Consider the following 57,671-nt stretch of genomic DNA (forward strand, 5'->3'; position numbering starts at 1 on the left):
GCCTGGTCACGGGCGCGCGCCACGTCGAAGTCCAGGTCATCGCCGACGGTCAGGGCACCGCGTGGGCGCTCGGCGTGCGCGACTGCTCGGTGCAGCGACGCAATCAGAAGGTGATCGAGGAATCCTCCTCTCCCGTGCTGAGCGCCGAGCAGACCGCCGAACTCAAGGTCTCCGCCGAGCGCCTGGCGATCGCGGTCGGGTACTGCGGTGCGGCGACCGTGGAGTTCCTGTACCACCCCGGTGACCAGCTGTTCGCGTTCCTCGAGGTGAACACCCGCCTGCAGGTCGAGCACCCGATCACCGAACTCACCACCGGTTTCGACCTGGTGCACGCGCAGCTGCGGGTGGCCTCGGGCATCAAGCTCGAAGGTGAGCCGCCGGTCGAGCGTGGACACGCCATCGAAGCCCGTCTCAATGCCGAGGACCCCGACCGCGACTTCGCGCCCGCTCCCGGCCGCATCGTGCGCCTCGATCTGCCCGCTGGCCCCGGTATCCGCGTCGACACCGGCGTCAGCCAGGGCGACACCATCCCCGCCGACTTCGACTCGATGATCGCCAAGATCATCGCCTACGGCCGCGACCGCGACGAAGCACTCGGCCGACTGCGCCGGGCCATGGCCCAGACCCGCGTCGTGATCGCAGGCGGTGCGACGAACAAGAGCTTCGTGCTCGATCTTCTCGACCAGCCCGAGGTCATCGACGCCAGCGCCGACACCGGCTGGATCGACCGGGTTCGTGGAGAAGGTCGCCTGGTCACCCACCGGCACTCGACCGTGGCGCTGGCCGTGGCCGCGATCGACGCCTACGAGGAAGACGAACGGGTCGAGCGGCAGCGCCTGATCTCGACCGCGTCCGGCGGGCGTCCGCAGGTGCAGCACGAATCGGGACGGCCCCTCGACCTGAAACTGCGCGGCGCGAGTTATCGCGTGCGCGTCGCCCGGATCGGTGCGCACCGGTTCCGCGTCGGCATCGAAGCCGGTGGCGACCTGCGCACCGCCGATGTCGATCTCGAGCGTTTCGATCACCACACCGGCCAGATCGTCGTCAACGGCACCCGCTACCGCCTGATCACCGGCACCCACGGACCCACCCACGTGGTCGATGTCGACGGCGTGACCCACCGGATCAGCCGCGACGAAGGCGGCGTCGTCCGCTCGCCCGCCCCCGCGCTGGTCGTCGGCACGCCGCTCGAGGTCGGCGCCGAGGTCGAGGCCGGTGCGCCGGTGCTCGTGCTGGAGAGCATGAAGATGGAAACGGTGCTGCGCGCACCGTTCCGCGCCCGGCTGAAGGAATGCGCGGTCTCCGTCGGCACCCAGGTCGAAGCGGGCGCGCCGCTGCTGCGCCTCGAGCCCCTGGCAGACGACGACGAAGCCGCCGAGACCGCGACCACCGGCACCGTAGAACTCGATCTGCCCAGCGCGACAACACCTTTGGACGCGCACGAGCGAGTCACCCGCGGCCTGCAGGATCTGAGCAGCCTGCTGCTCGGCTTCGACGTGGACCCGCACGACGAGAGTCGCGTCCTCGACGACTACCTCACCGCGCGCCGCGAAGCCGTCGCCGACAGCCTGCGCCCGCTCGCCGAAGAGCTCGAACTGGTGCAGATGTTCGCCGATCTCGCCGAGTTGAGCCACAACCGCTCGGCCGACGACGATCACGGCCACGGACACGTCCACAGCGCCCGCGAGTACTTCCACACCTACCTGCAGAGCCTCGACGTCGAACGGGCCGGGCTGCCGGAGTCGTACCAGGCCAAGCTCGGTACGGCGCTGCGCCACTACGGAATCACCGAACTGGACCGCACGCCCGACCTCGAAGCGGCGGTCTTCCGGATCTTCCTGGCCCAGCAGCGCCCCACCGACACCGTCACCGTCGTCACCGCGCTGCTGCGCGAATGGCTGACCGAGCCGATGCCCGACCAGGTGCTGCGCGAACCCGTCGGCCTGGCCCTGGAGCGTCTCGTCGCGGCGACGCAGGTGCGTTTCCCGGTGATCGCCGACCTCGCCCGCGGCCTGGTCTACAGCTGGTACGGCCAGCCGCTGCTGCGCCGCAACCGCGCCCGCGTGTACACCAATGTCCGCAAGCACCTGAGCCACCTGGACACGAACCCGCAGGCAGAGGATCGCACCGCCCGAATCGCCGAAATGGTGCGCAGCACCGAACCTTTGGTGCGCCTGCTCGGTCAGCGACTCGAGCGGAACAAGCCCGACCACACCGCGATGCTCGAGGTGCTCACCCGGCGTTACTACGGCAACAAGGGCCTCACCGGGGTGCGCACCGAACAGGTCGGTGACACCACCTTCGTCGTCGCCGAACGCTACGGTTCGACGCTGGTCTCCACCGCCGTGAGCTTCGACGAACTCGGTTCCGCACTCAACGGCCTGGCCGAATTGGCCACCGGCGCAGTCTCCATCGACGCCGACATCTACCTCAGCTGGGAATCGCAGCCGGAGGACTTCGACGCGATGGCCGCCGCGCTGCAGGACGTGCTCGGCGCGCATCCGGTACCCAACCAGGTGCACCGGATCACCGCCACCGTCGCGGGCAGCGGTGGCTCGGTCATGCACCACCACTTCACCTTCCGTCCGTCGGTGACCGGGATGGCCGAGGAGCGGTTGATCCGCGGCTTGCACCCCTACATCGCACAGCGGATGCAGCTGGAGCGGTTGCGCAAGTTCGACCTCACCCGCCTGCCGTCCTCGGACGAAGAGGTCTACCTGTTCCGCGCCGTCGCCAAGGAGAACCCCTCCGACGATCGTCTCATCGCCTTCGCCCAGGTCCGTGACCTCGCGGCGCTGCGTGACCACGACGGCCGCCTGATCGCCCTGCCCACCGCCGAGAGCGCCATCGCCACCTGCGTGGACTCGATCCGCCGGGCGCAGTCGCGGTTCCCGTCGGCCAAGCGGCTCAACACCAACCGCATCGTGATGTACATCTGGCCGCACATGGATGTCACCCGCGCCGAGCTCGAGACCATCGGTGGCCACGTGCTGCCGACGGCCGCGGGCGCCGGGCTCGAGGAGATCTTGCTCATCGCGCGTCAGCGTGATCCCGAGACCGGCGAGCTGACCAAGGTCGGCGTGCGGATCACCTTCCGTCCCGACGGCGGGTCCGATGTGACGGTCGGCGAGCGGACCGACGAGCCCGTCGAGCCGCTGGACGAATACCGCCAGAAGGTGCTGCGCGCCGCGGCCCGCAACACGGTGTACCCGTACGAATTGACCTCGCTGCTGGGCGATTTCGCCGAGTACGACCTCGATGCCGAGCACGCGCTGGTACCGGTCGAGCGGCCGAAGGGGCACAACAAGGCCGCGATCGTCGCCGGTGTGGTGACCACGTCGACCGTGCAGCATCCCGAGGGCGTCACCCGTGTGCTGCTGCTCGGTGATCCCACCAAATCCCTTGGCGCGCTGTCGGAACCGGAATGCCGCCGGGTGATCGCCGCACTCGATCTGGCCGAGAGCCTGCAGGTGCCGCTCGAGTGGTACGCGCTGTCCTCGGGCGCGCGGATCTCGATGGCCTCGGGCACCGAGAACATGGACTGGGTCGCGGCCGCGCTCAAGCGGATCGTCGAATTCACCCAGGGCGGCGGCGAGATCAACATCGTGGTCGCGGGCATCAATGTCGGCGCGCAGCCGTACTGGAACGCCGAGGCCACCATGCTCATGCACACCAAGGGCGTGCTGATCATGACCCCGGATTCGGCCATGGTGCTCACCGGAAAGCAGTCCCTCGACTTCTCCGGTGGCGTCTCCGCCGAAGACAACTTCGGCATCGGCGGCTACGACCGCGTGATGGGCCCGAACGGGCAGGCCCAGTACTGGGCGCCGAACCTCCTTTCCGCCCGCGACGTACTCATGGCGCACTACGAGCACACCTACATCGCCCCCGGCGAGCAGGCACCGCGTCGCGCCGAGTCCACCGACCCGATCGACCGTGATATCTCGAGCTTCCCGCATGTGTTGGCGGACAGCACCTTTGCCACCGTCGGCGAGATCTTCTCCGCCGCCGCCAACCCGGATCGCAAGAAGCCCTTCGACATTCGCACCGTCATGAAGGCACTGGCCGACCAGGACCACCCCGTCCTGGAACGCTGGGCGGGTATGGCCGACGCCGAGACCGCGGTCGTACACGATGCGCACCTCGGCGGAATCCCGGTGTGCCTGTTGGGCATCGAGTCACGCAACGTGGCCCGACGCGGGTTCCCGTCCACCGACGGACCCGACACCTACACCGCGGGCACCCTGTTCCCGCGCTCGTCGAAGAAGGCCGCACGGGCCATCAACGCCGCCAGCGGTAACCGCCCGCTCGTGGTGCTGGCGAACCTGTCGGGCTTCGACGGCTCACCCGAGTCGATGCGCAAGCTGCAGCTCGAGTACGGCGCCGAAATCGGCCGTGCCATCGTCAATTTCGACGGCCCCATCGTGTTCTGCGTGATCTCGCGCTACCACGGCGGTGCGTTCGTGGTGTTCTCGAAGGCGCTCAACCCGAACATGACGGTGCTCGCGCTGGAAGGCTCGTTCGCCTCGGTGCTCGGTGGCGCACCCGCCGCCGCGGTGGTGTTCGCCGGTGAGGTGAAGTCAAGGACCGCCGCCGACCCGCGCGTGCGGGAGCTGGAGAGCCGAGTGGCCAACGCCGTCGGCACCGACCGCGCGACGCTGAGCGCCGAGCTCGACGAGACCCGCTCGTCGGTGCGTGCGGAGAAGCTGGGCGATGTGGCCGCGGAGTTCGACCGCGTGCACAACATCCAGCGCGCGGTCGAGGTAGGTTCGGTGGACGCCATCGTCAGCGTCGCTGATCTGCGTCCGCGGATCATCGCCGCGATCGAAGCGCGCCTGCCCGCGTAGCAACCAGCCGACCGGGCTCGGGATCAGACCGAGCCCGGTCGGCTGGAACGCGCAGTTCATGGGAGTGGTCCTGACCACACAGCACGCCCCGTATACCCTGGCCTCTTCGCATCATGAAGTAGGAGCCCCGAAGATGGCCTTGGCGAGACACTGCGACCGCGACGGTTGCGACAGCTGGCAGCGCGTCGACCGCGACGTCAACAACCGCTGGATCACCGTCGACCTCGGCGGCGGCGACATCCGGCACTTCGACACCCGCGACTGCCTCATGCACTGGTCCGCCGCCACCAGCGTCCCGACCGAGGTCTACCCGGCCGGGTAGTTTCGCCCTCGATCAGCGAGGGTCGGCGAGGTGCCAGCCGCTCTGGCTCAGATCGGGCCGGTTGTTGGGAAACATCTGGAAGTAGATCCGATTGTCTTCGACCCTGGTGGTGCGGACGGTGACGTCGGTGCTGCTCTTGTCGGCGAGGACCGCGATGCACTGGGTGGATTCGTCGGCTTTGCCGCGGAGCATATTGCCGCAGAGCGCACCGCCGGACGGGAAGATGCTGGTGCTGAGGCCGTAGTGCTTGGAGAGATCTCTCGCCAGGCCACCGACGATCGTTTCGAGTGTCTTCGCGTACAGCGCAACGTCTTTCAGGATGACGTTCGTTCCGCCGGAATGTTCGACCTCCCACCGGCTGCCGTTGGACTCGATCGCCGTGCAGGTCCCACTCGCAGTGGGCGCGGCTGTGGGCGAGAGCGCGCACTCCACGGCGTGGAAGTCTCGACCCGTCTTGGTCTTCAGCGCGGTGGCGATGGCCGTCTGTACCGCGGTGTTGTCGGCGATTCGACGTGCCATCTCGGCACTGTCGACCTGGTCCGCTCCGGCCGCACTGCTACACCCGGCCACCATGAATACGGACAAAACCACCAACCATCGACGCATCCGCGAATCGTATGCGATCGCACGTATTCGACCTATTCGGCAGAGCGTCGAACTCGGGCGGCTCAGTGCGGTGCTGGGTGATTGCTTTGCCGGTTTGCGGGCATGTCCAGGGAAAGGGCGGTGTCGTCCTCGAAAGGAGCATGCGCGATGAACCAGTCAGAGGAACAGTTTCCCGATGACGCTCGGACCACCCGGATGCATGCGGGGGAGTCGATCAGGGATACACGGAACTGGCCGGGGTTGATCCTGGCCGCCGTCGGGTTGGTGTTGCTCGGTCTCACGCTCACCGCGGCCGGATACGGCTTCGCGGGCTGGGCCGTGATCGCGGGAGTGGCGTGTGTGGTGTGTTTGGTGTTGGGGATCGGGCTTGTGGTCGCCGAGCATCGGCGGGTGAAGGCGCAGGAGGATCTGCCCCTCGGCGAACCGCGAGGTCACTGACGTGGTGGTTCTTCGGGTGCCGCGTGTCTACCGGCCGCAGGCCGACACGTGGTTGCTGGCCCGTGCGCTGCACGAGGTGCCGTCGCTGCGAGGCGGACGGGTGCTCGATGTGTGTGCGGGGACCGGTGCGCTCACACTGGCCGCGGCCGCGGCGGGTGCGGGCAGTCTGACCGCGGTCGATCTGTCCTGGTCGGCACTGATGTCGACCTGGATGAACTGTCGGCTGCGGGGGATCGCGGTGGAGTTGCTGCACGGCGACTTCGCCTCGGCGCTGCGGTTGCCGCGCTTCGACGTGGTGGTCGCGAATCCGCCGTACGTTCCCGCCGAGCAGACAAGCGGTCGCGGTGCGGCGCTGGCCTGGGATGCGGGCCACGACGGGCGCAGCGTGCTGGATCGGCTGTGCGCGATGCTGCCAGATCTGCTCACCGAACGTGGTGTCGGGTTGATCGTGCACTCGGCGGTCAGCGATCCGGAGCGCAGCCTGAGTCAGTTGCGCGGGCTCGGCGCGAGTGCACGGGTGGTGGCGACCGGGACGGTGCCGTTCGGGCCGGTGATGCGGTCGCGGGCCGAGTGGCTGGCCGCGAACGGTTTCATCCGGCCCGGGCAGCGCGAGGAGGAACTGGTGGTGATTCGTGTCGACCGAACCTCGTCTCCCGTCGTCGCCGACCCCGCCTGAGTCGACCCCGCGCGAACCGGCTCGACCAGAGCCCCGTCGCGTCGTGCTCACCGAGGACGGTCCCGCCCTCATCGACGGACCGGTCGACCTCGTGACCGTCGACGGCGAAGTACTGCACTGCGACCGCTTCGTGGTGGCGCTGTGTCTGTGCCGCCGATCGACTACCTACCCGCTGTGCGACACCAGCCACCGGCGCCGACATCGCCCGAGGAGTGCCGACTGATGCCCCAGAGAACACTGCCGAAACCGCGCGGCGAACTGTCCGCCGCCATCATCGAATTGCTCACGCGCCCACCGGGTTCCGTGGTCCCGTGTGCCCCCGATCTCGACCCCTACGGCGACGATCTCCAGCTCACCCTGCACACCTGCTACGAACTCCACTACCAGGGTTTCGCGGGTGTCGAGGAGAGCTGGGAATGGGATCCCGATCTGCTGCGCCTGCGCCGCGATCTGGAGAACCAGTTCCGCGCGGCCCTGCACGCCGACGTCGCAGGCGGATACGACGTGGAGCAGGAACTCGACCGCCTCCTCGAACCGACCAGCGACACCGACGGCATCGCCGGATTCCTCACCGACCACGGCACCCCCGACCGGTTGCGCGAATACTTCGTCCACCGCTCGATCTACCACCACATCGAAGCCGACCCGTATGCCTGGGTGATCCCACGCCTGCGCGGGCAGGTGAAGGCCTCACTGGTGGCAGTGGAATTCGACGAGTTCGGCGGCGGCCACGGCGACCGCGTGCACGCGCAACTGTTCGCCGATCTGCTCGCCGGCGCTGACCTCGATCCGGCCTACCTGCACTACCTGGACGTAGTACCAGCGCCGATGCTCGCGCTGGTGGACATGATGTCGCTGTTCGGCCTGCACCGCGGCCTACGCGGCGCACTGGTCGGCCACTTCGCCACCGCCGAGATCACCTCGTCACCGGCATCGCGGCGCCTGGCCGAACTCGCGCGCACCCTGCTCCCGCACCCCGCGTGCGCGCACTTCTACGCCGAACACGTCGAGGCCGACGCCGTCCACGAACAGGTGATGCGCCGCGATGTCATCGCCGGTCTGCTTGCCGCCGAACCCGAACAGGCCCGGTCGATCGTGTTCGGCATCCAGGCGACGAACCTGCTGGAAGATCGCTTCGCCGAGCACGTGCTGCGGTGTTGGAATGCCGACGGCAGTTCCCTGCTCGAGCCGATCAGTGCACTCGCCGCACCTGCGTGAAGGTGATGGCAACCGGGTAACCGCCGAGTTCGCGGTCATAGGGTTCGTGGTCGGCGACGAGGTGATCGGTGATCGACCCCATCACATGCCAGCCGAACCCCGTCGTGTCGATCGGGTCGGTGTCGCCGCAGACGCCGCGCACCGAGATCCTGATCCGGAATCCGTCGGCGACCACGTCGCAATGGAGTTGGGAATCGGGAACCGCGCCCAGGACCAGGCAGGTTGCCGCCTCGTCGAGCGCGACTCGGGTGTCGGCCACTTCGTCGACCGTGAAACCCGCGATCAGGGCAACGGTTTCGGCGACGGCTCGGAGCATGACGATCTGTCCCAGATCGGCGTCGATCTGGATGTGGGTCGCTGTCGCGTGTTCGGAGTCGGTGACGATCCGGTCGCTCGAATCCACGATGTCCTCCTCCCTGGCGTGCGCTGGAGTGGGCTTCATCGAGCGCATACCCAGGATCAGAGGGAGCGAAACAGACTGTCAGGCGCCGGGTCGGTATCCGGACGCCTCGTCGATGGACAGGTAATAGCGGAACAACGGCCGCACACCGACCAGGTCGAGGGCCCGTTCCACTTCGCGGGTGCCGGTGAGCAGGCGGATGTCGACCCCGCGTGCCCAGGCGTCGGCTTTCGCGGTGCCGAGCATCGCCGCCACCCGGATGCTCAGGAACTCGGTATCGCGCAGATCCAGGATGACCACCCGCGCGCCGGAACGCACCGAGCGGTCGAGCAGCTCACGGAATCGGGGCATCCGGGCCGCGTCGAGTTCGATTCCGGCGTGCAGTACCCAGCAGCCGGGCCGCCCCGGGTCGCACAGCGCCAACTCGGCCGCGGCGTGTGCGGAGGACCCGCGATACCAGCGCAGCCGACTCGAGTGCCGACGATCCATGACGACAGACATACAGACCTCCTGTGCGACAGGGTGTTCCGGTTCGCACGACCGAAGGCCATTGGCCGACAGGCAAGGTGCGGTGCACGGGAACCGGGGTCGGCTGGAGGTCTCAACCTAGGACAATTCTGGCACGTGGCGGCGCTGATGTCACTGCGACGGGCGTCGGTTGTCACTGCGACGGGCGTCGGTTGTCACTGCGACGGGCGTCGGTTGTCACTGCAAGGGCGTCGGTCCCCGCGTCGGCTCGGCGAGTGCCTGCTCCCGCAGCAGTGCCAGCGTCCGCGACAGGATCCGCGAAACCTGCATCTGGGAGACACCGAGTTCCTCGGCGATCTGGCCCTGGGTCCGCGACTCGTAGAAGCGCATGATCAGCACCCGGCGCTCCTCGGCGGGCAGCGCGGCGATGAGCGGGCGCACCGCCATCGCGTCTTCGGTGAGCTGGTAGCACGGTTCGTCCGCGCCGAGGGTGTCGGTGATCGGCTGGGTGGAGTCGTCGCGGCCGTCGTGGGTGACGCCGTCGATCGAATTGCTCTGGTATCCGTTGCCCGCTACCAGCGTGCGGGTGATCTCGACCAGGTCCACGTCGAGCTCGGCGGCGAGCTCGCGGGCATTGGGCAATCTGCCGAGCCGCTGGGACAGTTCCTCGGTGGCGGGACCGATTCTGAGCTGGATCTCCTTGAGTCTGCGAGGCACGCGCACCGCCCAGGTGCGGTCGCGGAAGTGCCTGCGCACCTCGCCCATGATCGTCGGGATCGCGAACGACAGGAACGAGGAGCCACGGGTCACGTCGTAGCGGTCGACAGCCAGCACCAACCCGACCCGGGCGGTCTGCTCCAGGTCGTCGAATTGCTCGCCGCGGCCGTTGAACTTGCGCGCGATGTGATCGGCCAGTGGCAGCGACAACTCGATGATCTTCGCCCGCAGCGTGTCGCGTTGCTCGTCGTCGGGCGGCAGCGCGCGCAGCTTCTCGAACCACGGTTCGATGTTGTCGTAGCTGTCGCCGCGGGAGTGCGATCGGCGAGCTGCCGGTTGTTCGACTGCTGTAGTTGATTCCCATGTCATCGCGTGGTGCCTCGCTTCCGGGGCGGTTGCGGATGTGTTCATGGGGTACCCACCGGGACCCGGGGCTATGCCCTACCTACGAGACTAACCTCACTTGCTCAGGAGGCGGCGGGTCCGTGCAGTCGGCGGATCCAGCCGAACTCGACGGTGGTCGGATAGCCGTCGCGGGCCGGGTCGAAGCCGCCGTATTCGGTGCGCAACGCGTCGGTGAGCGTCGCGACCACGTGCCAGCCGAAGGAGTTCTCGTCGAGGGCGGCGGGCTCGCGGGCCAGTGCGCTCACCCGGGCGCCGAGCGCTCCGTCACCGCCGGTGAAGGAGCAGTCGATGTGCGATTCCGGCGTCGCGACCAGCATCAACGCGGTGGCCACCTCGTCGAGTGCCAGGAGCAGGTCGGTGACCTCGTCGAGCGCGAAACCGCGGACCAGCAGCACGGTTTCGGCGAGCGCGTGCACCATGCTGAGCTGGTCGAGTTCGGCGGGCACCTGGAATCCGATGGTCCGCGAGCGGGGAGCGGTGTCGCGATCTCGAGCTCGCACGCCACCTCCCTCGTTCCACAATCGTTGTTCGGAGGTTACCCCGTAACCATCGGGTCACGCCTCGGGGTCATTTCGGGTCGTTGCCCGTCGACTCCGGTTCGCCGGGGCGTTTACCGCGTGGCCTGCGCATCAGCAGAACCACCGCGACCAGGACGACCAGGGCGATGATCGCAATTATTTCCATATTCGGCGCGTACCCCCTCACCTGTGACCGAACCGCTGTTTACCGAGTCGATTACGCGGTAGTCCCCCGGGGGAAAGGTTTTTCCCACTGGTAACAAACAGGCAGGCTCGCGGTGCCCGGTGGCAGGCCCATTCTCTGAGTTTCCCGACTGCGAAGGGACGACGAAAGACTATGACCGAACACGACATTCCTCCTGAGTTCACCCGCCCGCCGACGCCGCCCGATGAGGATCCTGGGACGCCGTGTGAGCAGGCCGGTCCCGCACCGGACCAGGAGGGGCCCGCGCTGCGCAGCCCTACCGGCGCACCGATTCCCGGTGAGGCGACGCTGCGCGCCCAACAGGGTCCGCGGTTGACCACTCCGCAGGGTGCGGGGGTGGCCGATACCGATCACGCGCTCAAGGCGGGGCCGCGCGGCCCGACGCTGCTGCAGGACTTCCATCTGCGCGAAAAGATCACCCACTTCGACCACGAACGCATCCCCGAACGCGTCGTGCACGCACGCGGCACCGGCGCGCACGGGGTATTCGTCGCGAACGGCGCCGCCGCCTCGCTGACCCGCGCGAAGTTCCTGGCCGCCGATGCCCGCACACCGGTTTTCGTCCGGTTCTCCACGGTGCTCGGCTCGCGCGGTTCGGCCGATACCGTGCGTGACACCCGCGGTTTCGCGGTGAAGTTCTATACCGGCGAAGGCGTCTACGACCTGGTCGGCAACAACATTCCGGTGTTCTTCATCCAGGAAGCGATCAAATTCCCCGATGTGATCCACGCCGGAAAACCCGAGCCCGACCGCGAGATCCCGCAGGCGCAATCCGCGCACGACACCTTCTGGGATTTCGTCACCCTGCACACCGAGGCGACCGCCCACACCTTCTGGAATATGTCGGATCGGGCGCTGCCGCGTTCGCTGCGCATGATGGAGGGATTCGGCATCCACACCTATCGGCTGGTCGCCGAGGACGGCACGACCAGTTTGGTGAAATTCCATTGGAAGCCCCGGCTGGGCGTGCACTCGATGCTGTGGGAGGAATGCCAGCTGACAGCGGGTTTCGATCCCGATTTCCATCGCCGGGATCTGGCCGACGCGATCGCCACCGGCACGGCACCGGAATGGGATTTCGGCATCCAGGTTTTCCCGGACACCCCCGACCATCTCTTCGAGGGCATCGACCTGCTCGACCCGACGAAACTCGTGCCCGAAGAACTGGCGCCGGTGCAGACGATCGGCACGCTGCGGCTCACGGCGAATCCGGAGAATTTCTTCGCCGAAACCGAGCAGGTGGCGTTCTGTCCGACGCATCTGGTGCCCGGCATCGAGGTCACCGACGATCCGCTGCTGCAGGGCCGGTTGTTCTCCTATCTCGACACCCAGATCAGCAGGCTCGGCGGCCCGAATTTCACGCAGCTGCCCATCAACACGCCGCACGCCGACGTCAACGATTTGTTCCGCGACGGCATGCACCAGGGCGCGGTGCACCCGGGAGTTGCTGCGTACAAACCGAATTCGCTCGGCGGCGGTTGTCCGTACGCGGCGAGTTTCGCCGGCGAGGCCTATGTCGATTCGCCGACACCCATTCCACCGCCGACCGCGAAACTGCGAACCTCCGCCAACAGCGAAGGCGCGGTGTCGTTCGCCGACCACTACTCGCAACCGCGCATGTTCTATCGCAGCCTGACCGCCGGCGAACAGCAGCACCTGGCCGACGCGTTCTCGTTCGAACTCGGCAAGTGCACGTCCCAGACGATCCAGAAGCGCGGCCTGCAGATGCTGGTCAACGTCGACAGCGAGCTGGCCGAATACGTCGCGGGCCAACTCGGGCTCGACACCCCGGCAGCGACCGCCCAACCCGTCGATCTCGCGCCGAGCGCCGCGCTGTCGCAACGGCACGGCAGTTTCCCGGTGGACGGGCGCACGGTCGCGGTACTTGTGGACGACAACACGCAGGCCGAGGCGATACAGGAGGTCTCGACCGCCCTCACCGCGGCACTCGTCACGCCGATGATCGTCGCAGCGCACGGCGGCATCATCGGCGGTGAGCCGGTGGCCCGAACCTTCGCCACGATGCGCTCGGTCGAATTCGACGGTGCGCTGCTGCTGGCCGGACCCGCTGATCCGAGGGTCGACCTGCTGGTCGAGGAAATGTGGCGACACGGCAAGGCGATCGCCGCCGTCGGCACCGCGGCATCGGTGCTGCAGCGCAACGACATCGACGCCGACGCACCGGGAATCACCGTCGCCGACGCCGGGGGGGCCACCACCGATCTGCTCACCGACCTGGGTGAGCATCGCGCTTGGACCCGGATCGAACCGGACTCCTGATCCGCGCGAGCTTTACAGCATGCCGACGTCCGTTCGGACCGACGCCGACCGCCCACCGACAAAGGACGACGATGTTTCCGATAGAACTCACCGGGCCGAGCCCCGTGCCGACCCCGCCAGGTCCCGCACCGGACCCGATCCCGCCGAGCCCCGGTGACCCCGTGCCGTCCCCGCCGGGTCCCGCTCCGATTCCGACTCCGCCCGGCCCCGATCCGGTGCCGAGCCCGCCCTCGCCGCCCGGCCCCGGCGAGCCCGTCCCGCCGCGGCCGGACCCCGACCCCATTCCCCGAATTTCCGCGTCGGCACCCGGCGGACCGGTCTGGCCGACTAGCCGACGGGGTCGGCCCGGATGCCCTCGTGCGCGGTCAGCAGGACGTGGTCGAGCCGAGTCCGCAGCCTGACCTCGTCGGTGGCTACGGTCGGCAACTCGGCTACCACCCGTTCGGCGATCGCGCGCAGCTTCACATTGGTCTCCTGCGAGCGCCACCGCAGCACCCGGAACGCCTGATCGGCACTCACACCGTAGGCGAGCATCAACGCGCCCTTGGCCTGCTCGATCACCACCCGCGCCTCCAGCAATCCGGGCAGGGTGCTGTCAAGAGCCTCTCGCCGGTACTCGGCCGCGGTGTCGGACAGGTCGATGTAATAGCCCTCGGTCCCGATCACCGTCCCGTCGACGTCGGCGAGCGGTTCCGACACGACCAGCACATCGCGGACCCGCCCGCGCGTGTCGACGATGCGGTGATGGCTGGAGAACGCGCCGCTGTCCTCGACCGAGGTGATCATCGCCGCGACCCGGTCGCGATCGTCAGGGTGCTTGTGCGACAACAACATCTCCGTCGTCGGCATCGTGCCTGCGGGGTAGCCGTGCATCCGCGCCACCTCGTCGGACCACTCCCACTGCCGCGTGGCGAACCGGAACCGGAACCGGCCGACCGTCAACGGGTCACCCACTCCGATCACGCGCTCGACCAGAGCGCGCTCTGTCATGGATACGTCGTCCCGTTCGGTCATGGGTCTGATTATTCACCGCCGACGCGGTGCCTGTTTGCACATGGCGGACCCGGGTAGGCCGTCCATGGGTCCCCAGGATGGCCCACGGTCAGCAGCTGGCCGAGAAGCAGCCTGAAAGGAATGTCATGAGCATCGCGGACAAGGCGAAGAACAAGGCAGAAGAGCTCGCGGGCAAGGCCAAGGAAGCCACCGGCCGTGCCACCGACGATCGCGACCTCGAGAACGAGGGCCGCGGCGAGCAGGTGAAGTCGAACCTGAAGGACGCCGGCGAGAAGGTCAAGGACGCCTTCCGCGACTGACCGGCCCATACACCGCCCGGGTCATCGGTCCCCACCGGACCGATGGCCCGTGGTCTCTGAAGTAGGTGATGCAGTGCCCGCCCAGGTTCCGACCGTCGGCGTCGAAGAAGAATTCCTGCTGACCGATCCCGAGTCCGGCGCGCCCGCGCCGAAGAACACCCTCGTCGCCGAGACGGCGAAACGGGCCGGGGTCGAATTGCAGCTCGAACTGACGAGCTGCCAGGTCGAAACGAGCAGCGCGGTGCACTCCGACATCGGCGAGTTGCTGGCGGACCTGCGGACCTCGCGCCGCCGGGTCGCCGAATGCGCCGCCGAGCACAACGTCCGTCTGCTGGCGGTGGCGGTCCCGCCGACCGTCCCCGAGGGATATCCGGTCACCGATACACCCCGCTATCAGCGCATCGCGCACAGTTTCGGCATGATCGCGCACGAGCAGGGACTGTGCGGTTGCCACGTGCACGTCGCGGTGCCCGACCGGGACGTCGCGGTGCAGGTCAGCAATCACGTGCGCCCATGGCTGCCGGTCCTGCTGGCGCTGACCGCGAATTCGGCGATCTACCGCGGCAGCGAAACCGGCTACGCGAGCTGGCGCAGCATCCTGTGGCGCCGCTGGCCCAGCGCCGGTCCACCGCCGTACTTCGACTCACTGAGCGACTACGAATCGATCGTGGCGATGATGCGGGCCAGCGGCAGCATCCTGGACAACAAGATGGTCTACTGGGACATCCGCCCGTCGGAGACCTTCCCGACCGTCGAGATCCGGGTGAGCGACGTGCCCGCCACGGTCGAAGAATCCGCGCTGCTGGCCGCGCTCATCCGAGGCATCGTCGGCACCACGCTCGACGCCGTCGCCGAGAATGTTGGCGCGCCCGCCGTACCAGGCGAAATTCTTCGCGCCGCCTACTGGAACGCGGCCCGCTCCGGACTGGACGGTGACGGCCTCGACGTCGTCGGCGGTCGCGTCGTGCCGCACCGCGAGTTGCTCGCCGACTTGGTCGAACAGATCCAGCCCGCCCTGCGCCGCTACGGTGACCACGACTTCGTCACCGACGCCGTCGCCGCGCTGGTCGAGCGCGGAAACGGGGCACGACGGCAGGTCCGGGCGATGAGCAGGCGCCGTGAAATCGCCGACGTGCTCACGGAACTGGCCGACGCGACGCTCGAGGGCTGCTCATGACCGCGACACGGTCGGCATCAGATCCGTCACAATCGGTGACAGCGCCGAACGCGCGTGCTGAAATGTAGTCACCAGCCGCTCTTGAGTCACCAGGACCGGCTGGGGGCAGCATCATTTCCTGCCGGTGCCCGAGGATTCGAGAAACTCGTGAACACCCATTCCAGCCGTGACGATCACAGCACCCTCGCCGCGCCGCCCCAGCTGCGCGCCGAACTCACCCTGCATCACACGGCCACCATCCTGCACGTGCACGGCGAGATCGACGCCTGCACCCTGCCGCAGTGGCGAACGATCCTCGACGACGCCTTGGCGGCAGAGGGGGAGTCCGGTCACCTGGTGATCGACATCCGCGACGTCACCTTCATGTCCTGCCGGGCAATCCTCGACATGGCCACCCGGGCCCAGCAGAGCAGTGCGCGCATGAGCGTGGTCAACCCCGTTCCCACGGTCACCGACCGCATCATCGTCGCCGCCGGCCTCACCGAATGGCTGCCCGTCTACGTCAGCCGCACCCAAGCCCTGGCATCCGCCCGGCCACTGCGGCAGTCCATTCGAACGACGTTCCCGCCCCCGTCGCCGCTGACGACGTAACAGCGCAGGTCCCAGCCCTGGCGGAACGGGATTCCCTTGCGACAAAAAATCTACTGTCGCGGGTGTAGACATTCTGGAAGTGGGTGTGTACAGTCGCTGGAGTACGAACTAGAGAGTCCAAGAGGCCGGGCAGATGAACTGCCCGGAGCAGAAGGTTCCACCGTCCCCTCCGGCGGAGAAGAGAATCCGGTGCAGTAGGCCGGACCGGCGGAGGGGGCGAAGAAGCAAGATGAACAACAGCAAGATGAACACAGCAAGGTGAACGAACATCGTGAGTCGGACCGGTGAAACAGGAGGTGGTGGGTTTCTGAAAAGTCACTTACCGTTGAAGTCAATCCCTCATCCGTAAATCTCAGGCCCCGGCGCACAGTGCGCCGGGGCCTTCCGACGTTGAATCACGAGAGGTGCTGTGCAGCAACCGAACCTGAACACGGCCGACGGCATCAGTGCCGCCGACAAGCTCGACGACGACGACTACCCCGCCTACAGCATGGGGCGCGCCGCGGAAATCCTCGACGTAACCCAGGCCTTCCTCCGCGCCCTCGACGCGGCCGAACTGCTCATCCCGCAACGTTCTTCGGGCGGCCACCGCCGCTACTCCCGCTACCAACTGCGCATCGCGGGCCGCGTCCGCGAACTGGTCGACGCGGGCAATTCTCTCGAATCCGCCTGCCGCATCGTCATCCTCGAAGACCAGCTCGCCGAAGCCCAGCGCATCAACGCGAGCTTGCAGACCGTGCTCGACAACCGAACCGCCGAGAACTGAGCCGCCCCGAATCCGGGTGGGCACGTTGGTGTTCACCCGACCGGGCGGGGCCGCTTCACCCGTTCGCCGAGATCAGCATCGGCATCAGTTTCTTGGCACTCACCATGTGATCCTGTCCGGCCAGCACCTGATGGGTCGCTCCGGGAATGGCATCGGCCAGCGCGCGGGCCACCTGATGCAGTTCGGGCGGACTCTTTTGCCCCACCACCACCTGCACGGGCACCTCGATGCTCGCGAATCGTTGCACCGGCGGCAGATCCTCGGTGATCCCGATGTCGTACATCAATGTCGGAGCGAGGGCTTTCATCGTTTTCCAGCCAGGAAACAACGGAAGCAATGCGACGAACGCGCTCGGCATCCCGATCCCGCGCAGAAAGACTTTCAGCGCGCGAGCGTTGTCGCCTTCATCGACCAGGACTCGCACCTTGTCCGCCAACCGGGCGTAGGAAACCCGCTCGGTCTCCTCGTGCACATACGAAGCGTCGTAGATCACGACCCTGTCGATCTTCTCCGGCATCCGAGCCGCCGCCTCGAGCGCCAGCGCCGCCCCCGACGAATGCCCATAGAGAACCGCCCGCCCACCGGCGGCATCGACAACCGCCTCGATGTCGTCGACCTCGCGCTCGACCGAATACGGCAGCGTGTTCCCGCTGTCCCCACGCCCCCGCCGGTCGTAGTTGTAGACAGTGAACGCCGAGGAGAACACCCGCGCATCCCCGGCAACCGGCCGAAACCGGCGAAAACATATCGCTCCGGTGATGTAGACCAGCGCAGGTCCGTCACCGGAAACGTCATAGGCGAGTTCCGTCCCATCCTTCGACGCAGCCACCCTCATACTCGCGCTCCCTCTCGGTACCGAACCGACGATCGGTCTTACCGATAGGACGCCACCAACGCCCGGAACTCATCGGTCGCTCGTTCACGCCGGCTTCAGGGGAACCGCTTCGCGATCGCGGCCGAGATTGTGTTCGGTTCGTGTTCCTGGATGAAGTGGCCCGCGCGGGGGAGCTCGATGATCTCGAGGTCGGTGAAGGTGGAGCGCATTCGGGGGATGTAGGCGTTCGGGCGGAAGGCCATGTCTCGCATTCCCCAAGTCAGCAGGGCCGGCTTGTCGGCGAGTAGAGCGGGTACCTCTCGGGAGAGTTGGTCCAGCAGGGGGCGGGCGGCGCGGATTTCCCGTGGCATCACGGTGAGGCCGTGGCGGGCTTCGGGGGTGGGTTGTACCAGGCGGTAATGGTCGGCTTCGGCTGGGGTGAGTGTGCGCCCGAGTTCGGCGAGCAGGACGCGCTCGATGAGGAAATTCTTCTCGAGGATTCGCCGCTGCATCGAACGGCTGCTCATCACTGTGCTGAACGCACGGTTCGCCAGGGATTGCATCGGCCAGAACGTGGTGTTGCCCAACACGATCCCGCGCACTCGGTCCGCGCGTGCGGTCACCGCGCCGAGTCCGATCGGCCCGCCCCAGTCGTGGCCCATCAGCACGAAGTCGGCGAGCTGCAGGTGGTCGATCAGCTCGCCGAGAACCGCGGTGTGCTCGGCGACCGTGTAGCCGAACCCGGCTGGGCGCCCGGACAATCCGAAACCCAGAAAATCGACGGCGATGCACCGATACCGATCACGCAGCTCGTTCACGATGTGCCGGTAGAGAAAGCTCCACGCTGGCGCACCGTGACAGAACAGGATCGGTGGACCATCACCCTCGTCGACGTAATGAACCCGCCCGGCGGACGAGTCGAACCACTGCGACTCGAACGGATACAGCTCCCTCTCAGGGACGAAATCGATCAGCAATGCATCCTCCTCCCGGTTCCAGACTATCTGTGGCACAAGAGGTTTGCGACCGTCGGGCAGGTTCGGAGCTCAGCAGCGGGTGGGTGCGGGTTCGCCGCGGAAGCGGGCCTCGAGGAAGTTCCAGGCTTCGGGGAGGCCGACGACTGCGGTGGTCATGTGTTCGGCGATCTGATAGCGGGAGAAGGTCACCGGGGCGCCTGCTGCGCAGTAGCGGGCGGCTACGTCGGCGACGGCGTCGTAGGGGGTGAGGCCGTCGAAGACGCCGTGCCAGAGCATTATCGGGGTTTCCGGGATTTCGGGGTAGTGGCGCAAACTGTTCTCCCGCAACACCGCTCGTGCCTCGGGGTTGTCCATCAGGGACTTGGTCGCCGCGAGTTGTTCGGCGCTGCGGGTGATGCCGTGGAACAGCAGGAAGCGGCGGCATTCGTCGGCGGTGAAGTCCCGGTACCACAGGCCCTCGCCGTTGAGCTGGTCGGAAATCGGTAGGCGCTCGGGGTATTCGCGTTCCAGGCCCATGGCCGCCGCCCAGGCGAGGCCGAAACCGGGATGGTGGCCGAAGCCGATGCCGAGGGCCATCTGTTCGAGGTCTGCGGGGATGCCGCCCGCCGCGACACCGGCCAGCTTCAGTTCGGGGGCATAGGTGGGCTGCATGGCGGCGGCCCACGCGGTCGCCAGTCCGCCGCCGGAGTAGCCGGCCAGGGCGATCTGGGACTGGCCGAGGCCGAGTTCGGTGGCGCGTTGCAGTGCTCGCACGCTGTCGAGGGTGACCATGCCGCTGAGCTTGGCCGCGCCATAGGCGACGTTCGGGCCCAGGTAGTCCGGCAGGGCGACCGCCCAACCGCGGCCCAGCGGCAGCACCGCGCCGAACGCGTCGGGGGTTTCGTCGCTGAGCAGAGAGTGGGACGGATTGCACTTGGTGCCAAGGGAATTGATCAGCGCCTGGTACGACACCAGCGGTGGGTTCGCCACGCCCGCGGGGATCATGACCGTGGTGACGCCCATGATCGGGTCGCCGGCGGAGTTGGTGGAGCGGAAGGCAACGTGCCAGATGTCGGTGCCCTGGTACGGGCCGAGGTTGAACTTGCGTGTGCGCACCACGTCGCCGGGGGCGAAGTCGCCGATATCGGCCGGTGCGGCGAAGAACGGGTCGGGATCGGAGGTGGGGTACTGCGGCACGGAAGTTGCTGCGGGAGCGAATATTCCGGCGCTGACGGTGCACAACAGCACCGTCAGCGCGGCCGTCCAGATGCGGCGCATGGTTGGTCCTTACTCGTTGGAGTCAGCAGTTGCTCGGCGCGGGTTCGCCACGGAAACGGGCGTCGAGCCACGCGACGGCGGACGGAAAACCCATGACCGCGGTCGCCAGGTGATCGGGGCTCGGGTACAGCTCGGACTGCACCGGGGTCCCGGCCTGGCAGTAGCGCTGGTTGGTGCGCTCGACCGCGTCGACGGGGATGAGCGGGTCGATGGGGGTGTGCCATTCGAAGATCGGCATCGTGGGGACGGGTTCGAACAGTTCGAGGCTGTTCAGGTCGCCCACTTCCCACGCGCGCGGGTCGTCGATGAGCGAGACGGTCGAGGCGAGATCGGAGGCGCTGTGCATGGCGCCCGCGGCGATGAGTTCGACCGTGCAGCCGTTGGCCATGGCGTCGCGCACGGACAAGCCGGTGTTGTTGAGCTGTCCGCTGATCGGCAGGCGGTCGGGGTACTCCCGTTCCAGCCCGAGTGCTGCCGCCATGGCCAGGCCGAACATCGGATGCGGGGCGAAGCCGAGGGCGCGCGCCATGGTGGTGATGTTCATCGGCACACCGCCTTGGGCGGCACCGACCAGGCGCAGCTCGGGTGCGTACTGCGGGGCGAGCGCGGCGGCCCAGCCGGTCGCCATGCCGCCGCCGGAGTAGCCGAGCATGGCCGACGGGCTGTCGGCCAGACCGAGTTCGGGGACCCTGGTGGCGGCGCGGATGCCGTCGAGGGTGATCTGGCCGCCGAGTTTGGCCGCACCGTAGGCGGCGTTCGGGCCGAGGTGATCGGGCAGGGCGATGCTCCAGCCGCGCAGCAGCATCGTGTTCAGCAGCGGCACAGCACGATAGAGCAGATTGGGGTCGTAGGCGTAGAGGGCGCGCGAGACCGCGCACTGGGTGCCGAGGCCGTTGATGATGTGCTGGTAGGACAGCAGGGGTGCGCCGGGGCGGTGGTCTTTCGGGGTGAGGATCGTGGTGGTCGCCGCGATGGGACGGCCCTGGGAGTCGTTGGACCGGAACTTCACCAAAGTGACTGTGGCGGTGGGGAAGTAGGGCAGTGGCTCCTGCACGCGGACGGCCAGCACGGCACCGGGTTCGTGCGCGGCGAGATCGGCGGGCGCTGCGTAGAAGGGGTCGGGGTCCGGTGCCGGATAGACCGGCGGGGATGCCGTGGCCGACTGCGGGCCCGAGGCGGCGAGTAGCCCGACCATCACGGCACAGGCGAGGGTGCGCAGGTCAATTTTCACGGAGCACCGCCGCGGCGGGAAAGCGGACACCGGTGGCGCGTTCGGACACCGCCCACAGTTGCCGCCAGAGCGCCTGCTCCTGCGACAACGCGCTCGATGGGCACGCGCCGATCGGCCCGCGGGTGTGGAACAGCTTGGTCGGACCCCAATAGATGTCCGGGTCCGCATCCGGCGCGGTGGCGGCATACAGAATGGATCGCGCTGCGGCGGTGCGTGATTGACCGATCAGCCGGATGAACGGTTCGGCGACGTAGTCCAGCGGCGTCTGTGTCTTGGCGACGAGCCCGGTCGGGGCGACACCGGGATGCACCGCATAGGACCGCAGCGACGACCCGGATTCGCGCAGCCTGCGCTGTAGTTCGCGACCGAATATCAGGGTAGCGAGTTTCGATTCCGGATAGGCGGAATGCCTGCTGTATCGACGATGTTCGAAACGCAGATCGTCGAGCGGGAGCGCGTTGGTCCAGCCGTGCGAAATACTCGACAGCGAGATGATCCGGTCGCGGATTCTGTCCAGTAGCAGCCCCGTCAGGGCGAAATGGCCGAGATGGTTGACGCCGAATTGTGTTTCGAATCCGTCGGCTGTGCGCGCGAACGGCACATTCATCAGACCGGCATTGTTGATGAGTACATCGAATTCGCCACACTGTTGCGCGAATCGCCGCACATCGGACAGATCGGCAAGATCCAGGGCCGCCACCGAAATATCGCCGGTGAGCCGATCGGCGACCGCCTGCCCTCGTTTCGGGTCGCGGCACGCCATGATCACCGTCGCGCCGTGCGCGGCGAGGGTACGGGTCACCACCTCACCCAGGCCGCCGTTGGCCCCGGTGATAACGAATCGTCGGCCGTGCTGATCCGGTAGTGGATCGGGAGTCGTTGCCATGGCGCATGACCTTACGAATCGCGGCAACCCGGTGGCAATGCGTTTGGAAAATGTCAGGGAGGCCGCCACGACCTTTGGTCGTTTCCCAAAGCCGCCTTCGGGGACCGGAAAATTGTTGCCCACTGTCGTAGCGTGACGCCGGTCAGTGTTGTCGAGTAGACCGTCGGGGCGAATACCCGACCCCGCCGCACTGCTCGCCTCCCCTTCGATTACCGCTGATGCAGGAGATGTTTGCCCTATGGCTCGCGAAGACGAACTACGCACTTACATGAAGAAGGCGATCCGGGAATTGCAGACCACCCGGGCACGTCTGGACGATGTGGAAGCGCGGGCCACCGAGCCGATCGCGATCGTCGGCATGGCATGCCGTTATCCGGGCGGGGTCACCTCGCCCGAGGAGCTGTGGCAGGCGGCGGTGGACGGGCGCAGTCTGGTGTCGGAGTGGCCGGCCGATCGTGGCTGGGATATCGAGGGCCTGTTCGATCCGGAACCGGGTGTGCCCGGCAAGTCGTATGTGCGCACGGGTGGATTCCTCGACGGCGCAACGCAGTTCGACGCGAACTTCTTCGGGATCAGCCCCCGCGAGGCGCAGGCGATGGATTCGCAGCAGCGTCTCGTTCTCGAGACGGCATGGGAGGCGTTCGAGCGAGCAGGCATCGATCCCACGACCGTACGAGGCAGTGCCACAGGCGTTTTCGTCGGTTTGATGCCCGACACCGAAGGCCCGTCCTCGCGCGATATCGACGAGCGGGTGCGCGAGACGATCGAGCACTTCCTGATGACCGGCCAGGCCTCCAGCGTCGCCTCGGGACGGGTGTCCTATGTGCTCGGCCTGGAAGGGCCGTCGGTCACCGTGGACACCGCGTGCTCGTCCTCGCTGGTCGCGATCCATCAGGCCGTGCGGTCGCTGCGCTCCGGCGAGTCGACGTTGGCGCTGGCAGGTGGTGTCACCGTGATGGCGACACCCGCCGCGTTCGTCGCGTTCTCCACCCAGCGGGCCCTCGCCGCCGACGGCCGGTGCAAGTCCTTCGCCGCGGGCGCCGACGGCACCGCGTGGGGTGAGGGCGTTGGCATGCTGTTGCTCGAGCGCGTCTCCGAAGCGCGGCGCAACGGGCACCAGATCCTGGGTCTGGTGCGCGGCACGGCGGTGAACTCCGACGGCGCGTCCAACGGCCTGACCGCGCCGAACGGGCGCTCACAGCAACGGGTCATCCGCTCGGCGCTCGCGGATGCGGGGTTGACCACGACCGATGTCGATGTCGTGGAGGCGCACGGCACCGGAACCCGGCTCGGCGATCCCATCGAGGCGGAGGCCCTGCTCGCGACTTACGGGGCCGAGCGGGCCGGCGGTGACGCGCTGTTGCTCGGATCGCTCAAGTCGAATATGGGCCACACCCAAGCGGCCGCCGGTGTCGGTGGGCTGATCAAGATGGTGATGGCGATGCGGCACGGGGTGGTGCCGCCGACGCTGAATGTCGACGAGCCGACCCCGCATGTGGACTGGTCCTCGGGCACGGTCCGGCTGGTGACCGAGGCGCAGCCGTGGCCGGAGACCGGGCGTACGCCGCGTGCCGCGGTGTCGTCGTTCGGGATCAGCGGCACCAACTCGCACGTCGTTGTCGAGCGCGGGGACTACCTCCCCTCGGTGGAGCGTCCCGATGTTGTTGCACCGCTGGTCATTCCGTGGGTGGTGACCGCCCGGTCCGCTGACGCGGTGGCCGCCCAGGCGAGCGCCCTGCTCGACCGGGTCGACACGGATCGCCAGATCGAACCGGTCGATGTCGGTCTGTCGTTGCTACAGACCCGCGCCCGGTTCGATCACCGTGCCGTGATCGTCGGCCATGATGTCGAGGAACTGACCGAAGGCTTGCGCGCACTCGTGCAGGGACGGTCGGCGCAGAATGTGGTGCGCGGCACCGCGAGTGCGGCGGTGACGGCCGTGATGTTCCCCGGTCAGGGCGCGCAACGCGTCGGCATGGGTCGTGAACTGTACGAAGGCTTTCCGGTGTATCGGGCAGCGTTCGACGACATCTGCGCGGAATTCGATCAGCACCTCGAAACCCCTTTGCGTGAACTGGTTTTCGCCGATGAAGAGAGTGTGACCCTGGATCGCACCGAGATCACCCAGGTCGCCCTGTTCGCGACCGAGGTGGCGCTGTACCGGCTGGCCGAATCATGGGGCCTGCGACCGGCATTCGTCCTCGGCCACTCGATCGGTGAGATCGTGGCGGCCTATGTGGCGGGCGTGTGGTCGCTTGCCGACGCCTGCACCCTGGTTGCCGCGCGCGGTCGGCTGATGCAGTCCGCGCCCGCGGGTGGTGCGATGGTCGCGGTCGCCGCCGACGCGGAGACCGTCGCCGACCTGATCCGCCTGTACGACGACGTCAGCATCGCGGCGGTGAACGGGCCTGCGTCCGTGGTCATCTCGGGTGTGGCGAGTTCGGTCGAGGCCATTGCCGAGCAGTTGACGGCCGACGGTGTGCGGACCACCCGGTTGCGGGTGAGTCACGCCTTTCACTCTCCGCAGATGGATTCTGTCCTGGCGGAGTTCGGTGAGGTCTGTGCCGGTCTGACCTATCGTCCGCCGACGCTGCCGGTGATCTCGGCACTCACCGGCAAGGTGGCCGAGGCGGCACAGCTGTGTTCACCGGACTACTGGGTGAGCCACCTGCGCGAACCGGTCCGCTACCTGGATGCGGTGCGTTGGGCGCGCGAGCAGGGCGGGGTGAACTGCTTCGCCGAGATGGGTCCCGGTGCCGCGCTGACGGCGATGGTGCACGAGATCGCCGACGACGGCGAGACTTTGACCGCCGCCGCGCTACAGCGGCCCGGTATCGCGGGTGACCTCGCGTTCGTGGCGGGACTGTCGGCGCTGTTTTCGAGTGGGGCCGCGCTCGATCTGACTGCGGTGTTCGAAGGTTCCGGCGCGCGCCCGGTCGACCTGCCGACCTACGCCTTCCAGCGCGACCGGTACTGGCTCGAGGTGTCCGAGGGCAGCAATGTGCGCGGCGCCGGGCTCGACGCCGCCGAACACCCGCTGCTCGGCGCGAAGATCGGCCTCGCCCAGGACGGTGGGCTGCTGCTGACCGGGCGACTGTCGCTGCACTCGCATCCGTGGCTGGCCGGACACCGCATCGGTGGCGCGGTGCTGCTGCCCGGCACGGCATTCATCGAACTCGCCTGGCATGCAGGACAACTGGTGGACTGCCCGGTCGTCGGGGAACTCGTGCTGGAATCTCCGCTCGTCCTGCCCGAGAGCGGCGCGGTGGAGCTGCAGGTGGTCGCCGGTCCGGCGCAGGATTCAGGGCACCGGACGTTCGGGGTGTATTCGCGTTTGCAGACTGCTTCCGGCGAAGAGCTGCCGTGGATCGGACATGCCACCGGCACGTTGCAACCGGCGAACGAGACGGTGAGCTCACCGAACGCGGGCTCGTGGCCGCCCGCCGGCGCCGTCGCCGTGGCACTGGGTGACCCGTACGACGCGATGGCGGCCGTCGGCTACCACTACGGCTCGGCATTCCGCGGTCTTGGACAGGTCTGGCGCCACGGCGACGACGTGCTGGCCGAAGTGGCGCTGCCGGAATCGGATGCCGCCGACGCCGCCGACTTCGGCCTGCACCCCGCCCTGCTCGACGCCGCCCTGCACGCGATGATCGCCACCGGCACTGTCGGCCCGACCGACTCCGGCAAGATCCGGCTTCCGTTCGCCTGGGAAGGCGTCTCACTGCACGCGGTCGGCGCGACATCGTTGCGCGTTCGCCTGACCCCGGTGGGTACGGACCGGATCCGGCTCGAACTGAGCGATTCGACGGGCAGACCCGTCGCCGAAGCGGAATCTCTCGCACTGCGCGAGATCCCCCTCGAGGCGCTGGGCCAGCGGCCGTCTTCTTCGGACGGCAGGCTGTACGAGATGAACTGGGTGACTGTTCCGTCGGTCGAACCTGTTGTGGGCCAGGGTGAATGGACTCAGCTGACGTCTCCGGCCGAGAGCATCTCGGTGGAGCATTGCGTGCGAACCGATCGAGACCTCGTCGTCGTGCGCATACTCGGCGATGCCACCGCGCTCGGTGCCGGTGCCGACCAGGTCGTTGGTGATGACTCGGCTACCGGGCTCGCCCGTGCTATCGATATCGAGTCAGCCGCTGATCTCGGCCCCGATGTCGTGCGCGAGCGCGTAGTCGCCGTACAGACAGTTGTGCAGGAACTGCTGACCGACGACCGATTCGCCAAGGCGCTGATCGTCTTCGTGACCAACGGCGCAGTCGCGGTACACGGTGCCGAAGATGTCGCCGATCTGGCCGGTGCCGCCGTGAACGGTCTGCTGCGTACCGCGCAGAACGAGCATCCCGGGCGCATAGCTCTGCTCGATCTCGATGGTCGCGGCGACTACCGAGAGGCAGTGTCGACCGCTGCCGCGCATCCAACCGAGCCGCAACTGGCGATCCGGCACGGAGAAACACACGCGCCACGCCTGGTCCGCGCAGGCGCGGACACCGTCGGATCGGCCGAACTGCTCAACGGTGGCGACTGGCAACTCGTCGACCACCGTCGCGGAACTCTCAACGGCGACAACATGATTCTGGCCTCGCAGCCCGAGATCGAGCCGCTGGGGCCGGGGCAGGTGCGGATCGCCGTCCGGGCGGCGGGCGTGAACTTCCGTGACGTGCTGATCGTGCTCGGGATGTACCCGATCCCCGACACCGCCATCGGTGGTGAGGGTGCGGGCATCGTCGTCGAGATCGCCCCCGACGTCACCGATTTCGCCGTCGGCGACCGGGTGATGGGCATCTTCACCGGCGTCAGCGCCACGGTCGTGGCCGATCAGCGGACCGTCATAGAGATCCCGGCCGACTGGTCCTTCGAGGACGCGGCGGCCGCGCCGATCGTGTTCGCCACCGCCTACTACTCGCTCGTCGACCTCGCGCAGGTGCGGGCGGGGGAGTCGTTGCTGATCCACGCCGCCACCGGTGGTGTCGGTATGGCCGCGGTGCAGCTGGCCCGGCATCTCGGGCTGGACCTCTACGTCACGGCCAGCCCGGGCAAGTGGGATGTGTTGCGCGCGAACGGGTTCGCCGACGAGCGGATCGGCAATACCCGAACCACCGACTTCAAGGCCAAGTTCCTCGAGGTCACGGCTGGTCGCGGTGTCGATGTCGTGCTCGATTCACTGGCGGGCGACAAGGTCGACGCCTCCCTTGACCTGCTGTCGCGCGGCGGCCGGTTCATCGAAATGGGCCTGACCGACCTGCGCGACGCCGACGAGATCGCGCGCACCCACCCGGGCGTCCGCTACCAGAACTTCATCCTGATGGAGGCAGGCCCCGACCGGTTGCGCGAGATCCTGACAGAACTGCGCACCCTGTTCGAATCCGGTGTGCTGCAGCCACTTCCGGTGACCCGCTGGGACGTACGCCGTGCACCCGAGGCCTTCCGGCAGCTGAGCCAGGCCCGCCACGTCGGCAAATACGTACTGACCGTGCCGACCCCGCTGGATCCCGACGGCACCGTCTTGGTGACCGGCGGCACCGGCGGCCTCGGCGCACTGGCCGCCCGCCACCTGGTAACCGCCTACGGGGCCCGGCACCTGCTACTGACCAGCCGCCGTGGACCCGACGCCGACGGCGCGCGAGAACTCGCGTCCGACCTGACCGCACTCGGCGCCCAGGTCGACATCGCCGCCTGCGATGTCAGCGACCGCGACGCCCTGACCGCCCTGATCGCGGCAATCCCCGCCGCCCACCCGCTGACAGCGGTGATCCACACCGCGGGCGTCGTCGAGGACGCACTGTTCACCAAACACACCCCCGACGACATCTCAAAGGTATTCCGCCCCAAGGCTGATGCCGCGTGGCACCTGCACGAGGCGACCAGCGGGCACACCTTGTCGATGTTCGTCATGTATTCCTCGATCGCCGGCCTGCTCGGCAATCCCGGCCAGGCCAACTATTCCGCGGCCAACGGTTTCCTCGACGCACTGGCCCAGCACCGCAGGCATCGCGGTCTGCCCGCGACCGCCATGGCGTGGGGGCTGTGGGAGCGCGGCACCGGCATCACCGGCCACCTGACCGAGCGCGACCTGCAGCGGATGCGCCGCGAAGGCCTGATCCCGCTCACCGACGACGACGGCATGGCCCTGTTCGACAGTGCGCTGGCGACCGGCAGGCCGCTCGCGGTCCCCGCCAGGCTCGACCTCACCGCGCTGAGCTCGCTCGGCGACGTGGACGAGATGCCCGCGATGCTGCGGTCGTTGCTGCGCGGTGGTCCGCGCCGCGCGGCAGGGGGTGGTTCCGACGAGTCGGCGAAGTTGCTGTCGAGTCTGATCGGGCAGGAGCCCGCCGAACAGGAGCGGATCATTCTCGGCGTCATCCGCTCACACGCGGCGGCGGTCCTCGGCCACGCGTCGGCAGAGGCCGTGCCCGCCGAAACCGCCTTCACCGACCTGGGTTTCGATTCGCTGGGCGCCGTGGAGTTCCGCAACCGCCTCGAGGCCGCGACCGGCGCGAAACTGCGCACCACGATCGTCTTCGACTATCCCAACGCGGCCGCGCTGGCCAACTATCTGCGCACCGAGATCGCCCCCGTGGACGACCCGGGCGCGCGGATCGTCGGACAGCTCGATGCGCTGGCCGCAGGCTGCGCCGGGGTGGAACTGCCGCCGGAGCGGGTCGACGAACTGATGGTGCGGATCAACGACCTCGTGCGCACCCTGCGCGGTGGTGCCCACAGCGACCTCGTCGACAACATCGACGGTGCCGACGACGACGCGCTGTTCGACCTGATCGACCAGGTCCGTTCGGTCTGAGTGAGAAAGCGAGAGTCGAATGGCCACTGAAGCGGAATTACGCGCCTACCTCAAACGTGCCACCCGGCAGCTGCAGGAGACCAGACAGCAGCTCGGTGCCGAGCAGGCCCGCGCCCGGGAACCGATCGCGATCGTCGGCATGTCGTGCCGGTTCCCCGGCGGGATCACCTCACCGGAACACCTGTGGGCGGCGCTGCTCGAGGGGCGCGACCTGATCACTGAGTTCCCGGCCGATCGCGGCTGGGACGTCGACGGGTTCTACGACCCCGACCCGGATAAATTCGCCAAATCCTATGTGCGCGAAGGCGGTTTCCTCGACGGCGCCGGTGAGTTCGACGCCGGGTTCTTCGGGATCAGTCCCCGCGAAGCCGAGGCGATGGACCCGCAGCAGCGCCTGCTGCTCGAGCTCGCCTGGGAATCGATCGAACAGGCCCGCGTCGACCCGACGACCTTGCGCGGCAGCGACACCGGTGTGTTCGTGGGGTTCAGTGATCAGGGTTACGGCTTCGGCGCCACGCAGGCCTGGGACGGTGCGGAGACCTACTACTTCACCGGCAACCACGCCTCGATGGCGGCGGGCCGGGTGGCGTATCTGCTCGGGCTCGAGGGGCCGGCGGTCACCGTCGACACCGCCTGCTCGTCATCGCTGGTGGCCGTGCACCAGGCGATGCAGTCGCTGCGGCTGCGCGAATGCGGGATGGCCCTCGCCGGGGGTGTCACGGTGATGTCGACGCCGATGCCGTTCGCGCTGTTCTCGCGTCAGCGTGCGCTGGCGCCGAACGGGCGGTGCAAGTCCTACGCCGCGGGCGCGGACGGCACCGCCTGGGGTGAGGGGATCGGATTCGTTCTGCTGGAACGGCTTTCGGATGCCCAGCGCAACGGGCACCGGGTGCTCGCGGTGTTGCGCGGTTCCGCGGTCAACAGTGACGGTGCGTCCAACGGGCTCACCGCGCCACGCGGTCCGGCCCAGCAGCGGGTGATCGGTTCCGCCCTGGCCAATGCCGGTCTGCGGCCGTCCGACGTCGACGTGGTGGAGGGCCACGGCACCGGCACCGTGCTGGGCGATCCGGTGGAAGCGCAGGCCCTGCTCGCCACCTACGGGCAGCGTGAGGGTGCGCCGGCCTTGCTGCTCGGCTCGGTGAAATCGAATATGGGGCATACCCAGTCGGCCGCGGGCATCGCCGGGCTGATCAAGATGGTGCAGTCGATTCGCCACGAAATGGTCCCGCCCACCCTGCACGTCGACGCGCCGACCTCACACGCCGACTGGTCGGGCGACCGCATCCAGCTCGCCCTGCGGCCACAGCCGTGGCCGACGACCGGGCACGAGCGCCGAGCCGGGGTGTCCTCCTTCGGCATCAGCGGCACCAACGCCCACCTGATCGTCGAACAGGCACCGGAACCGGGCGCGCCCCTTTCGTGTTCAGCTTACGATCAGCCGACTTCCGAGCCCGCGAGAGCGTCGATGCCAGTGCCAGAGGAGGCGCAACAGACTCTGCGTGGGCAGAAGCCGGCGCACCCACCCGTCCCGTGGCTGTTGTCGGCGCGCAACGCGGCGGCATTGTGTGACCAGGCCGCGCGGTTGCGCGAGTCGGTCACGAAGTCCGAGCACGACCTCGCCGATATCGCCCACTCCTTGGCGACCACGCGCACACGTTTCGACCATCGCGCCGTGGTGGTGGCGAACACGCGCACCGAGTTCCTGGACGGGCTCGGTGCCGTCGCCGAGGAGACCACCGCCGCCTCGGTCGTCCTGTCCCGCCGTGGCGCCGGTGGCAAGCTGGCGATGATGTTCCCCGGTCAGGGCGGACAACTCGCGGGCATCGGCAGTGGCCTGTACGACACGTACCCGGTGTTCGCCGAGGCTGTCGACAAGATCTGCGCCGGTTTCGACGCTCACCTCGAGCACCCGCTGCGCGCGGTGATGTTCGAGGGCGAGGAGTTGCTCGCGCGCACCGACTACACCCAACCCGCCGTGTTCGCACTGCAGGTCGCCCTGTTCTGCCTGCTCGAATCCTGGGGAACAACACCGGATTTCGTGGTCGGCCACTCGATCGGCGAACTCTCCGCCGCGCACGTGGCGGGCGTGCTGTCCCTCGAAGACGCCATCGCCGTGGTGGCGGCGCGCGGTCGGCTGATGCAGCGGATGTCCGAGGGGGCGATGGTCTCGGTGCGAGCCTCGTTCGCCGACGTCACCGCCTCGATCGCCGGGCGCGAGGCCGAGGTGTCGGTCGCCGCGGCCAACGGCCCGAACGCCACCGTGATCGCAGGCGACATCGCCGCCGTCGGCGAACTCGCACGGTATTGGCGCGAACGCGGTCGCCGCGTCACGCGACTCGGCGTGGACCGTGGCTTCCACTCCCCGCACGTGGACGCGATCACCGACGAGTTCCGCGCGGTCGTCGCGGCCGTGCGCCTCGAGGAACCACGCATCCGGATGATCTCCACGGTGACCAGCACGGAATCCGAACCAGCACAGCTGACTTCGATCGAGTACTGGGTGCGCCAGGCCCGCGAGCCGGTGCTTTTCCACGACAGCGTGCTGCGGTTGCACGACGCAGGCGTGGTCACCTATCTCGAACTCGGCGCGGGCGACACCCTCTCCGGCCTGGTCTACGAGGTGCTCGCCGACACCGGCAGCACCGCGATCCCGGTCCTGCGCCCCGGCGCCGACGAAGCGACCTCGGCCGTGAAAGCCGTTGCGGGAGCGTGGGTTGCCGGTGCCAAGGTCGACTGGTCGGCGCTGTGCTCCGACGAGACGACCAGGCCGGTGGACCTGCCCACCTATCCGTTCCAGCACCGCCGCTACTGGGTCCACACCGACAGCGCCGTGCTGGAGAGCATGATCGGCGCGGCCGGTGCCGAACTGGCCGGTGACCGATCCGTCGGCCAACGGCACGGGCCGGTCCAGGAGTCGCGTCCGGACTTTCGGTCGGTCCCGCAGGATCAGCGCGCCGATGTCGCGGTGGGTCTCGTCGTGGCGCAGATCCGGGAGATTCTCATCGACCTGTCCGAAGACGAGATCGACCTGGACGCAACGGTTCTCGAGATCGGCCTGACCTCGCTGTCCGCGCTGGAACTCCGCAGCAGAATCAATGTCGCCGCGGGAACCCATCTCTCGCTGGAAGACCTGTTCACCCACCCGACGCCACGGGCGCTCGGCGCCGTACTCGCCACCCGGATCTGGAGCGAGGCGTCTGTGCACGAGGCGGTGCTCGCATGACCGGCAACCTGTCAGAGGTTCACGGCACCCTCGGCTTCGAACAACTGGTCCCCGCCGCACTGGCGCATCGGCGCGGCCTCGCCGAGGTCTACGTCGCCGATACCGCGGTCGTCGGCAGCTCGGAATTCCTTGTCGCTGTGCAGATTCCGCGGGCACACTCGCTGTGGTTCGATCGGCTGGTCGCCTATCACGACCCGTTCTCAGCGCTGGAAGCTGTGCGCCAGGCCTTGCTGGTGGTCGGGCAACGGCACCTCGGTGTGCCCGCCGACGCACCGGCGAGCCTGCAGCGAATGTCGTTCGCGGTGGAGGACCTGAGCGCGTTCCGTGACGGCGAACGGGAACCTCTCGAGGGGATCGTGCGCCTGCGGCCGGGCGCGGGGGGCACCGGGCGCGGCTACTACCACGATGTTTGCTTCGACGCCACGTTCACCGTGCACGGCGCAGTCGCGATGACAGTGCGCGGTAGCGGAATCACGTTCCCCCGCGAGGCCTACGACGAGTTCCGTGAACTCCAACAGGGCAAACGCGCCCCGGCCGCCGCACGGCCCGCACGGCGACTCCCTCCCGAACTGGTCGGGCGGCGTGATCCCCGCAATGTCGTGCTCGCCCGCAACACCGCTCAGGAGTTGGTCGTGGTCGTCGACCGGGCGCACCCGAGCTTCTTCGACCACCAGTACGACCACGTGCCCGGCCCACTGTTGCTCGAAGTCTTCCGGCAGGCTGCGGTCGTGGCCGCGACCGCCGCGGGGCTACTGGAAACCCCGGTCGCCGCGGTGATCGACGTCGAGGCGCAGTTCACCGGCTTCGCCGAATTCGACGCCGAGATCACTTGCACCACGGCTGCCGTCGGCGACATCGAACTCGACGAGATCACCGTCGAAGTTGCCCTGCACCAATACGGCAACCGCATCGCCCTCGCACACGTCGAGCTGGCGCACTATCCCGGGACGCGCGAAGGAAACGAGAACACATGAGCACAGCATCGTCAGGCGCGCGGTTCGCCGTGGTCGGCGGCGGACTGTCCGGCATCGGCGCCGCCTACGCCCTGCACCGGGCCGGATACACCGTCGAACTGCTGGAGCAGGACTCGGTGCTCGGCGGCCGCTGCGGGTTCGACACCCTCGGCGGTAGGCCGGTCATGATGGGCGGCAAGAACATCGGGCGCCACTACGAGCAGTTACGCGAGTTCATCGCCGCCTCGGGACACCGGGCCTACGAGGAATTCGGGATCAACAGTTCGCAGATCATCAACGACGAACTGGTGACACTCGACAACCCGGGCATCGCCGGATTCACTCGCCACCTGCTGCGCATGGGTTCGCCGGTCGACGCGGCGCGCATGCTGTATTACGGTGCGCGCGTGCGGTTCGACGAACGCAACCGCTACTTGGATTCGGGCAACTTCGGTGGTGCGGGCAAGGACAACGTGCCCCTCGCCGCGCACTTCGGCGCCGATTTCGGCCGTAGTGTCCTGCGGCCGTTGACAGTTCGACTGAACGCGGCCGAACCCGACGAGGTCTATCTCGGCGCGTTCGGCGTGAGCTTGGGTATGGTGCAGGATCGGTACGACCAGCTCGTCGACGGCATGCAGCCGGTGCTGGACTGGTTCGCCGGGCAGGTTCCGGTTCGGCTGAACACCCGCGTCGACCGCCTCGTGGTGCGAGATGGTCGGGTCGCTGGGCTCGACACATCGGAATACGGCGGCGCCACAACATTTTCCGGATACGACGGCGTGGTCGTCGCGATCCCGGCGTACGCGGCCGCGACGCTGCTGGAACCGGCGGTCCCCGCGCTGAGCAAGGTATTGAGCGAAGTGGCCTACTACCCGTCCACGGTGGCGGTGGTGCAGTACGAGAAGCCGTTCTTCGGCAGCACTGTTCGGTCGATCGCGTTCGATTCCGGCCCGTGCAGCGCCGCCGGCGTCTACGGCGTCAACGATCTCGATATCGTCCGCTACACCTTCAGCGGGCGCGAAGCCCGCACCACACCGGACGCACAGCAGTTGGCGCGGTGGATCGACGAGGCCGAAGCGAAGGTGCGCGGCCATCTCGGCGGACCGGCGGTGGCGCGGGTGCGGACCGAGACACGCGGCTGGGCCGCGGCGCACTGCGCCTACCTCCCCGATCACACCGGGTTCCGCACGGTCGTTCGCGAACAGACCGAAACCGTTGCGGGACTGCAGCTTGCGGGCGACTACCTGCTCGGCGCGCAACTGGAAGCCTGCTACCGATCCGGTGTCGCCGCCGCGCGCGCACTGATCGCCTGACATGAGGGAAGCTAGGCGGCGCCCATGGTGTGCACCAGATCATCGGCCAGTAGGGCGATGCGGGCTCGCAGAATGCCCTCCGCGGTGGTGAGATCGAGATCGGTCAGCCCGCTCACCCGCCGCAGCCGGTAGTCGATGGTGTTGGGGTGCACATGCAGTCGGCGGCCGGTGGCTTTGCGATTCAAGCCGGTCGCCATGTAGGTCCGCAGCGTATCGAGGAGTTCGGGGTGGTCGGCGAGCGGCGCGATCACGTCGGCGAGATGTCTGCGGGCCGGGCCGGGCCTGGTCAGCTGGTATTCGATCGCGACGTCCGAGAGTTCGTACAGCCCCGGCGGTTTCGCGATGCCACGCACCAGATCGAGCAGTTCGTGTGCCTCCTCGGTGGCCGTCGGGATCTGCTCGGTAGGAGAGGGCACGAGGGTCGCGGTGAGCCCGACACCCGAGGTCGCGCTGATCGTGGCGAGGACCTCGGCGTTCATCTGCGGCACATCGGGTTCGTCGCTGGGAATCAGCAGGGTTCCGCCGTTGGTGCTCAGCAGGGCGAGCGAGCGCGAGGCGAACGCGTCGGCCAGTGCCGCCTGCACCCGTCGCAGTTTGCGGCGCGCGACCACCTGGGCGTCGACCCGGGGATCGAGTTCCTCGGGGAGTTCCGGAATCATCAGTGCCACCACCTGATACGACTCGGCCACCCTGATCCCGGTCTGCCGGTGCAGCGCACCGATACCGTGCCCGCTCAGCAACGCCGACACCATGGTCTGCGCGCCGGTCTGATGTTCCTTGGCGACCTGGCGCTGCTCGTCGAGATAAGCGCTGGTCACGGTCGCGTTGATCACCTCGAGTGTGCGCAGCAGCAGCCGGGTGCCCGCGACGACCTCGGCCAGATCGGCCGCCGTCACCTGGCCGATCACGAGTTCGAAGCCGATCCGGAAACCCTCGGCGTACGCGCGCAGCAGCGTCCCGACGGGCACCCCCTCGCGCGCGTGCTGGGCCGACGCCGCACGCAGCGCCACCAACTGCTGTTCGGACGGCGTGGTCCGTTTGTCGAGCATCTCCATCGCCAGCGCCAGGCAGCGGCGGGTGAACTCGGTGACATCGCCGCGCATCGCCTCACTCGGCAGGGCCTGGCACGGCATGACGTTCTCGGCGAAATAGGTGACGAGCTGCGAAACCAGGTCGTCGGCATTGCCAAGGAAACTCGACACGGCCCTGCCGTCCGCGGTGGCGATCGGAGGCGAAGGCCGATCGATGGCTGAAGAATTCATCGAGTTCACTCCGTTGTGGCTGTCAGTGATCGCAACTGTGTGAATCGCAACATAGCCACACCGGTGTCGTCAGTGTTGGTCCCAGCGCGATCGCCTGGTGGGATCACGATGTGCCGAAAGCAGGCTTGTGTGGACTCACAGGTCCACGGGTGTCATCGGTTCGCCGGCCGACTGCGGGTCAATCCGACGCGGTCGTAGATCGACGTGCTCACTGCGCCGAGGGCGAGACCGATCGCCAGCCCGAGCAACGTCATCCAGAAGCCCCTGGCGAGCCCGGAGCCAAGGTCGGCGTCGAAGTACAGGATCGCGCGGACTGCGGTGTACACCTGATGGAGCGGTTCGAACGAGGCCAGGACACCGAAGTAGCGCGGCGTCGCCTCGATCGGAATCGAACCCGCCGAGGACGGCAGTCCGAGGATGACGAACACGATCAGATTGACGAGCAGACCGGCCGATCCGAGCGCGGCGAGCACCGACAGCCCGGTGACGCCGACGGCGATCATGGCGAACGCGCTGTACAGGAACAGCGGAAGTGGCTGTGTGACAGGTATTTCCAGCACATGCGCGACGGCCAACAGCACTGCCGCGACACAGTGCGCGGCCACGATGAGCACCCCCCATTTGAGCAACAGGGTGCGGAAACGGGAGATCCGGGCGGTCCGCACATGCGGTGACCAAGGTCCGTACTCGGTCGGCACGAACCCGAGGGCGCCGTCGACCATGGTGTGGACGATCATCGCGCCGACCGTGCCCGCGAGCAGCAGGACCAGGGCGTAGAAGAACGCACCGAGCCCGGCACCGCTGCCGTCGGGCAGCGGATGGAATTCGGTGACGATCACCTCGACCGGGCTGCGCAAGGTCACCGCCGCCGCGCCGGGCAGCGCGTGGTCGGGCCCGAGTGCGGTGGTCACGGTGGTGAGAAGTTGCTCGCCGATCCGCGTGTTCACCTCGGTCAACGCGCGCTCGCTGAAGCGGGTGACGATCGCCGAGGCGAACGCGCCGGTGCGGGGATTGGTCCGCACGGTGATCGTCGGCCGCTCCATCTCGCCGGGCAGCACGCTGCCCATGCCGAGATTGCCCAGCCGTTTGGTGAAGTCACCGGAAATGATGATCGCGCCGTAGAGTTCGCCGCTGCGCAGCTGCCGTTCGGCCTCGGCGATCCCGAGCACCCGCAGGTCGATCTTGTCCGCGGGCACGCCCTCGCGCAGTGCCGCGGTGATCTCGCCACCGACATCGCGCCACTGCGGTGGCGAGCCGAGCGTATCGCCCACATCCTGGTCGACCAGCGCGATCGGGAAGTCGTGCAGATTCTTCTCCGGGTCTGCGACATAGCCGAGATACATCGTGGCCATCAACGCGCTGAGCAAGGTCAAGACCATCGTCGGGAACAGCCAGATACGCACTCCGCGCACGCTAACAGCGGCGAACGACTAGCGGCGATGCGTTGGAAACTGTCCAATTCCGATGGGCCCGGACTGGCATTGTTCCGAACGAACTCACACCATTGGTGGCAGTTCCGTTTCCGGTGTCACGTTCATGAACGCGGAAATCACGTGGTCGCTGAGGTAGAGCCGCAATTCGGTGCGCCAGTGGACCGGAATATCGGTCGGGACCATGTCGAGCGCGTCCTCGACCTCGTCCCAAATCAGGGGAAAGGGAATTCCGTTGCGCGAGCAGGATTCGACGGCGACCTTCAGTTGTCGGGTCAGGCAATCCATTTGTACAGCCGATGTAACAGTGAATCCCGTATCGAGAAGCACGCCGAGCTCGTCCATTGTTTTCCCCTTACCAGTTTCGCACCCCTGCAGTGCGCTCAACGTAGGTGACCGAGGTACGGTGCGGGAAATCGTGCGGGGGTTACTGGGCGTTCGGATACCTTTGGGCTGCCGGGTTGTGAGAAGCACCGATTGACCGGGGTAAGTTCGACCGATGACCTCCACCGCCCTGTACTGCGGCACGCGCTGGGACGAGCAGGGTCGATGGTGCTACGAGCTGCTCGGCGACGACGGGACCACCGAACTGCTGCCCGGGATCGGTACCCGACTGGCTTTCCGGATTACCGATTCCGGGCGATTCTGCCTCGGCTACAACGGGTTCGGTGGGGGTCGCCGCGGACGGCAGGTCTGCCCGCGGCGCGCACGACTCGATTCCGGGCGTCAATGCGAGCAGTGCCGGATCACCGAGGGCTGGTCGGTGGTGCACAGCCATCGCGGTCCGCTCACGGCGCTGCCAGAACAGGTCCGCGACTACATGTCGCAGCCGCACCACCTCTACATCGCCTACTTCGGCGATGGTCTGACGAAGGTCGGTACGGCGTCGGCGTCGCGGCGCCATCGCCGGCTCTTCGAACAGGGTGCGCTGGTTGCCCGGTTCATCACCGATTCGCCGGACGGACTGCATGTTCGAGAGCTCGAACGGGCGGTGACCGAGCGCGCCGGGATCGGGCAGGCGGTCGCCGGTGTGACGAAGACCCGCGTCCTGACCAAGCCGCTGCGCCCGTGGGCGATGCTGGAATCGGCCGTCGCCGACGCGGCCGAGCACGCCGCGGGTGCCCTGCCCACCGATGTCACCCGCACTGACATCGCCTGGTCGGGCGGGCGGGATTTCTACGCCACGATCCTCGCGCACGGCCGGTTCCCGGTCGCCACCGAAATCGCCGGGGAGCCAGGCGAATACGTCCTCGACGCGGTGACCGCGCACGGTCACACGATCGCCTGCCGGGACACTGCGGGTGCGAGTGAACTCGTGTTGGTCAACGACACCCGCCTCGTCGGTCGTCGGATCGAACTCGACCCGACGATCACCGCCGTCCCGGAGCCCGCGCAGACGAGTCTGTTCTGACTCAGTCCATGGTGGCGAGTTGCGCCCGCAGTGTGTCCAGGCCCATGCCGCCCAATCGCAAAGCGCGGGTGTGGAATTGCTTCATGTCGAAGGTGGCACCTGAGCGTTCGCGGGCCTCCTCGCGGGCCGCGAGCCACAGCCGTTCACCGAGTTTGTACGCGGGTGCCTGTCCCGGCCACCCCAGATACCGGTCGATCTCGTCGCGGGCCGTGACCGGGTCGGTGACCGTTCGCGTCAGCAGGAATTCGAGGCCGAGATCGGGCGTCCAGCGTTCGCCCTCGTGGAAGCCGGTGCCGGCGGGGATCTCCCATTCCAGGTGCATTCCGATGTCGACGATCACGCGCGCGGCGCGGAACAGCTGTTGGGAGAGCATGCCGAACAGGTCGCCGTCGTCGTCGAGATAGCCGAGCTCCTGCATGAGACGTTCGGCGTAGAGCGCCCAGCCCTCGCCGTGCCCGGAGGTGAACGACATCATCCGCTGGTACTGGTTCAGCGAATCCGCCTCGCGCACCGCGGTCGCGACCTGCAGATGATGGCCCGGTACACCCTCGTGGTAGACGGTGCTGACCTCGCGCCAGGTGGCGAAGTCCTCCTTATCCGGCTCGACCGACCAGCACATGCGGGCGGGACGGCTGAAATCCGCGCTGGGTCCGACGTAATACGCCCCGACCACCCCGCCGGGAGGCGCGATGGTGCACTCCAGGTTCATCAGTTCGTCGGGAATCTCGAAGTGCTTGTCCCGCAAGGTTGCCAATGCCTCGTCGGACACCTTCTGCAGCCAGGCCTGGAGCCCGTGCTGCCCGTGCACGCGGTATTTCGGGTCGGCGTCGAGCACCTCGGCCGTTTCGGTGAGTGTGGCGCCCGGTGCGATGCGTGCGGCGACGGCCCGCATCTCGGCCTCGATTCGGGCGAACTCCGCCCAGCCCCATTCGTAGCCTTCCCGCAGGTCGAGGTCGGCGCCGGTGAAGAAGCGCGACCAGAGGCGGTAGGTCCGTTCGCCGACGGCGTCCTTGGCGGGGGCTCTCGGCACGAGTTCGGCGCGGAGGAATTCGGCGAGTTCGGCGTAGGCCTGCTGGGCGGCGTTGGCGGCATCGCGGAGTTCGGCCAGCGGTGCACCGTCGATGTCGTCCGCGGCGGCGACGAAGGTGGTGAAGAAGCCGGTCTTCGCGCCGGTTCCCGCCCAGGTGTCGGCTTGCTCGGCGACTTTGACGACCTGGCGCAGTGCGCTGCCCTGCCCGCGTTCGGCGGCGAGCAGCAGTGACTCGCGCACCCCGGCCAGCGCCGTCGGCACTCCCGCGAGCCGCTCGGCGATCACCGACCAGTCCGCTGCGGTCTCGGCGGCCATCACGTCGAAGACGGCGCGAATGCTCTGCACCGGGCTCTCGATCACGTTCAGTGCGGCGAGGGGGAGACCGGCGTCGTGGATCTCCACCTCGAGACCGATCCGTTCGGTGAACACCGCTTTCGCGACCCGTTCGCTGTCGGTGGCGTCCGCGGCGAGTATGTCGCGCAACGCGTTTCGAACGATCTCGGCCCGCTGTGCGTGTCCGGCGGGCGAATAGTCGGTCAGGCGGTTCTCGTGCCCCGCGATGCCGAACAGGGTCGCCGTCACCGGGTCGGCGGCCGCGTAGTCCTCGACGAACCGGTCACAGATCTCATCAACACCCATGTAGTCACGCTAACGGTCATCGGGTATCCGTGGGTGGCCTCGCTCTGGCGGCGCACCATTTCGGCGGTCCAGGTCGGCCGCCGTCCTGCTCACCCCGCCGGAGCAGGACGGCGGCTTTCACGGCAGTCGGAAGCCTGCCCCAGGACCACCGGAGCGGTCCAGGTCGGTGAGGATCTCGGTGATCGAAGTGCCGGCGGCAGTGACCCACAAGGCGCCGACGATGGTAGTGCCCGTCAGGACCGGCGATCCGGATTCGCCAGGGGCATCTGGAAGGGCGGCAATGAAGTACGGGCCGTTGTGGGCAAGGATCTGACCGCAGCTGGTGCCGCTCGGGTCGGTGTGTCGACATACCGGTGAGCCGGGGGAGGGTGGCGGGCCGAAGCCGGTCACCGTCACGTCGCCGATGCGAGCAGTCGGGGTCACGTCAGCGCGGTCGAAAACGATGACGGCGTAGTCGAGGCCCGCGCCCTGCGGTCCGGGGACGACCGGATTGCCGGGGCCGATCACCGCTACGCGACCGATCGCGCCGCGGTCGACATCGATATGTCCATAGGTGCCCGGCTTTTCGAGATAGACCGCGTCGCCGTGATACTGGTTGCCGACATTGTCGTAGAAGCAGTGGGCGTTGGTGAGGCCGACCAAGTCCCCACGCGCGTCATAGCCGATCGTAGTGAGCGTGCACAGGTAGGAAGACCGGGCAACCGACAGCGGGACACCGTGTGTGGTGATGATGCGGGTGCCGCCGCCGATCACCGCCGAGGCCGGTCCGGGAGGTGCGGCGGTCGCGGGCACCGCCGACGCGACGATCGACCCGGCGATCGCGGCGCCGGCGATGATCAAGGAGCGGATTCTCATGGGTGACTCTCATCGGAAGTACGGGAAAATGGCGGACCGCGTCGGACCTCATCGACCGAAGAGGCGAAACCGGCCGCGTCGGCGTCGACGCTCACTTTGCTCCGGGTAGATGGGGAGATCGGCGAGTTCGGCAAGAGGTTCGCTGCGGTGGGCAGTGACTGCCCCGTCCCATACGACGATGGCGGTGCGGTCGTCGAGGGAACCCTGACGTCGGTAGCGCAGGGTATCGACCATCAGGTGGGCGCCGCATGGGGCAGACCAGCGTTCGGCCAGCCAGGCACGGATACGCGGCGAGTTGGTGATGTCGTCTGCCAGTCCGTCGGTCGCAACGATCAGAACGTCGCCGCGCACCGCGGCGACCGTCGCCACCTCGATGACCGAAGCTGCGTCGGGGTGTGGCAACGTCGTGGTGACGGTATTCAGCCAGCGCGGACCGCGGTCGGGGAAAATCGAGCGAAAAGTCGTTTCGCGCAACAGAAACGACTCGCAGTCGCCGACGCGAGCGCACAGCACCGGACCGCCGAGCGGATCCAGGGGAAGCCGCGCGACCAGCAACGTCGTCGCCAGGTCGGGTGGATGCCAACCGGGCAGCTGCGTCGCGGCGCAGGCCAGTAGTCGCTCGTTGGCCTCGGCGACGGCGGCGATCAGGTGTCGGGGTCCGTCTGTGAACGCGGTGGCCTGGCCGATCGCTGCGACGCTGTGCGCGGCGAATCGGGCCAGCAATTCCGCGCCGAGTTGGGCGCTGTGCGGGCGCGAACCGAGCCCGTCGCAGACAACCAGGACGAGCGCCGACCGGTCATCGGAGACACTGAAGCTGTAGGCGTCCTGACCTGAGGTACCGCTGGCTTGGTGTGCTCGACCGACCAGACTGGCCGCGGCAACCCGCCGACCGGCCACGATGCCCGCGTCCGCCCTGATCGACGGTAGTGCGGTCGACACCGCGGACAGAAGTGGCTCTGGGACATCTATGGGCTCGCCGACAACCGGCGCCGAGTTCGCCAACTCGCCTGTCACCACTGTCGTTCCCAAGTCGCTCACGACGCTCTCCCGACCCGCTGCAAGGTCAGGCCGAAGTCGGCGGGAACAATCGACCAAAGGTGGTCGAAGCCAGGCGGGCGTTGGACTATCGCGTACTGCGTAGGTTCGAGCATCGGCTGGCCTCTTCGTTGCAGACTGATCGGTCGGGTCGCCGGTACCTCGACCGGCTGATCTCACCATAGGAAGCCGAGCCGATAGCGATGCCTGAATCAGCTTGTTGCAGAGGTGTTTACGCAGCTCCGAGGGTCGCGCTAGTTTTCCTGACCGGAACTCTGACAGAACGGACGCGGGGGTACTCCGGGCAGCAACGCCCTCCACGTCGTGTCGGTGAGCACGCCGCGGCCGACTCGGCAGACTCGTTCGACCGCGGCGTCGGGATCGAGATTCCAGCGGCGCATCTCACCGTTGCCGAGCCCGAGCAATTCGTCGCCGCGTGGAGTGAACAGCACCCCCCACGGCGTCGGGCCGGGCGGGGTGATCGACTGGCCGAAGCGACGAGGTTTGCTCGGGTCGGTGAAGTCCCATAGTTGTACTGCTGAGTCGGCGGCGCCCGTGACGATCCATTTGCCGTCTTTGCTGATGTCGATGTTGATCAGATTCAAGCCCGCCGTCGGCACCGGCTTGCCGATGGCACGCAGCGTGCCACTGTCGTTCTCCCATACCTGCAGGTGATCGGCGGTCAGGGTGACCAGGTAACGGTCGTCAGGGGTGAAGCGCATGCTCGAGAACGATGTATCGAGCTCCGTCGGTTCCATCGTGTGGATCACCTTCGGATCTGCCGGGTCGGCGAGATCCCACATCCGCAACAAGTACGGCTCATGTGGGTTGTCCGAGAGAGTCTTCGGTGTGTTGGTGACCATCCAGCGGCCGGTCTGGCTCATCGCCATTCCGATGCCTCCGTTGTAGAAGGGACGGTCATCCGGTTCGGGCGCGACGGCCAACTGTTTGTCCGCCGACACCGGCACGTTGCTGTGCGGGTCGGTGATGTCCCAGATCTTGAATGTCCACTGCGGTCCGGGGACGGAGGTCGCGATCACCAGTCGACCTCGCAGAAAAGCTCCGATCGTCGCGTTCTCGATATCGGCTCGTCGTTGCGGAAGGGCCGGGTTCGAGATATCGAAGACGCGCACCGTTTTCCCGCCATCGGTCGGCAGCAGGGCGAGCTCGCCGTCCATACTGATAGACGAACTGAACACATACGGTGGCGTCGAACCTTGGCCGAGATCTACAAGCTCGCGGCCGAAACCAGGGTCAGCCAGGTCGAGCAATCGAACGGTTCCACCGGCGCCGGACACCAGTACCCGGTCGGTGTTACTTCCATCTGCGAACCATTCCCACTGCCGCCGGCCGCTGACGACAGACGGTGCCAGCGACCACCTCCGCAGCAGCCCCTGTGCCGCACCCGCGACCAGCGTGTGATCGTCGGTACCGAATGCCATCGACGTCGTCCGGTTGTTGCAGTTGGCTCCGTAGGGGCCGGTGCGTCGACACGCCGCGTTGCTGGCGAGCAGCGGTTGTCCGGTGAGCACGGGATTCTCGCGATCGGCGACGTTCCACGTCGTCACCTGGCCGAGGTCGGTGACCGCGAGAGTCGTACCGTCGGGCGCGAAGGCCAGCGCTATCGCCTCCGAGCGTTGCGCCGCAACGATCGGCTCGCCGATCTGGATGGGCTCAGCGGCCGCACTGGTGTCGAACAGGGTGACCGTTGCGTCGGTGGAACCATCGAGGTACTCGGTTTCCTCGCCCGAGCCGATTGCCAGCGTCGCACCATCCGGACTGAACGCGATCGATCGAGGGAACGACGCGGGCAGCCTGACCGGCTGGCGGGGCCGAGGTACGCCGGACGATTCCATCACCCACCAGCCGATCGTCTGGGCGGAGGCGATGATAAGCCAGTTTCGCCGGGGATGAAACGCCACGTGACGAATGTCTTTGCCCGCGTCCAGTATTTGCGAAGGGCCTGGCTGACCGTCGGCGCCGAGGGGCCAGCTCGTCACCGTCGCGCCGCCTGAGACCGCGACGACCGCGGCGCCGTCGGCGCTCAACGCCACTTGCTCGACCTTGTCGTCGGTGGTCAGGGTCGCGCGCAGCGTCGTTGTCCCGGGATCGCTGACGTCGAAGACCTGTACGCCTGCCTTCGACGCGGTGACCAATCGGGACCCAGCCCGATCCAGTGCGATCGAGTTGACCGGCGCGGGGATCTGCAACGGTGTTCGGACCGGCTTCAGCCCATCGGGGCGGCTCGAATCCCACCATCGCACTCGGCCGTCTCCTCCCGCCGAAACGACCACTCCGCGGCCCGCGCTGATCAGCTGCGTCACCGCAGCGTCGTGGCCTTCGGTGGGGGTGGCCAGTGGCAGATTCTGCCCAGCCAGGAGCCTGGCTTGGACATCCTGGTTGGCGGGATTCATTTCGTGAGCGACGACATCGAGCAACGCCGACATCGTCGGATCGCTGTTCCTGGTCGATTCCGATGCCGCGAGTACCGCAGCCAGTTCGGCATTGGCCCTGTTGCTTGCGTTCTGCCGGGTCTGGAACACCGCCGTGCCGACCAAGACCAGTACGGCGACCGCCAGGAGAGCAGCCGAGCTCAGCAGCATTCGGCGGAGCCGTTGAGCTCGGGCACGTGCCGCACGCGAATCGGCCAGGAACTCGAGCGCCGTCGACGAAGTAGCACCCGAGATATCGGTAGCGCTCGCCAGCCGGTTCCCCCGGTACAGCAATTCTGGATCACGCTCGGTCGAAACCCAATGCTGTGCATCGGTTTCCAGCTGCTGTCGATGTAGTAGCTCGACGCGATCCTCGGTGATCCAGTCACGCAGCTTCGACCAGGCGGTGAGGACCACCTCATGCGTGAGGAAGACCTGGTTCCGGTCGATGGTGATCAACCGCGCGGCCGACAACTTCTCGAGTACAGCCACCGTCGCATCGGGATCCGCGGCAGTTTCGAGTAGTGCTGATCGTTCGGCTCGGCGACGACTGACCTGGCCGTCCGGCCCGAGGTGCACGAGATCGAGAAGCAAGTCGCGCGCGATCACCGCACAGCCGGCCTCATCCAGCTCACGCCACGCCCGTTCGGCTGTCGCTTCGATCGCGCCGCCCACCCCACCAGCCTTTCGATAGCCGGCTGCGGTCAACAGGTTCTTCGCCTTGTGTTCCCAGGTCATGGCGAGAACGTGCGAGAGCAGCGGGAGTGCCCCCGGGTCATAGGTACGCCGGTCGTGGTGTCGAGCTGTCGAACACAGTTCGGTGATGGCGAGCTCTACGAGACCGGGTTCCAGTTTCAGCCCCGCCGACTTCGCAGGCTGTTCGATCGCTTCGCGCAACTCCGCCAGCCGCATCGGGTCGAGCACAGTGACCCTGCGCTTCAACGCGTCGCCGAGGATCGGGTATTCCAGGCATTGTGCGTAGAAGTCGGCGCGAATCGCCACCACGACGACCACCCGACGGGCACGGCGGGGCGTTGCCAACGCGGCGAGTGCATCGATGAACTCGATCCGTTGTCGTTCGTCCGCGCACGCGGTGAACAGTTCTTCGAACTGATCGACAATCAGCAGCCCGTGTCCGCCATCGGACCATGTATCGGGAGACTCGCCCAGTACCTCGGTCATGGCCGTTGACGGTTTTGCTCCGGGTGTCATGGTCGCGATCGTCCAGGTGGGTTCGGCACCGTCACACAGTGCGGGCACGACCCCGGCTGACAGCAATGATGACTTGCCGACGCCAGATGCGCCGATAACCACCACAAGCCCTGCGGCATCCACCGACTCGAGCGTCGAATTGATGTGGGTGACGAGCGCAGTCGTGTCGTCCTTTCGACCGAAGAAGCGAGCGGCGTCTTCGCGGCGATAGGCACGCAAGCCCGGATAGGGGCAGGTCGTGTCGACAGTCGGCTGTTTTCGGGCGGTCTCCCACAAGTCTTCCCAGGCGGCAAGGTCGACCAGGTGGTGCGCGGGACGAATGTTGTTCTTGGATGCATGCGCCTGCAAGGCCAACACGACGAACCGCATCTGCTCGAAGCTCTTGGGCAGGTTGATGCCGGACCGCCACGCGTGAATCTTCTGGTATGTCACGAGGTCTGGCGCGTTCTTGCCCAGGGCGAGTTTGGCCAGCGCGTTGGCCGCCGCCGCGATTCGTTCGAGTCCCGGATTCTTCGCAACGACAAACAACTCGCTCAGCCGCGCCGCGAATTCCGCACGCGGTGTTTGCGATTCCCCGGCCACCATGGCGCCCCCTGGCCTCACCTGCTCGTTCGAACCCGCTCATCCTAAAGGCCTTCAGTTCAATCCGCGCCCCTGGCTACCACTGAAAAGTGTTCCAGCGTAGTTGGTTTCGTTTCCGGACCGGAACTACGCGGACCTCGGGACGTTCCGTTCAGGAAATCTTCTTTCTGGTTCCGACCTGCGGTTATGGCAGACGTGTCACCGAATTCGTTACTCGGTCGGCCAGCGTTGAGGGGACTCGGACGGACGAACCAGGCCGACCGAGATCGATTCCGACTCACCCCCTGTGGAGCTGAAATGCGAACCTTGACAGCACTTCTCATGCCTGTAGTGGCGGCAGCCTCCCTGCTGCTTGCCCCCGCCGCGGCCAACGCCGACCCGTCCACCACGTGGGCGGCGATCTCGGTCGGAAACAACGGATACGCCTCTGCGATTGCGACGGGTCACCCGACGTGGCAGTCGGCGGCCAAGGCGGCCAACGCTGAGTGCGGATACCGCGACTGCGGCTGGAGCAGCTATTGGCCGAGCACCAAGTGCGGCGCTTCGGCCCGCTCGGCACGGGGGATTTGGTACTCCGCCTGGGGCGACAGCCTCGGCGAAGCCCGACAGATCGCCCGGCAGCGAGCGGGCAGCGGCGCAACGGACGGTCTCGCCGGGTGCGCCGACATCATCCGGTGACGGGCCAGATCATGGACGGCGGACTGCTGTGTTTGCTCTTCGTCGGCGCGGTCATCGTGCTGTTCATCCACCTTTCGAGGGAACGCCGCGATCGGCAGTATCGACGACACTGCGGTGAATGTCGCTACATTTCCGGCTGGCTGACCGAATCCGGCGCCGACGAGGACGCGGAAGCGCACTACCGCGCCAAACATCATGGTGTAGAAGTCGGCGGCGTCGTCGAAGTCCGCTGAGTCGTGAAGAAACCCACCGGGGCGGCAATACTCGGTGGGTTTCCTTGCGAGGGCCAGGATTGCGGTGCGCGGCTTTCACATAAGGTCGGTTCTGGCGGCGCGCCGACCGTATCCAGGGCACCGATGTGGCGAGACTTGTCCCAGAGTTGTTGGGCGAGAACGGGTTGCGTCTCGAGGCGTTTGGCCAGTGCGCGCAACTTCGTGAGGTTGACGCCGTGGTCGTCGCCGTGTTTCTCGTTCACCGAGCGCATCTTCGGATCGTCGAGTGCGGCCAGCTCGGCCATCACCTCGTCCACCGACATCTGCGAGTCGGCCATCACGCGTTCGAGTCGTGGGAGAACACCGCGACCAGGAAGTCGGAGTCGTCGGTGAACGGTCGCAGATCCCAGGTCGACAGCAGCAGATCGACTGTGAGACCGGCGGATTCGGCATCGGAGAGGAACTCGGCGAACTCGTAGCCGCGTTCCGCGCCGAATCCGATGACCACCCGGCCGCCCGGCGCCAGATGGGCGGCGAATCCTGCCAGCACAGTCCGGCGGGTGGAGGGTGCGAGGAAGGTCACCACATTGCCCGCGCACACTATGGCATCGAACTCGCCGGGCAGATCCAGCTCGGCGAGGTCACCGACCACCCACGTCGGCCCGGGATGATCCACCCGCGCCGCTTCGATGAGCACCGGATCGACATCGACCCCCACCACCGTGTGGCCGACATCGTGCAGATATCCGCCGATCCGCCCCGGCCCACACCCCGCGTCAAGCACCCGGCTCCCGCGCCCGAGCATCGCGTCGATCAACCGTGCCTCACCGACGATGTCCGTCCCGTCAGCGGCGAGCGCCCGGAATCGCTCCACATACCGACCCGAGTGCGTCGGATCCGCGGCGACGATCTCCTCCCACCCACTGGGTGTGCGCTCGCTCGACACGTCCATGATCGCTGCCTCCTCGGGTCCGTCCGCACTACCGACTCTGCCGACCTTAGGCCTGCGCGGTTCGGTGGGTGGGACCCGCCACGGAGTCCGCCGGTGGCAGCTCCGCTCGGAGTGGAGGCGCGACGTGGTGGCCGACCCGCCAGTCGGCCACCACGCAGACCTGCTACGGCGTCGAGTAGCCGATGAGGGCGCCGATGCCCGCACCGATCGGGACGGTTACCAGGGCGCCGACTCCGCCGAGGAAGAAGCCGAGTACTGCGCCGATGCCCGCACCGATGAGGGCGCCGATGCCCGCGTTGTGCATTTTGCGGGCCTCGGTGTCGGCGGCCGCATCGACGAATTCGGCCATGTTGGCGGTGACGACGGCCGGTGCGGCCGTGGGTGTCAGCGTTGCGGAACGGCCGTCGGCGGAGATGCCCGCCACCAGGTCGAAATCGCCTGCGCCGGTGATGATGCGGGTCGGCACGGCGGCCACCACCCGACCCTCGGCGTTGGTGAGGGTGATCGCGCCGCCGACGAGGCTGAACCTGCCGTCCGGGGCGGACACCGTGAGCCCCGAGCCGTCGACCAGCGGACTCGCGGTGAACGCGACGCCGTTGTCGACGCCTTGCACGATCGGAACCGCGGCCGCCGGTGCCGCCTGCGCGGTGTTGGTGGCCGCGAGACCGACCGCTCCCGCCGCGAGAACCGCGATCGCGCTGAATTTCGAGAAATGCATCCTGCCCCTCCAGTCTGCCCGCCTAGTCCGGCGGAACATCCTCTGCCGGACCGGATCTCGGTCCGAGGACATTTTCGCATCGCCAACGATTCCGTGGAACCCACCTGCGGTGATACCGGAAAAACATCACCACATCGACATATATGACGAATTACATTGCCATACCGTAGATCTCGATACGGTCACCGCTGATAGTCGCGAACGAAGGCCGTGTCGACCCCAAGAACGCCCACCCCGGTCGCTCCACCCGGCTGACCCAGCGCCACCGCGCGCCCCGGCAGCGGCTCGTGGAAGAACCGAGCGTTCTCGACCACGAATTCCTCCTGACCGGAAGGAATATCGTCCTGATAGTGAATCGCCTCGACCGGGCACACCGGTTCACATGCCCCACAGTCGATGCACTCATCCGGCTGGATGTAGGCCATCCGGTCGCCGACGAAAATGCAATCAATAGGGCACTCCTCGACGCAGGCCCGATCCAGGACATCGACACAGTCGGCACCGATCACGAACGTCACGCTGAGCTCCTTCGATCTGCTCCCCGCGGCACGGGGGTCATCTGATCCTGGTGCCGGGTCGGATCGACCGGTAGGGGGCCATCGAGTACCAATCCATAAGCGGCCCTTATGAGTAGTGCGAAATTGCCATGTGCGTCGGTGGGATTTTGTGGGCAGGATCGAGTGGTTCGGTGAACCGAGACGGAGGGAAACTGATGGCGATTCTGGTGACCGGGGCTACGGGGAATATCGGGCGGATGGTGGTGGATCAGCTGCTTGCGTGTGGGGCGAGCGATGTTCGTGCGTTGACCATTGATCCGGAGAGGGCGGCGTTGCCTGCGGAGGTCGAGGTGGTCGAGGGGCATCTCGGGCGGGTGGGGAGTGCGGCGTTCGCCGGGGTTGATCGGATGTATCTGGCGCCTTCGCCGGGGAATGTGGCGGAGGTGCTCGAGGTAGCGCGGGCGGCGGGGGTGCGCCATGTTGTCGATCTGTCGGGTGAGCCCGAAAGCTGGTGGGGGAGTGTGTGTGACGCGGTGGAGGGTAGTGGGCTCGAGTGGACCCATCTGTGGCCTGCGGACTTCATGGAGAACACGCTGAGTTGGTCGCGCCAGATCCGCGAAACCGGTGTCATCCGGGAACCGCACGCCGACACCGCGACCGCGCCCATCGCCATGAAAGACATCGCCGCCGTGGCCGCGACCGCGCTGTTGAACGACGGTCATGTCGGCCGGGCTCACTCGCTGGCCGGGCCCGAAATACTCACCCGCGCAGAGCTTGTCGCCCACATTGCCGACGCGCTCGACCGCGACATCACCTTCCGGACCTCCACGCGCGAGGAGACCATCACCGCCCTGCAGCCCTCCATGGGTGACAACACCACCTGGTACGTCGACAACGTTCTCATCGACTTCGCCCCACCGCCACAGTCTCTGCCCATCACCAGCGTCGAAGACATCACCGGCCACCCGGCCACCACCTTCGACGACTGGGCGCGTGCGAACGCGGCTCGCTTTCTCACAGACTGACCGACCGGACTCCGAAATCTTCCTTACCTCGCGGTACGAAATGTTGTCAGGTACAAGAATTTCGAACCCGTAACGGGAGTTCGACCAAATATCCAGTGGTCGGTTCCTGTTGTGCACCCGAAATGCCACTATGTGGGCATTTCGGGTGGCTTCCAGGGGTTCGGCGGTAATTGCTGTGGGAAAAATATTGATACCGATAGGGCGTCTGTTCGCGGCGGTCGCATTGATTGTGGCGGCGATTATCGCGCTGCAGGGACGTTTACCTGGGACACCTGCTCCCATTGAAAGCGGCGGTCCTTCACCGATCGCTGTCGCCTTGATGCCGGTATTACTGCTGGTTTCGGTGGTGATCTTGCTGGCTGGTGTCATTGTCAGCCAGCACCGGCTGCCCTTGGCGATGCCGGAGAGCGCGCCCGGACGCAGAATCAGCTTCTCGTTCAAGCGATTCGCCGTGCTGGCTCCGGTGGCGCTCAGCGCGGTCGCGCTGACCTTCGCGGTCGGCATCACCCTGCTGTTCGTGTTGCCCGGCGCCCGGCGTCAGCCGTCGTCGGTGAAACCGGCGATCGAGGCGGGGGAGACTCCGGTGCGGGAGGCGGTCGACGTGCAGGTGGTCGACTCGGCGGTCGACTCGTCGCGGCTGAGCGGGACGGCGCTGCTCGCGGCGGTGGGTCTGGCGATCGTGCTGATCGGCGTCGCGCTGGCGGGTCTCGTCGGCGCCGCCGTCGCCGGGCGCCGGGCGCCACTGGGGGAACTGGCGGAACTGACCGAGGAGGAGGTGTCGAAAACCGTCGACTCGCTGACCAGGGCGGCCGAGATGGGTTTGGCCGCGATGAACGCGCCGGGGCAGGACCCGCGCACCGCGGTGATCGCCTGCTATGTGGCGATGGAGGCGGGGCTGGCCGCGGATCGTGCTGCGGCGCCGCTGGTTTCGGATACGCCGAAGGAAGTGCTGCAGCGCGCGTTCGACAGTGGGGTGCTGCACGACGACGGCGCACACGAACTGGTCGCACTGTTCGAGGAAGCCAGATTCAGTCCGCACGACATGCTGGGTTGGCAGCGCATCCGCGCCGAACAACTGCTGCGCCTGGTACTGGCCGACCTCCAGTCCCGCGACGAGGTAGCGGTGTAGCTATTGCTGGCGCTGCATCTCCCCGTGCAGCCAGGTGCCGATCATTCGTGCGGTCATGGCGATGGCGGCGGCGCGGTCACCGGTCGCCACATCATCGGCCGAGGCGCGCAACACCGCGGCGAAACCGGTGTTGACCAGCACCCAGGAAATCATGTCGTGTTCACGGGCATCACCCGGCCCGAGGAACTGGATCACGATGAGCTTCACCAGCATTCGCAGTCGCGGTTCGAATTCGGGCAGCCCGCTGCTGTAGAACTGCACACTGCCGATCAGCGCGCGCACCAGATCCGACTTGGCGATCAGCACCTCGGCGAAGACATCGAGGATCTCGGCCGAGATGGCGACATAGTCGTCACTGGTCTGCGGTGACTGCCCGACCGGCAGGCTGAACACGCGCTGGGTGAACTCCTGCTCCACGTGGGCGATGAGCCGCTCGAGCAGCTCCTCGACGAGGAACGATCGCTCCGGAAAGTACCGGTACAGCGTGCCGATGCTGATGTGCGCGTGCGCCGCAATGGCATTGGTCGAGGTGTTGTCGACTCCCCGCTGGCCGAACAACTCGGCGGCGGTGTCGAGGATGTGTTCTCTGGTCGCGATAGCCCGCTCTTGCTTCGGGCGGACCCGCCGGTCGACGGGTTTGGGTGGTGGCATCAGCGTCCCTTTCGGCGAAATGGGGTCCTACCCGGTTGTGGTCGGCCACAGTGGCAATGGTGAGTTCTCCTAGATCAGCGCCCGGCGGGCTGTAGCGATCGCCTCCGCTGTCGAGAATTCGAACATCGACCGCTCGCGCAGGAGGCCCGCATGGCAGACCGGCAGATACCGACGGGTCGGCTCGCTCGCGGCGCCATGCTGGGGCGATTGGCGGCCGGGCAGGCGGCGCGCGGGGCGGGGACCAGGCTGGCGATGCTCGGGCGCACCGAGCAGGCGCGGCGCGTGCTGGCGCAGCGATCCACGCTGCAGGCCGCGCAACAGATCGTCACCGTGCTGGGCGGGATGAAAGGCGCGGCGATGAAGTTGGGGCAGATGGCATCGGTGCTCGACCTCGACATGATCCCGGCGGACTATCGCGAGATGTTCCGCACGAAGCTGGCCGCGCTGCTCGACAGTGCCCCCGAGGTGCCGTTCGCGGACATGATGGCGGTGCTGGAGCACGATCTCGGCCGGGCCGGTCGGGTGTTCGCCGATATCGATCCGGTCCCCGTCGCGGCGGCGTCGATCGGGCAGGTCTATCGCGCGCGCCTGCGGGACGGCCGGTTCGTGGCGGTCAAGGTGAAGTACCCCGGAGTCGACCTCGCCGTCCACGCGGATATGCGCAATCTGCAGTTCTTCAGCCTGCTGTGGAAATCGTTTCTGCCCTCGGCGGGCGACCAAGACGTGCTCACCGAAATCGCCCGCAATATCGTCGCGGAACTGGACTATCGGCAAGAAGCGCGCAACCAGCACCGGGTGGCTTCCCGCTATCGCGGGCATCCGTTCATCACCGTGCCCGACAGCATCGGCGAATTCTGCACCGACAATGTGCTGGTCACCGAATTCTTCGACGGCAGACCGTTTCAGGACGCCCGCACACTGCCCGCGGCGCAGCGAAATCACGTCGGTGAGTTGGTGTACCGGTTCTACATCACCGCCATGTTCGCCGACGGCGAGTACTGCGCCGACCCGCATCCGGGCAATGTGCTGGTAGCCGATGACGGCCGCGTCGGGTTCGTCGATTTCGGCCTGTACAACACGATCGAACGCGAGCACCTCGAGCTGGAACGGCAGGTGCTGTGCGCGGCCGAGCAGAACCGGGCCGACGAGGTGTACCGGTTGTGGGCGGCGCGCGGGATCGTCGAACCCGATTCGGGTGTCCTGGCGCAGGATTGCCTGGAGTACGTGTGGTCGGCTGCCGGCTGGCACCTGCACGACGAGCCGATCACCGTGACCCCCGAACTCGCCACCAGTGCCGTGGTGCTCGCCGCCGATCCGCGCTCGTCGGAACACCGCAGTGTGCGCAACCTGCTGCTGCCCCCGGAGCACGTGTTCTCCAGGCGCGCGGACCTTTTCACGCTGACCGCCCTCGGCCGGATCGAGGCGACGCAGAACTGGCATCAGCTGGCAAGGGAATGGCTGCACCACGAAGCCCCGACCACCGACATCGGTCGCGCGATCGAGGCGTGGCGGCGTGCCGGAGTCAGATCCGAGCGGTGACGAAATCGGCGGCGGCGTCGGCATGGCGGGCGTAGCGCGTGTGGACGTTCCAATCGGTGCCGTCGGGGTCGCACACGGGGTCGTTGTCGTTGCACACATCGTAGGTGCGCTCGGCGTAGGTGCCGGTGACCTCCTTGCCGATGCCGCGAATCGGGTTGCCGAACAACAGGATCGCGGCGATGCGGGACTCGAGCCGGTCGGGCAGGGTCGCCACGATCGGACCACCCACCTTCGCGCCCACGCTGCTGATGCCGATCGAGTTGTCCACCACGTTCGCGCCCTGTGAGTACCCGACCAGCACGAAACGCTGGTTCGGGCAGGACGCGGCCTGTTTCGTCACGTGGTCGACCAGGTCCTGATTGCCCTTCTGCACCGAGGCGGGCTGATTCAGGCTGGCCGGGTAGTCGACCCGGTAGGCGTCGACGGTGCCTGCCAGCGCGTCGTTGATCGCGGCGTACACCGGATTGCCGACCACCGTGCCGAGATGGAACTTGCTCCAAATCCCGCCCGGCTCGTTGGTGCCGCGCGCCGAAACCACGTGCACGTCGGCGCAGTTCGGTGCCGCGGTCGCCGTACCGGTGGTGAGTACCGCCACCGCGCTGGTCGCGACACCGGCGGCGGCGACGAGAGCCGAGACCCGGTGAGGTCGATGAATTGTCATGGGCGAAGGGTAGATATCGCGCACCGGTTTTCGATGCTCGGTGGTTCGGTATTGAGTCGGCTCATCAGGGTTGCGCGCGGACGTGTGTTTCGCGCACAACAGATGGCGGAGTGCGAGTCGAATTCGCGGCGTGGACCTAGGTTGAGCCGATGCTCTCAGCTCGGCTCGGCGTTCGCACCCGCATTCTGGCGATCGCTCTCGTCCCCAGTCTCACCCTGCTGTTCCTCGGAATGTTGACGGCGGGAAATCTGGTTCGTGACAGTTATCGGATCCGAAACTGGATCGACGATCTGGAACGAATACGCCCGGCCGCCACGGAGGCATTGGCTGCCACGCAAGCCGAGCGGTTGCTCACCCTGCGCCAGTTGACCGGCAACGAGGCGATCGCCGGGCTCGCCGCGGTGCGGGTGCGCGTCGACCGGGCCTTCGAGCAACTCGTCGAAGCCGATGCCACGCGCCATGAGCGTTCGGCCGAGCTGCCCGCCCAGCGGGCGAAATTCGGGGAAGCCATCACCGCGCTGCGGGCCGGGGTCGACGCGCGTAAAGTCTCGGTCGCCGACGTCTACGCGTTCTTCAACGCGCCGTACGCGATGTTCGGTGACGGATTCCGCCGCGCACAGCTTTCCGCGCCGGACCCGATTCTCGCGACCAGGGTGTCCGAGGCGGTTCGGCTGTTGAGTGCCACCGAGGCGATGTCGCGAAGCAACGCTGTCGCCCTGGCTCTGGTCAGTTCGCAGGGCAGCGCGTTCCCACTCGACGAATTCACCACACAGGTCGGTTTCTATCACGCCGAGATCAGGAATCTGGCGGCCGAAGTCGGTGCACCGCAGAAACAGGTGCTGCGCGATCTGATGGACAGCGATTCGTGGCGGCGACTCTCGGCGATGGAAACGGCGGTCAACGAGCGCTTCGCCTCGCGTGCCTCTTCGGTCAATGCCGAAATGCCGATGGCGATTCTCGAATGGCAGCAGGTTGCCGACAATGTTGTCGGTGGTCTGTTCGCCGCGTACGCCGGTCAACACGACTACGCCGGTGTGAGCGCCGCCGAAGTCGCCCAACGTGCCGAGCGGTCGGGCCTGGTGACCGGGGGGATCGTCCTGATCGGCAGTGTGGTGGCGTTGTTGATCGCGGTGGTGTTGGCCGACCGGATCATTCGGCGGCTGCGGCGCTTACGCGCGGCGACCCTCGTCATCGCCGAGGAGCGGTTGCCGAACGCGATTCGCCTGGCGAAAGCGCACTCCGAGGCAGAGGGGGCCGCGCCGACACTGGACTTCGGGCGCGATGAGATAGGCGAGGTGGCACAGGCTTTCGAGCACGCGGCGGCCGTTGCCCTGACCGCGGCGGTCGACGAAGCCCGGTTGCGCGACAGTGTGGAAACGGTGTTCGTCAATATCGCCCACCGCAGCCAGGTCCTCGCGCACCGCCAGCTCGAGATCCTCGACGATGCCGAACGCGGCCAGCAGGACCCCGAACTGCTCGACGTCTTCTTCCGCCTCGACCATCTGGCGACCCGTGAGCGACGCAACGCCGAGAATCTGCTGATCCTGGGTGGCAGCAGGCCGGGAAGGCAATGGCGCCAACCGATTCCGATCATCGATGTCGTGCGCAGCGCGGTGGGGGAGACCACCGAATACACCAGGGTCCGCCTCGCCGGGCTGCCCGACATCGCGGTGATCGGTTCGGTGGTGGCCGACCTGGTCCACCTGATCGCCGAACTGGTCGACAACGCCACCGCGTTCTCGCCACCGGAAGCGCGAGTCGAGATCAGCGGCGGGATCGTCGGCAAGGGCACGGTGGTGGAAGTCTGCGATCAGGGGATCGGGCTCACCGAGCCCGAGTTCGACAGCTACAACGAAATGCTCTCCACCCCGACGGGGTCCGGTCTCAGTGCGCTGGCCCGGGACTCGCGGATGGGCTTGTTCGTCGTCGCGCGACTGGCAGCCGCGCACGGCATCTCGGTCCGGTTGAACGAGTCCGACTACGGCGGCGTGCGCGCCATCGTCCTCATTCCCTCCGCGCTACTCGCCGACATCGAACCGGCATCGACGGGAACCTCCGCCGACGCGAACGCCCACGTCGGCCTGGCCGACGCGGCCGCTCGGCGGGACACCCACGGGTGAACTGGGCGCGCGATACAGACCAGATATACGCAGTTCTACCGATGCCCGCACAGTGAGGCACGCGGCACGCTGGAGCGCGGTTCGAAGCGCGTGAGGAGCGGCCAATGACCGATAGACGACAGTCCGGTATCGCCCTGCTGAGCAGGCCGGAGACGATGTGCGTGGTGCGGGAGTCCGAGCTCGATCGGGTGGTGCGGCTGGCCGGAACCGCCGATCACGGGCCGGGCACCGTTCGCAGACACGAGGTCGCGCCGATAGCGGGTCTGTGTGTGGAACTGGTCGCCGCGCTGCGCACCGACCAGACCGCGGACGCGGCGATCGCGCAGTTCGAACATCGCGCGGTGGAATGGGCGCGCGACGGCATCTCGGTCGACACCATCCTCGACACCGTGCACCGATGCGTGCGGGTGATTCTCGAACCGATCGGCGATATCCGGCCGCCGGAGCTCGTCGATCTGCTCGGCCGGGTTTCCACCGCGATCGCGGGCGCCTATCTGCGCTACGCCCTCGAGTTGTCCGGCCACGGTGGCCACGCCAGGGACAATCTCGCCGAACAGCTGATCGTGGGCAGCCGCTCCCGGATCGTCGCCCGTGACTGCGGGGTGGTGCTGGCCGCCGAGTACTGGGTGCTCGCGATCGACATCGGCGCGGAGCCGACCGACGACGGACTCGACGAGCGGGTGCGGTCCCGGCGAGCGGTCACCCGGCTGCGCCTCGAGCTCGATCGGGCGTGCGACGGGGACGCGCTCGCGGCGCTCTCGGCCCAGGGCGGCACCGTGTTGATACCGACCGACGACCGGCCCGACGAGCACATCGACACCGTGGCCGCCGCGCTGGCGCGTGCCTCGGGCCGTCAGCTCACCGTCACGGTGGTGCGCGCGGCGCTCGACGATATTCCCGGCGCGGCCGAATGCGCGCACGAACTGCTCGAGATCGTGCGGCGGATCGGCCGGGTCGGCGGGGTCCATCGATTCAGCGATTTCGCCCTCGAATATCAACTCAGCCGCCCAGGTCCGGCCCGCGAATATCTGCGTACCCTGCTCGAACCGCTCGAAGTTCATCCCGAATTGCTGGAAACCCTGCGCTGCCATGTCGCCAATGATCTGAACCGCCGCAAAACCGCGCGCATGCTGCACCTGCACACCAATACCGTGGATTACCGAATTCGGCGCATCGCGACCCTGACCGGCTTGGACGC

Annotated in this window: 46 protein-coding genes and 1 pseudogene (2 of these 47 only partly in view); 23 read left to right on the forward strand and 24 right to left on the reverse strand. The window is 67.2% G+C overall.

From position 1 onward, the window contains the following. Positions 1 to 4,847, forward strand: partial view of a carboxyl transferase domain-containing protein gene (locus ACFWUP_RS19505; protein ID WP_379236148.1) — the 3' portion only. Its footprint begins 616 nt before the window's first position; 4,847 of the gene's 5,463 nt are visible here — the last part of the coding sequence; its start codon lies beyond the left edge, outside the window; the stop codon is at positions 4,845 to 4,847. Between the two features lie 133 nt (positions 4,848 to 4,980). Further along, positions 4,981 to 5,169: a hypothetical protein gene (locus ACFWUP_RS19510; RefSeq protein ID WP_379236150.1), complete on the forward strand. Its 189-nt coding sequence runs from the start codon at positions 4,981 to 4,983 to the stop codon at positions 5,167 to 5,169. A 12-nt stretch (positions 5,170 to 5,181) separates the two neighbouring features. Here ACFWUP_RS19510 and ACFWUP_RS19515 read toward each other — a convergent pair whose 3' ends face one another. Beyond that, on the reverse strand, positions 5,182 to 5,688 hold the full coding sequence (locus ACFWUP_RS19515) for a hypothetical protein (protein ID WP_379236152.1): 507 nt from the start codon (positions 5,686 to 5,688) through the stop codon (positions 5,182 to 5,184). A 234-nt stretch (positions 5,689 to 5,922) separates the two neighbouring features. On the opposite strand from ACFWUP_RS19515, the gene ACFWUP_RS19520 reads away from it, so the two are divergent. Genes ACFWUP_RS19520 through ACFWUP_RS19535 form a run of 4 tightly spaced genes read left to right on the forward strand, consistent with a single transcriptional unit; the run spans position 5,923 to position 8,107 of the window. Next, entirely contained in the window at positions 5,923 to 6,213 is a 291-nt protein-coding gene (locus tag ACFWUP_RS19520; protein WP_379236154.1) for a hypothetical protein, read from the forward strand. 1 nt (position 6,214) lies between these two features. After that, on the forward strand, positions 6,215 to 6,889 hold the full coding sequence (locus tag ACFWUP_RS19525) for a HemK2/MTQ2 family protein methyltransferase (RefSeq protein WP_379236156.1): 675 nt from the start codon (positions 6,215 to 6,217) through the stop codon (positions 6,887 to 6,889). Positions 6,890 to 6,932: 43 nt separating this feature from the next. Beyond that, positions 6,933 to 7,112 (forward strand): CDGSH iron-sulfur domain-containing protein, encoded by a 180-nt coding sequence (locus tag ACFWUP_RS19530; RefSeq protein WP_379236158.1) that lies wholly within the window; start codon positions 6,933 to 6,935, stop codon positions 7,110 to 7,112. Continuing rightward, positions 7,112 to 8,107 carry an iron-containing redox enzyme family protein gene (locus ACFWUP_RS19535; protein WP_379236160.1) on the forward strand — a complete coding sequence of 332 codons (996 nt, stop codon included), beginning with the start codon at positions 7,112 to 7,114 and terminating at the stop codon, positions 8,105 to 8,107. The genes ACFWUP_RS19530 and ACFWUP_RS19535 overlap by 1 nt, the downstream gene beginning before the upstream one ends. Here ACFWUP_RS19535 and ACFWUP_RS19540 read toward each other — a convergent pair. From ACFWUP_RS19540 to ACFWUP_RS19555, 4 genes are all read right to left on the reverse strand, one after another. Beyond that, positions 8,082 to 8,510 carry an ATP-binding protein gene (locus ACFWUP_RS19540; protein ID WP_379236162.1) on the reverse strand — a complete coding sequence of 143 codons (429 nt, stop codon included), beginning with the start codon at positions 8,508 to 8,510 and terminating at the stop codon, positions 8,082 to 8,084. The two genes, ACFWUP_RS19535 and ACFWUP_RS19540, sit on opposite strands and share 26 nt — an antisense overlap. Positions 8,511 to 8,588: 78 nt before the next feature. Further along, a complete protein-coding gene (locus ACFWUP_RS19545; RefSeq protein ID WP_379236164.1) occupies positions 8,589 to 9,008 on the reverse strand; it encodes an STAS domain-containing protein in 420 nt (139 codons plus the stop codon). Between the two features lie 204 nt (positions 9,009 to 9,212). Further along, positions 9,213 to 10,061, reverse strand: coding sequence for an RNA polymerase sigma factor SigF (locus ACFWUP_RS19550; protein WP_379236295.1), 849 nt, complete (start codon positions 10,059 to 10,061; stop codon positions 9,213 to 9,215). A gap of 98 nt (positions 10,062 to 10,159) precedes the next feature. Further along, positions 10,160 to 10,597: an anti-sigma factor gene (locus ACFWUP_RS19555; RefSeq protein ID WP_379236166.1), complete on the reverse strand. Its 438-nt coding sequence runs from the start codon at positions 10,595 to 10,597 to the stop codon at positions 10,160 to 10,162. A 355-nt stretch (positions 10,598 to 10,952) separates the two neighbouring features. Here ACFWUP_RS19555 and ACFWUP_RS19560 point away from each other — a divergent pair, with 355 nt between their 5' ends. After that, entirely contained in the window at positions 10,953 to 13,100 is a 2,148-nt protein-coding gene (locus ACFWUP_RS19560; protein WP_379236168.1) for a catalase, read from the forward strand. A gap of 327 nt (positions 13,101 to 13,427) precedes the next feature. Here ACFWUP_RS19560 and ACFWUP_RS19565 read toward each other — a convergent pair whose 3' ends face one another. Next, complete coding sequence (locus ACFWUP_RS19565) at positions 13,428 to 14,114, reverse strand: PAS and ANTAR domain-containing protein (protein ID WP_379236170.1); 687 nt, start codon at positions 14,112 to 14,114, stop codon at positions 13,428 to 13,430. Between the two features lie 125 nt (positions 14,115 to 14,239). Here ACFWUP_RS19565 and ACFWUP_RS19570 point away from each other — a divergent pair, with 125 nt between their 5' ends. From ACFWUP_RS19570 to ACFWUP_RS19585, 4 genes are all read left to right on the forward strand, one after another. Further along, the gene (locus ACFWUP_RS19570) at positions 14,240 to 14,413 is read left to right on the forward strand and encodes a CsbD family protein (RefSeq protein ID WP_379236172.1); all 174 of its coding nucleotides are present in this window, start codon (positions 14,240 to 14,242) and stop codon (positions 14,411 to 14,413) included. Positions 14,414 to 14,486: 73 nt separating this feature from the next. After that, complete coding sequence (locus tag ACFWUP_RS19575; protein ID WP_379236174.1) at positions 14,487 to 15,590, forward strand: glutamate--cysteine ligase; 1,104 nt, start codon at positions 14,487 to 14,489, stop codon at positions 15,588 to 15,590. Between the two features lie 147 nt (positions 15,591 to 15,737). Continuing rightward, positions 15,738 to 16,181 carry an anti-sigma factor antagonist gene (locus ACFWUP_RS19580; RefSeq protein WP_379236176.1) on the forward strand — a complete coding sequence of 148 codons (444 nt, stop codon included), beginning with the start codon at positions 15,738 to 15,740 and terminating at the stop codon, positions 16,179 to 16,181. 409 nt (positions 16,182 to 16,590) lie between these two features. After that, positions 16,591 to 16,947 carry a MerR family transcriptional regulator gene (locus tag ACFWUP_RS19585; protein ID WP_379236178.1) on the forward strand — a complete coding sequence of 119 codons (357 nt, stop codon included), beginning with the start codon at positions 16,591 to 16,593 and terminating at the stop codon, positions 16,945 to 16,947. A gap of 55 nt (positions 16,948 to 17,002) precedes the next feature. Here ACFWUP_RS19585 and ACFWUP_RS19590 read toward each other — a convergent pair whose 3' ends face one another. The 5 genes from ACFWUP_RS19590 to ACFWUP_RS19610 form a co-directional block, all read right to left on the reverse strand. Next, a complete protein-coding gene (locus ACFWUP_RS19590; RefSeq protein WP_379236180.1) occupies positions 17,003 to 17,782 on the reverse strand; it encodes an alpha/beta fold hydrolase in 780 nt (259 codons plus the stop codon). A gap of 95 nt (positions 17,783 to 17,877) precedes the next feature. Next, positions 17,878 to 18,738 (reverse strand): haloalkane dehalogenase, encoded by an 861-nt coding sequence (locus ACFWUP_RS19595; protein WP_379236182.1) that lies wholly within the window; start codon positions 18,736 to 18,738, stop codon positions 17,878 to 17,880. Positions 18,739 to 18,807: 69 nt separating this feature from the next. Beyond that, positions 18,808 to 19,995 (reverse strand): lipase family protein, encoded by a 1,188-nt coding sequence (locus tag ACFWUP_RS19600; RefSeq protein WP_379236184.1) that lies wholly within the window; start codon positions 19,993 to 19,995, stop codon positions 18,808 to 18,810. A 22-nt stretch (positions 19,996 to 20,017) separates the two neighbouring features. Continuing rightward, a complete protein-coding gene (locus tag ACFWUP_RS19605; protein WP_379236297.1) occupies positions 20,018 to 21,190 on the reverse strand; it encodes a lipase family protein in 1,173 nt (390 codons plus the stop codon). A gap of 25 nt (positions 21,191 to 21,215) precedes the next feature. Then, complete coding sequence (locus tag ACFWUP_RS19610) at positions 21,216 to 22,112, reverse strand: SDR family NAD(P)-dependent oxidoreductase (protein WP_379236186.1); 897 nt, start codon at positions 22,110 to 22,112, stop codon at positions 21,216 to 21,218. A 238-nt stretch (positions 22,113 to 22,350) separates the two neighbouring features. On the opposite strand from ACFWUP_RS19610, the gene ACFWUP_RS19615 reads away from it, so the two are divergent. Genes ACFWUP_RS19615 through ACFWUP_RS19630 form a run of 4 tightly spaced genes read left to right on the forward strand, consistent with a single transcriptional unit; the run spans position 22,351 to position 34,403 of the window. After that, positions 22,351 to 28,914 carry a type I polyketide synthase gene (locus ACFWUP_RS19615; RefSeq protein ID WP_379236188.1) on the forward strand — a complete coding sequence of 2,188 codons (6,564 nt, stop codon included), beginning with the start codon at positions 22,351 to 22,353 and terminating at the stop codon, positions 28,912 to 28,914. A gap of 19 nt (positions 28,915 to 28,933) precedes the next feature. Then, entirely contained in the window at positions 28,934 to 32,137 is a 3,204-nt protein-coding gene (locus ACFWUP_RS19620) for a type I polyketide synthase (protein ID WP_379236190.1), read from the forward strand. After that, positions 32,134 to 33,111 (forward strand): AfsA-related hotdog domain-containing protein, encoded by a 978-nt coding sequence (locus ACFWUP_RS19625; protein WP_379236192.1) that lies wholly within the window; start codon positions 32,134 to 32,136, stop codon positions 33,109 to 33,111. The genes ACFWUP_RS19620 and ACFWUP_RS19625 overlap by 4 nt, the downstream gene beginning before the upstream one ends. Beyond that, positions 33,108 to 34,403, forward strand: a complete 1,296-nt coding sequence (locus ACFWUP_RS19630; protein WP_379236194.1) for an FAD-dependent oxidoreductase — start codon at positions 33,108 to 33,110, stop codon at positions 34,401 to 34,403. Before ACFWUP_RS19625 ends, ACFWUP_RS19630 begins: the two co-directional genes overlap by 4 nt. Before the next feature lie 11 nt (positions 34,404 to 34,414). Here the strand turns inward: ACFWUP_RS19630 and ACFWUP_RS19635 are convergent, their stop codons facing one another. The 3 genes from ACFWUP_RS19635 to ACFWUP_RS19645 all read right to left on the reverse strand — a co-directional run bounded on the left by ACFWUP_RS19635 (position 34,415) and on the right by ACFWUP_RS19645 (position 37,440). Beyond that, positions 34,415 to 35,665: a PucR family transcriptional regulator gene (locus ACFWUP_RS19635; protein WP_379236196.1), complete on the reverse strand. Its 1,251-nt coding sequence runs from the start codon at positions 35,663 to 35,665 to the stop codon at positions 34,415 to 34,417. 152 nt (positions 35,666 to 35,817) lie between these two features. After that, a complete protein-coding gene (locus ACFWUP_RS19640) occupies positions 35,818 to 37,068 on the reverse strand; it encodes a YhgE/Pip domain-containing protein (RefSeq protein WP_379236198.1) in 1,251 nt (416 codons plus the stop codon). Between the two features lie 93 nt (positions 37,069 to 37,161). Further along, positions 37,162 to 37,440, reverse strand: a complete 279-nt coding sequence (locus ACFWUP_RS19645; RefSeq protein WP_379236200.1) for a hypothetical protein — start codon at positions 37,438 to 37,440, stop codon at positions 37,162 to 37,164. 154 nt (positions 37,441 to 37,594) lie between these two features. Between ACFWUP_RS19645 and ACFWUP_RS19650 the strand changes: the two genes are divergently transcribed. After that, complete coding sequence (locus ACFWUP_RS19650) at positions 37,595 to 38,506, forward strand: hypothetical protein (RefSeq protein WP_379236202.1); 912 nt, start codon at positions 37,595 to 37,597, stop codon at positions 38,504 to 38,506. 1 nt (position 38,507) lies between these two features. Here ACFWUP_RS19650 and ACFWUP_RS19655 read toward each other — a convergent pair whose 3' ends face one another. The 4 genes from ACFWUP_RS19655 to ACFWUP_RS19670 all read right to left on the reverse strand — a co-directional run bounded on the left by ACFWUP_RS19655 (position 38,508) and on the right by ACFWUP_RS19670 (position 46,294). Continuing rightward, complete coding sequence (locus tag ACFWUP_RS19655; protein WP_379236204.1) at positions 38,508 to 40,175, reverse strand: DUF885 domain-containing protein; 1,668 nt, start codon at positions 40,173 to 40,175, stop codon at positions 38,508 to 38,510. A 117-nt stretch (positions 40,176 to 40,292) separates the two neighbouring features. Continuing rightward, entirely contained in the window at positions 40,293 to 41,030 is a 738-nt protein-coding gene (locus ACFWUP_RS19660) for a hypothetical protein (RefSeq protein WP_379236206.1), read from the reverse strand. A 48-nt stretch (positions 41,031 to 41,078) separates the two neighbouring features. After that, positions 41,079 to 42,068, reverse strand: coding sequence for a protein phosphatase 2C domain-containing protein (locus ACFWUP_RS19665; protein WP_379236208.1), 990 nt, complete (start codon positions 42,066 to 42,068; stop codon positions 41,079 to 41,081). Between the two features lie 251 nt (positions 42,069 to 42,319). Then, positions 42,320 to 46,294 carry a WD40 repeat domain-containing protein gene (locus ACFWUP_RS19670; protein ID WP_379236210.1) on the reverse strand — a complete coding sequence of 1,325 codons (3,975 nt, stop codon included), beginning with the start codon at positions 46,292 to 46,294 and terminating at the stop codon, positions 42,320 to 42,322. Between the two features lie 294 nt (positions 46,295 to 46,588). On the opposite strand from ACFWUP_RS19670, the gene ACFWUP_RS19675 reads away from it, so the two are divergent. Both ACFWUP_RS19675 and ACFWUP_RS19680 read left to right on the forward strand, forming a co-directional pair. Then, positions 46,589 to 46,969: a DUF4189 domain-containing protein gene (locus ACFWUP_RS19675; RefSeq protein WP_379236211.1), complete on the forward strand. Its 381-nt coding sequence runs from the start codon at positions 46,589 to 46,591 to the stop codon at positions 46,967 to 46,969. Continuing rightward, on the forward strand, positions 46,966 to 47,202 hold the full coding sequence (locus tag ACFWUP_RS19680; protein ID WP_379236213.1) for a hypothetical protein: 237 nt from the start codon (positions 46,966 to 46,968) through the stop codon (positions 47,200 to 47,202). The genes ACFWUP_RS19675 and ACFWUP_RS19680 overlap by 4 nt, the downstream gene beginning before the upstream one ends. Before the next feature lie 140 nt (positions 47,203 to 47,342). Here ACFWUP_RS19680 and ACFWUP_RS19685 read toward each other — a convergent pair. The 4 genes and pseudogenes from ACFWUP_RS19685 to fdxA form a co-directional block, all read right to left on the reverse strand. Then, positions 47,343 to 47,519, reverse strand: a pseudogene (locus ACFWUP_RS19685) (DNA alkylation repair protein); the annotation flags it as partial. Beyond that, positions 47,519 to 48,133, reverse strand: a complete 615-nt coding sequence (locus ACFWUP_RS19690; protein WP_379236215.1) for a class I SAM-dependent methyltransferase — start codon at positions 48,131 to 48,133, stop codon at positions 47,519 to 47,521. The pseudogene ACFWUP_RS19685 and the gene ACFWUP_RS19690, both read right to left, overlap by 1 nt. Before the next feature lie 163 nt (positions 48,134 to 48,296). After that, positions 48,297 to 48,851, reverse strand: coding sequence for a hypothetical protein (locus tag ACFWUP_RS19695; protein ID WP_379236217.1), 555 nt, complete (start codon positions 48,849 to 48,851; stop codon positions 48,297 to 48,299). Positions 48,852 to 49,033: 182 nt separating this feature from the next. Beyond that, positions 49,034 to 49,369, reverse strand: coding sequence for a ferredoxin (gene fdxA, locus ACFWUP_RS19700; RefSeq protein WP_379236219.1), 336 nt, complete (start codon positions 49,367 to 49,369; stop codon positions 49,034 to 49,036). 194 nt (positions 49,370 to 49,563) lie between these two features. Here fdxA and ACFWUP_RS19705 point away from each other — a divergent pair, with 194 nt between their 5' ends. Then, positions 49,564 to 50,373: an SDR family oxidoreductase gene (locus ACFWUP_RS19705; protein ID WP_379236221.1), complete on the forward strand. Its 810-nt coding sequence runs from the start codon at positions 49,564 to 49,566 to the stop codon at positions 50,371 to 50,373. Positions 50,374 to 50,692: 319 nt separating this feature from the next. Further along, positions 50,693 to 51,502 carry a DUF4129 domain-containing protein gene (locus ACFWUP_RS19710; protein ID WP_379236223.1) on the forward strand — a complete coding sequence of 270 codons (810 nt, stop codon included), beginning with the start codon at positions 50,693 to 50,695 and terminating at the stop codon, positions 51,500 to 51,502. On the opposite strand, the gene ACFWUP_RS19715 is transcribed toward ACFWUP_RS19710, so the two are convergent. Then, entirely contained in the window at positions 51,503 to 52,153 is a 651-nt protein-coding gene (locus ACFWUP_RS19715; protein ID WP_379236225.1) for a TetR/AcrR family transcriptional regulator, read from the reverse strand. A gap of 150 nt (positions 52,154 to 52,303) precedes the next feature. On the opposite strand from ACFWUP_RS19715, the gene ACFWUP_RS19720 reads away from it, so the two are divergent. Next, a complete protein-coding gene (locus tag ACFWUP_RS19720) occupies positions 52,304 to 53,692 on the forward strand; it encodes an ABC1 kinase family protein (RefSeq protein ID WP_379236227.1) in 1,389 nt (462 codons plus the stop codon). Here ACFWUP_RS19720 and ACFWUP_RS19725 read toward each other — a convergent pair. Beyond that, positions 53,676 to 54,353, reverse strand: a complete 678-nt coding sequence (locus ACFWUP_RS19725; protein ID WP_379236229.1) for a cutinase family protein — start codon at positions 54,351 to 54,353, stop codon at positions 53,676 to 53,678. The genes ACFWUP_RS19720 and ACFWUP_RS19725 overlap by 17 nt on opposite strands. Before the next feature lie 149 nt (positions 54,354 to 54,502). On the opposite strand from ACFWUP_RS19725, the gene ACFWUP_RS19730 reads away from it, so the two are divergent. Together ACFWUP_RS19730 and ACFWUP_RS19735 are read left to right on the forward strand one after the other, a co-directional pair. Further along, positions 54,503 to 56,473, forward strand: coding sequence for a nitrate- and nitrite sensing domain-containing protein (locus ACFWUP_RS19730; protein WP_379236231.1), 1,971 nt, complete (start codon positions 54,503 to 54,505; stop codon positions 56,471 to 56,473). Between the two features lie 104 nt (positions 56,474 to 56,577). Then, positions 56,578 to 57,671, forward strand: partial view of a PucR family transcriptional regulator gene (locus tag ACFWUP_RS19735; protein ID WP_379236233.1) — the 5' portion only. 79 nt of this gene lie beyond the right edge of the window; 1,094 of the gene's 1,173 nt are visible here — the first part of the coding sequence; it begins with the start codon at positions 56,578 to 56,580; the stop codon falls past the right edge of the window.

It is taken from the genome of Nocardia sp. NPDC058658 (assembly GCF_042716665.1).
In the GTDB taxonomy this organism is placed as follows: Bacteria; Actinomycetota; Actinomycetes; order Mycobacteriales; family Mycobacteriaceae; genus Nocardia.

Excerpts from the sequence above, each read along its gene's own strand:
- ACFWUP_RS19645 (WP_379236200.1), bottom strand. The coding sequence starts at position 37,440 with ATGGACGAGCTCGGCGTGCTTCTCGATACGGGATTCACTGTTACATCG.
- ACFWUP_RS19605 (WP_379236297.1), bottom strand. The coding sequence starts at position 21,190 with ATGGTCGGGCTACTCGCCGCCTCGGGCCCGCAGTCGGCCACGGCATCC.
- ACFWUP_RS19510 (WP_379236150.1), top strand. The coding sequence starts at position 4,981 with ATGGCCTTGGCGAGACACTGCGACCGCGACGGTTGCGACAGCTGGCAG.
- ACFWUP_RS19620 (WP_379236190.1), top strand. The coding sequence starts at position 28,934 with ATGGCCACTGAAGCGGAATTACGCGCCTACCTCAAACGTGCCACCCGG.
- ACFWUP_RS19670 (WP_379236210.1), bottom strand. The coding sequence starts at position 46,294 with ATGGTGGCCGGGGAATCGCAAACACCGCGTGCGGAATTCGCGGCGCGG.
- ACFWUP_RS19695 (WP_379236217.1), bottom strand. The coding sequence starts at position 48,851 with ATGCATTTCTCGAAATTCAGCGCGATCGCGGTTCTCGCGGCGGGAGCG.
- ACFWUP_RS19615 (WP_379236188.1), top strand. The coding sequence starts at position 22,351 with ATGGCTCGCGAAGACGAACTACGCACTTACATGAAGAAGGCGATCCGG.
- ACFWUP_RS19590 (WP_379236180.1), bottom strand. The coding sequence starts at position 17,782 with ATGAGGGTGGCTGCGTCGAAGGATGGGACGGAACTCGCCTATGACGTT.
- ACFWUP_RS19560 (WP_379236168.1), top strand. The coding sequence starts at position 10,953 with ATGACCGAACACGACATTCCTCCTGAGTTCACCCGCCCGCCGACGCCG.
- ACFWUP_RS19565 (WP_379236170.1), bottom strand. The coding sequence starts at position 14,114 with ATGACCGAACGGGACGACGTATCCATGACAGAGCGCGCTCTGGTCGAG.
- ACFWUP_RS19515 (WP_379236152.1), bottom strand. The coding sequence starts at position 5,688 with ATGGCACGTCGAATCGCCGACAACACCGCGGTACAGACGGCCATCGCC.
- ACFWUP_RS19545 (WP_379236164.1), bottom strand. The coding sequence starts at position 9,008 with ATGTCTGTCGTCATGGATCGTCGGCACTCGAGTCGGCTGCGCTGGTAT.
- ACFWUP_RS19720 (WP_379236227.1), top strand. The coding sequence starts at position 52,304 with ATGGCAGACCGGCAGATACCGACGGGTCGGCTCGCTCGCGGCGCCATG.
- ACFWUP_RS19635 (WP_379236196.1), bottom strand. The coding sequence starts at position 35,665 with ATGAATTCTTCAGCCATCGATCGGCCTTCGCCTCCGATCGCCACCGCG.
- ACFWUP_RS19535 (WP_379236160.1), top strand. The coding sequence starts at position 7,112 with ATGCCCCAGAGAACACTGCCGAAACCGCGCGGCGAACTGTCCGCCGCC.
- ACFWUP_RS19630 (WP_379236194.1), top strand. The coding sequence starts at position 33,108 with ATGAGCACAGCATCGTCAGGCGCGCGGTTCGCCGTGGTCGGCGGCGGA.
- ACFWUP_RS19600 (WP_379236184.1), bottom strand. The coding sequence starts at position 19,995 with ATGCGCCGCATCTGGACGGCCGCGCTGACGGTGCTGTTGTGCACCGTC.
- ACFWUP_RS19660 (WP_379236206.1), bottom strand. The coding sequence starts at position 41,030 with ATGAGAATCCGCTCCTTGATCATCGCCGGCGCCGCGATCGCCGGGTCG.
- ACFWUP_RS19710 (WP_379236223.1), top strand. The coding sequence starts at position 50,693 with ATGCCGGTATTACTGCTGGTTTCGGTGGTGATCTTGCTGGCTGGTGTC.
- ACFWUP_RS19570 (WP_379236172.1), top strand. The coding sequence starts at position 14,240 with ATGAGCATCGCGGACAAGGCGAAGAACAAGGCAGAAGAGCTCGCGGGC.
- ACFWUP_RS19690 (WP_379236215.1), bottom strand. The coding sequence starts at position 48,133 with ATGGACGTGTCGAGCGAGCGCACACCCAGTGGGTGGGAGGAGATCGTC.
- ACFWUP_RS19675 (WP_379236211.1), top strand. The coding sequence starts at position 46,589 with ATGCGAACCTTGACAGCACTTCTCATGCCTGTAGTGGCGGCAGCCTCC.
- ACFWUP_RS19610 (WP_379236186.1), bottom strand. The coding sequence starts at position 22,112 with ATGGCAACGACTCCCGATCCACTACCGGATCAGCACGGCCGACGATTC.
- ACFWUP_RS19730 (WP_379236231.1), top strand. The coding sequence starts at position 54,503 with ATGCTCTCAGCTCGGCTCGGCGTTCGCACCCGCATTCTGGCGATCGCT.
- ACFWUP_RS19715 (WP_379236225.1), bottom strand. The coding sequence starts at position 52,153 with ATGCCACCACCCAAACCCGTCGACCGGCGGGTCCGCCCGAAGCAAGAG.
- ACFWUP_RS19705 (WP_379236221.1), top strand. The coding sequence starts at position 49,564 with ATGGCGATTCTGGTGACCGGGGCTACGGGGAATATCGGGCGGATGGTG.
- ACFWUP_RS19550 (WP_379236295.1), bottom strand. The coding sequence starts at position 10,061 with ATGACATGGGAATCAACTACAGCAGTCGAACAACCGGCAGCTCGCCGA.
- ACFWUP_RS19655 (WP_379236204.1), bottom strand. The coding sequence starts at position 40,175 with ATGGGTGTTGATGAGATCTGTGACCGGTTCGTCGAGGACTACGCGGCC.
- ACFWUP_RS19625 (WP_379236192.1), top strand. The coding sequence starts at position 32,134 with ATGACCGGCAACCTGTCAGAGGTTCACGGCACCCTCGGCTTCGAACAA.
- ACFWUP_RS19520 (WP_379236154.1), top strand. The coding sequence starts at position 5,923 with ATGAACCAGTCAGAGGAACAGTTTCCCGATGACGCTCGGACCACCCGG.
- ACFWUP_RS19650 (WP_379236202.1), top strand. The coding sequence starts at position 37,595 with ATGACCTCCACCGCCCTGTACTGCGGCACGCGCTGGGACGAGCAGGGT.
- ACFWUP_RS19725 (WP_379236229.1), bottom strand. The coding sequence starts at position 54,353 with ATGACAATTCATCGACCTCACCGGGTCTCGGCTCTCGTCGCCGCCGCC.